We start from the raw sequence: 55653 nt of genomic DNA, 5'->3' as shown, positions 1-55653 counted from the left end.
TGTAGCGCGTCCATGCCTCGCACTCAATGATCTCCTCGTCAATTTGCGTACGATCCTGCTCATCGACGCGCTGAACGCGCAGAGCCTCTTTTTCATCAGCGCCCATTTTATGGTTTACCACCACATCCAGCAGCACGGCGATATTGTGCTCCTTCAGGGCGTTGATCGCCGCCAGCAACTGCGCTTTGTCGCCATATTTGGTGGCGACAGACCCTTTTTGATCAAACTCGCCGAGGTCAAAGAGATCGTAGGTATCATAGCCGACGGAGTAACCGCCCGAGGCGCCTTTGTAGGCGGGTGGCAACCAGACCATATTGATGCCGATTTCATTCAGGCTGGGCGCCAGCGCTTCGACCTCAGGCCACAGCTCGCCGCCGGTGGGGTAGTACCAGTGAAAACATTGCAATAAGGTGGGGTTTTTCATCTTCCATGCTCCAGACGTCAACAGGCTGACCTTTGCAGTATGGGAGATATCCAGCAAAAAGGGTGAGGAAAGCCCTGATTTTCGCTATACCCTAAAGCGGATCATATATAATAAATTTGCATAAGATGTAGCGTAACGATGTTGGTGTCAGGGCGTTAAGCGCCTTACACTACAGGAAAATCCTAACCTTCGGGGTATCTATGAAATTAGCACTTCTGGGTCGTCAGGCGATGATGGGCGCGATGGCCGTTGTTTTGATGGCTGGCGTCAGCGTGAAAACTTTTGCGGCGGAAAACCTGCTCAATCAGATTAAAGAGCGCGGCACCCTACGCGTGGGCCTCGAAGGCACCTACCCTCCCTTTAGTTTCCAGGGGGATGACGGCAAGCTGACCGGGTTTGAAGTGGAATTCGCTAACGAACTGGCGAAACATCTTGGCGTGAAGGCCGATCTCAAACCGACCAAATGGGACGGTATGCTGGCCTCGCTGGACTCCAAGCGTATCGACGTGGTGATTAACCAGGTCACTATCTCTGACGAACGTAAGAAGAAATACGATTTCTCCACCCCATATACCGTCTCCGGCGTGCAGGCGCTGGTGAAGAAGGGTAACGAAGGCGCGATTAAAACCGCGGCGGATCTGAAAGGCAAGAAAGTGGGCGTCGGACTGGGCACTAACTATGAAGAGTGGCTGCGTCAGAATGTCCAGGGCGTGGATGTCCGTACCTATGATGACGATCCCACCAAATACCAGGATCTGCGTGTAGGCCGTATTGACGCCATTCTGGTAGACCGTCTGGCGGCGTTGGATCTGGTGAAGAAAACCAACAATACGCTGGCGGTAACCGGCGAAGCCTTCTCTCGTCAGGAAGCTGGCGTTGCGCTGCGTAAAGGCAACGACGACCTGCTGAAAGCGGTAGATGGCGCGATTGCAGACATGCAGAAAGATGGCAGCCTGAAGGCGCTGTCCGAGAAATGGTTTGGCGCTGACGTGACGAAATAACGGACAGCGGTGAAAAAAGGCGCTCCTGGAAGCGCCTTTTTTTATTTAGCGCGTAACTGTGTGCATAATGAAGCATAACTGAGTCAGGAGGGGCCATGTCACTGCAAAACTTAACCCGCTTTCCGCGCCTGGAATTGATCGGCGCGCCGACGCCGCTGGAGTATCTCCCGCGTCTGTCCGATCACCTTGGGCGCGAAATTTTTATTAAACGTGATGATACGACGCCGCTGGCGATGGGGGGCAACAAACTGCGTAAGCTGGAGTTTCTCGCCGCCGATGCGCTGCGCGAGGGCGCGGATACCTTAATCACCGCCGGCGCGATCCAGTCTAACCATGTGCGTCAGACGGCGGCAGTCGCTGCGAAACTGGGACTGCATTGCGTGGCGCTACTGGAAAATCCCATCGGCACCCGGGCGGAGAACTATCTGAGCAATGGCAACCGTCTGCTGCTGGATCTCTTTAACACCCAGGTTGAGATGTGTGATGCCCTGACCGATCCCGCCGCCCAGCTCGATGAGCTGGCGACCCGCATTGAGGCGCAGGGGTATCGTCCGTATGTTATTCCGGTCGGCGGCTCCAATGCCCTCGGCGCGTTAGGCTATGTGGAAAGCGCACTGGAAATCAGCCAGCAGTGCGAAGACGCGGTGGCGATCTCGTCAGTCGTGGTCGCCTCCGGCAGCGCCGGCACCCATGCCGGATTGGCGGTCGGCCTTGAACAGCTGATGCCGCAGGCGGAACTGATTGGGGTGACCGTGTCGCGCTCGGTCGCTGACCAGTTGCCGAAAGTGGTGGCGCTGCAGCAGGCCGTGGCCAACAGTCTCGAGCTACAGGCGAAGGCTGAAATTATACTGTGGGATGACTACTTTGCCCCAGGATACGGTACGCCAAACGAAGATGGGATGGCCGCCGTGAAGCTGCTGGCGCAGCTGGAAGGTATTTTGCTCGACCCGGTCTATACCGGCAAAGCGATGGCCGGGCTTATCGACGGCATCACGCAGAAGCGCTTTAAGGATGAAGGGCCGATACTGTTCGTCCACACCGGCGGAGCGCCGGCGCTGTTTGCCTATCATCCTCACCTCTAATACAGAAACGACAGCATGCAAGAAAGTATCCAACTGGTCATTGATTCTGCCCCTTTTCTGCTGAAAGGGGCCGTCTTTACGCTGCAGCTGAGCATTGGCGGGATGTTTTTCGGCCTGGTGCTGGGCTTTATCCTGGCGCTGATGCGCATGTCGCCAGTCTGGCCGGTAAAATGGCTGGCGCGCATGTATATCTCCATTTTCCGCGGCACGCCGCTTATCGCCCAGCTGTTTATGATCTACTACGGCTTGCCGCAGTTCGGCATTGAGCTTGACCCGATCCCGGCGGCGATGATCGGCCTGTCGTTGAATACTGCGGCCTATGCGGCGGAAACGCTGCGCGCGGCCATCGCCTCGATTGATAAAGGGCAATGGGAAGCGGCGGCCAGTATCGGTATGACGCCCTGGCAGACGATGCGTCGGGCCATTTTACCCCAGGCGGCGCGGGTCGCTTTGCCGCCGCTGTCGAACAGTTTTATCAGCCTGGTAAAAGATACCTCGCTGGCGGCAACGATCCAGGTGCCGGAGCTGTTTCGTCAGGCGCAGCTAATCACCTCGCGAACCCTGGAGGTCTTCACCATGTATCTGGCGGCCTCCCTGATCTACTGGGTAATGGCGACAGTGCTCTCCTCGCTGCAGAATTATTTTGAAAACCAGCTGAACCGCCAGGAGCGTGATCCGAAATGAGTGCGATAGAAGTGAAAAGCCTGGTAAAAAAATTCCATGGCCAGACGGTGCTCCATGGTATCGACCTGGAGGTACAGAAAGGGGAAGTGGTGGCGATCATCGGCCCCAGCGGCTCGGGCAAAACCACCCTGCTGCGTAGCATCAACCTGCTGGAGCAACCGGAGAGCGGCACTATCCGCGTCGGCGATGTGACGATCGACGCCGGTCGCAGCCTCGGGCCGCAGAAAGGGCTCATTCGCCAGCTGCGCCAGCACGTCGGCTTTGTCTTCCAGAACTTTAATCTGTTTCCCCACCGTACGGTGCTGGAGAACATTATTGAAGGGCCGGTCATCGTAAAAGGTGAAGATAAGCAGGAGTCCATGGCGCGGGCGCGCGAACTGCTGGCGAAGGTGGGGCTCAGCGGAAAAGAGAATAGCTATCCGCGCCGTCTCTCCGGCGGGCAGCAGCAGCGAGTGGCTATTGCCCGCGCGCTGGCTATGCGTCCGGACGTGATCCTGTTTGATGAACCCACCTCGGCCCTCGATCCTGAGTTGGTGGGGGAGGTGCTCAACACCATCCGTCAGCTGGCGCAGGAAAAACGCACCATGGTGATCGTGACCCATGAAATGAGTTTCGCCCGCGACGTAGCCGATCGGGCGATATTTATGGATCAGGGACGCATTGTCGAACAAGGCGAGGCAAAAGCGTTGTTCGCTTCGCCCCAGCAGCCGCGTACCCGTCAGTTCCTTGAAAAATTCCTGATGCAGTAAAGCTTGTGCTAGCGCGGCGGCTCAGCTTCGCGGGAGCCGCCGCGTTTAGCCCACTCTCGCGGCGGGGTAACTCCCCCGCGACATGTCTTTGCGCTATTGACTCCCACGGCCGTATACACCGCTTCCCATCGCCCTTGGCAGGGTGTAGAACATGATGGGAGAAAAGCGCTATGTTTCTGTGCGGCGAGCGGGAAAATGGCAAGCCTTCAGACTAATAAATGCGACAGCTACGATATTTTATACATATAAATAAGATTTATGTGTTAGTTTTCTGTATTTATAATAATGATTATCAATCAGGAGTTATTTGCACAGCTATGAGGGACAATGATTTTTTCAGCTGGCGGCGGGATATGCTGCACCAATTTCAGTCCATGGCCACCGGCGAGGAGGTTTATAATCTCCTGCAACGTGAAACCGAAGCGCTGGAATATGATTACTACACGCTTTGTGTGCGCCACCCGGTGCCTTTCACCCGCCCCCGCGTTACGTTCCAGTCGACTTACCCCCGCGCATGGATGTCGCACTATCAGGCAGAAAATTATTTCGCGATAGATCCTGTGTTACGGCCGGAGAATTTTATGCGTGGCCATCTGCCATGGAACGACAGCCTGTTTCGTGATGCGCCGGCACTGTGGGACGGGGCGCGTGACCATGGTCTGCAAAAGGGCGTGACGCAGTGCCTGACGTTGCCAAACCATGCTCAGGGATTTCTCTCTGTCTCCGCGAACAATCGTCTGCCGGGCGGTTACCCTGAAGATGAGCTTGAGCTGCGTCTGCGAACGCTGACTGAACTAAGCTTGCTGACGCTGCTGCGTCTGGAAGATGAGATGGTGATGCCGCCGGAGATGAAGTTCAGCCGCCGCGAACTGGAAATCCTCAAATGGACGGCGGAAGGAAAGACTTCGGCGGAGGTGGCGATGATTCTCTCGATTTCGGAAAATACGGTGAATTTCCATCAGAAGAATATGCAGCGGAAATTTAATGCGCCGAATAAAACGCAAATTGCCTGCTACGCCGTGGCGACTGGGCTAATCTGAATGCGCCTGCCGTTCTGCGTGTCAGACGTGATACCGGCTGTCAGTGATACTTTCAGCCGGCACAGGATTACTGCCGATAGGCTTGTTTAATCTGCTTAACGGTGCTGGAGAATACGGCGGCCTGAGCCTCATCTTCCATCTGTGAAATCTGCTTTTCCATTTTAATAATCACGCGCCCCGCATCCGCCTGGCCCATCGCCTGCAGCATCAGCGTAATCATCGCTTTCAGGCAGGAGACTTCCTGCGCCAGTTCCTGCTTATTTTCTGCAGTGGAAAAATCTGGTGTGCTCATCGATATCCTCGTTTACTCGCTGCGCTATTGCGCTCTAGTCAATGTGAAGGCCGCGCAGTATACCACAAGCGACAGAAAAAAAAGGTGTGCTTAATTTCTGTTCTCTCATCTGAGCTGTGAATGTTTTGATGCTTCGGATAATACGTAATAGCCGTCGGCAAGCCAATAATTTCCCCCATCTATTTAGCTCGTTAATAATTGTTACATATTTTGCTTCGTATTTATGCGCTACGTAATCTGTTGTGTTTTTTGTGCCTTCTGTATGAGTATTGTTAAAAAATAAGAGCCGGGCAACTGACTGTTCTCAATGACTTTCCACTTAGTGTGCACAGACATTGCCATAAATGAGAGCCAAATCGAGGCGAGGGCATTTTTTTGCCTTTTAAAATAGCAATAAAACCCGGTAATATGTGGGAGATAAAGTATCAGTAGCGTTATCCCTCATTCTGGAGATTATTCCTTTGATCAACGTTCTTCTTGTTGATGACCACGAACTGGTGCGCGCAGGGATACGACGCATTCTGGAAGATATAAAAGGGATTAAAGTCGCTGGCGAAGCCTGCTGCGGCGAGGACGCCGTCAAGTGGTGCCGGGCTAATTCCGCAGATGTCGTCCTGATGGACATGAACATGCCTGGGATCGGTGGTCTTGAAGCGACGCGCAAAATCGCGCGCTCCGTGGCGGGCACCAAAGTGATCATGTTGACCGTGCATACCGAGAATCCTTTACCTGCCAAGGTCATGCAGGCGGGCGCGGCAGGCTATCTCAGTAAAGGCGCCGCGCCGCAGGAAGTGGTGAATGCCATCCGCTGCGTCGCGTCCGGGCAGCGCTATATTGCCTCCGATATTGCCCAGCAAATGGCGTTAAGTCAGATTGAACCCGAAAAGACAGAATCGCCGTTTGCCAGTTTGTCTGAACGCGAATTGCAGATTATGCTGATGATCACCAAAGGTCAGAAGGTGAATGAGATCTCAGAGCAGCTAAATCTGAGTCCTAAAACGGTTAACAGCTACCGCTATCGGATGTTCAGTAAATTAAACATTCATGGCGATGTCGAGCTGACCCACCTGGCAATTCGCCATGGCCTGTGTAATGCGGAGTCGTTAGCAAGCCAGTGAGTGATGTTTTTGACGCAAAAGCTTTCCTGAAAACGGTGACCAGCCAGCCCGGTGTGTATCGGATGTATGATGCTGGCGGAACCGTCATCTATGTTGGCAAAGCCAAAGATCTGAAAAAGCGGCTCAGTAGCTACTTCCGCAGCAACCTTGCGTCGCGTAAAACGGAAGCGCTGGTAGCGCTGATCGCGCAAATCGACGTGACCGTCACCCACACCGAGACGGAAGCGCTGCTGCTTGAGCACAACTATATTAAGCTGTACCAGCCACGTTACAACGTGCTGTTACGCGACGATAAATCGTATCCTTTTATTTTTCTCAGCGGCGATACTCATCCGCGTCTGGCGATGCATCGCGGCGCCAAACATGCGAAGGGCGAATATTTTGGTCCTTTTCCCAACGGCTATGCCGTGCGCGAGACCCTGGCGCTGCTGCAGAAAATCTTTCCCATCCGTCAGTGTGAAAACAGCGTCTACCGCAATCGCTCCCGCCCCTGTCTGCAGTATCAGATTGGTCGCTGCCTGGGGCCGTGCGTGGCCGGGCTGGTCAGCGAAGAAGAGTATGCTCAGCAGGTAGAGTATGTGCGGCTGTTTCTCGCCGGCAAGGATGACCAGGTGCTGACCCAGCTCATCGCGCGGATGGAGAAGGCGAGCCAGAACCTGGAGTTCGAAGAGGCCGCGCGCATCCGCGACCAGATTCAGGCCGTCCGCCGCGTGACGGAGAAACAGTTTGTCTCCAACACCGGTGACGACCTCGACGTGATCGGCGTCGCCTTCGATGCCGGCATGGCCTGCGTGCATGTGCTGTTTATCCGTCAGGGCAAAGTGCTGGGCAGCCGAAGCTACTTCCCGAAAGTGCCGGGCGGCACCGAGCTGGGAGAGGTCGTGGAGACCTTTGTCGGCCAGTTCTACCTGCAGGGCAGCCAAATGCGCACGCTGCCGGGGGAGATTTTGCTCGACTTTAACCTTGGGGATAAGACGCTGCTGGCCGACTCGCTGTCGGAGCTGGCGGGTCGTCGAATCAATGTGCAGACTAAGCCGCGCGGCGACAGAGCGCGTTATCTTAAGCTGGCGCGGACCAACGCCGCGACAGCGTTAACGACCAAATTGTCTCAGCAATCGACCATTCATCAGCGTTTGCAGGCGCTGGCCGGCGTACTGGAGCTGCCGGCCGTCAAGCGAATGGAGTGTTTTGACATCAGCCACACCATGGGCGAACAGACCGTAGCATCCTGTGTGGTGTTTGACAGCAATGGCCCACTGCGCGCGGAGTATCGGCGCTACAACATCACCGGCATTACCCCTGGCGATGACTATGCGGCGATGAATCAGGTCCTGCGCCGTCGCTATGGTAAAGCGATTGATGACAACAAGATCCCGGATGTGATCCTGATAGACGGCGGCAAGGGACAGCTGGCCCAGGCGAAAGCCGTGTTTGCTGAACTGGACGTCCCCTGGGATAAACATCATCCGCTGCTGCTGGGCGTGGCGAAAGGTAGCGATCGAAAAGCGGGTCTGGAAACGTTATTCTTTGAGCCGGAAGGGGAAGGGTTTAGCCTGCCGCCGGATTCGCCGGCCCTGCATGTGATCCAACATATTCGCGATGAATCGCACGATCATGCGATCTCCGGGCATCGCAAAAAACGGGCGAAAGTGAAGAGCACCAGCTCGCTTGAGACTATCGAGGGGGTGGGGCCGAAGCGTCGTCAGATGCTGCTGAAGTATATGGGTGGGCTGCAGGGGCTACAGCAGGCCAGCGTCGAAGAAATTGCTAAAGTACCGGGCATCTCTCACGCTCTGGCAGAAAAGATCTTCTACTCGTTGAAACATTAGGGGCTCTGTAGCAACATAGGGCTAATTTTTACTTACAACAGATAGTTACCCGTCACTATGCAATTTAATATCCCTACGTTGCTTACTCTGTTTCGCGTCATCCTGATCCCGTTTTTTGTGCTGGCGTTTTATCTGCCCTTTAGCTGGGCGCCGTTTGCCTGCGCGCTAATCTTCTTTGTTGCCGCGGTAACCGACTGGTTTGATGGTTTCCTCGCTCGTCGCTGGAATCAGAGCACCCGTTTTGGCGCCTTCCTCGACCCGGTTGCCGATAAAGTCATGGTGGCTATCGCCATGGTGCTGGTTGCCGAACACTATCACACCTGGTGGGTCACGCTACCGGCGGCGACCATGATTGCCCGTGAGATCATTATCTCCGCGCTGCGTGAGTGGATGGCGGAGCTGGGGAAACGCAGCAGCGTGGCGGTCTCGTGGATTGGCAAAGTGAAAACGACCGCCCAGATGACCGCCCTGGTATGGATGCTGTGGCGTCCTTATCCGTGGGTGGAGTGGGCCGGGATCGCGCTTTTCCTCGTGGCGGCGGTGCTGACGCTGTGGTCGATGCTGCAGTATTTGAACGCGGCGCGCGGCGATTTGCTTGATCAGTGATCGTTTCGCCGTTATTTTCAGCAAACGATACAAAGTTGCGAAAAATACCGTTGACTCACCGCGAGAGATAAGTAGAATGCAACGCATCGAACGGCGGCACAGTCTTCCAGACGATAACAAAATCAAGTGATTAGCAAATAACTTGATGATGCGGGAATAGCTCAGTTGGTAGAGCACGACCTTGCCAAGGTCGGGGTCGCGAGTTCGAGTCTCGTTTCCCGCTCCAGATTAACAGCATCGGCAGTTGCGGGTGCTTCAGTATTAAAGGCGCGTTAGCAAAGCGGTTATGTAGCGGATTGCAAATCCGTCTAGTCCGGTTCGACTCCGGAACGCGCCTCCACTTTATATCCCGAGCCCGGATGGTGGAATCGGTAGACACAAGGGATTTAAAATCCCTCGGCGTTCGCGCTGTGCGGGTTCAAGTCCCGCTCCGGGTACCATTGGGAAATACAGAATAATCAAAGCAATAAGCAGTGTCGTGAAACCACCTACGGGTGGTTTTCTTGTTTCTGTACTTTCGCTTTCTGATACCTTTCCCGCCAGCCTGACGCCACGGCGTTTTTCGGTTAACTCTTGCCTTACAGTCAATTTCTCATTTGTCCCAGGACAAAACGATCGCGCCTTGCTACTATCAAACGGACTCTCAGCCCAGCCTGCCGGAGGCAGCATGTTCAGTGGACTTTGCGCATTTCCTTTGACACCTTTGCATCAGCAAAATTTTGATGAAAAAGCGTTTATTCGTATTCTCGCCCGTCTTACCGATGCCGGAGTCGACTCTCTGGGCATCTTAGGTTCAACCGGTAGCTACGCTTATCTCAGCCGTGAGCAGCGCAGACGAGTGGTGCAGGTGGCGAAGGCGCATGCGGGGTCGATCCCGATGATGGTCGGCGTCGGCGCCATTGCGACTAACGAGGTGCTACGCCTGGTGGAGGATGCTCAGGAGGCAGGGGCGGATGCGTTATTACTGCCGATGATGTCCTATCAGCCGCTTTCCGCGGAGGAGATCTTTGCCTTTTACGAAGAAGTCTGTCGGCATGTCTCGGTGCCGGTTTGCCTGTATGACAATCCCCGCACTACCCACGTAATGCTGGCGGATGAGCTGCAGGGGCGCATCGCCGCCTTGCCGGCCATTGCCTCGATTAAAATTCCCGGCCTGCCCGCGCCACAGGCGAGCGAACGTGTAGCGGCCCTGCGTCAGCATCTTCCCTCTCGCGTTACGCTTGGCGTCAGCGGCGATGCGTGGGCCACTGCCGGGTTGCAGGCCGGCTGCGAAGCCTGGTATTCGGTCTGCGGCGGACTCTTTCCCCGCTGCTCACTGGCGCTGGTAAGAGCGATACGTAGCGGCGATGTGGCGCAGACTGCGGCACTGAATGAGCAGCTGGCCCCCCTATGGCGATGCTTTGATCGCTATGGTGGTAGCCTGCGAGTGATAGCCAGCGCCGCAGCGATGCTCGGACTCTGCGATCCAGACTCGCTTCCCCGTCCTTTGCTTTCGTTAGGGGAGGAGGCCTGTCGTGAGGTGGCGTCGGCGCTGCGCGGCCTGGCCTGATCGCGTATCGTTGACACCGGCGCAATAGGTATCGCCGGGTGGCTTTCTGTCGGCAATTCGGCTACTGTAGGCCCGATTTTTACCATGCGAGCCTGTGAATGAATACCGGACCTTTGAACGAAAACGAACTGGAATGGCTGGATGACACTCTGGCGAAATACGCCGCCGAAGGCGCCATTCTGGATGTCTCTGAACTGGATGGCCTGCTGACGGCGATCCTCTCTGCGCCGACCGACATCGAACCCGCTCAGTGGCTGCTGGCGATTTGGGGCGGGGCGGATAATGTCCCGCGCTGGGCCAACGATCGCGAGCGCGATCGCTTTGTCAATCTGACGCTGCAGCATATGAGCGATATCGCCGAACGGCTGGAGTCTTATCCCGATCAGTTCGAACCGCTGTTCGGCACCCGCGAAGCGGAAGGTCAGGAGCTGACCATAGTCGAGGAGTGGTGCTTTGGCTATCTGCGCGGCGTGGCGCTGAGCGACTGGTCGACGTTGCCCGCTGAACTCCAGCCGGAGCTGGACGCTATCGCGCTCCACGGCAGCGAAGAACAGTTTAGCGCGCTGGATAATCTGACGGCGGATGAATTTATCGCCAGCATCGAGCGTATCACGCCGGCGGCGCTGGCGCTTTATCAGTACTGGATAGCGAATCCGCAGCCGGTGGAGGCCCCGCAGCCAATAAGAAATGAAGCGAAAGTCGGACGCAACGATCCCTGCCCATGCGGCAGCGGTAAAAAGTATAAGCAGTGTTGCTTAGCGAAATGAACAAGGGGCCAGCAGGCCCCTTTTTTATCCCACCGCGGGCAACAACCCGGCAGCGATGCTGAACTGAATAGCCACGATGCCGATCCCGCACAGCAGAACCAGCCATAGCGTCGGTGCGCCGCCGGCGACCCGCCAGGTAGCCTGCGGATGCTCTCGGCGACTCTTCATGACCAGCAGGGCCGGCATTATCAGCGCCAGCACGGCTAATGCCACCCCGGCGTAGCCGAGGGCCATGACGAAACCGCGGGGATAGAACAGGGCGAACGCCAGCGGCGGCAGGAAGGTGATTATCCCGCTCTGCAGACGCCCGCCGACGCTGTTTTTACGCTGAAACATATCCGCCAGATAATCAAACAGGCCGAGCGAGACGCCGAGGAATGACGTCGCCAGCGCAAGGTCGGCAAACAGGTGAACGGCCAGCTCCACATGCGGTGACGCCACCACTTCGCGGATCGCCTCCAGCAGGCCGTTCAGACCAGCGTTATTTGCCAGCAGGGCGGTAAAGGCCGGGGCGTCGATACTGCCCAGCGTCGCCAGCTGCCAGAAAATATAGGCCACCAGAGGAATAAAGCTGCCGATGATAAATACCCGGCGCAATTTGCGAATATCCCCCCCCAGATAGCTGACGATGCTCGGGACGCTGCCGTGAAAACCAAAGGAGGTGAAAATCACCGGAATGGCCGACAGGGCCAGGCCTTGCTCAACCGGCAGCGTCAGCAGGTTCACCTGATGAATGTGCGGCATCAGCAGGGCCAGCATAATCACCAGGAAGACGATTTTGGCGCTAAACAGGAAGCGATTGAACAGATCCACCAGCGCAGTGCCAATGCACACTACCGCCCCGCCGAGGAGGGTGAAGATCAGTACGCCTGCGGCCGGTGGTAGCTGCCAGTCCAGCCACTGGTTGAGGCTGGAAGCGAGTAATTCACCGGCGCCACTGATATAGGCTGCCGTGAGGGCGTACAGCAGAAACAGCATGCAGAATCCGGTAACCCACTGCCCATAACGGCCCAGATAGCGCGCCGCCAGAGAACCGAGCCCCATATCGGCAGGGACATGCTGGTAGACTTCCAGCAGCAAAAGGGCGGTATAGCACATCAATGCCCACAGGGTGAAAAGTAAACCCAACGTGACGGTAAAGCCGACGCCTGCGGCGGCCAATGGCATTGCCAACATTCCTGCACCGATGGTGGTGCCAGCTACGATTAAAATACTGCCCAGAGTGCGGTTTTTCACGCTTTTCGCTATCCCTACAGCAAATAACAATAAATTATGCCGCGCAGAGTAGGGGATATTACGGCTTTCGTCAAATCGGGATTACAAGTTGTGTAATGAAATGTTTACATAATAAGAGGGAGAAAGCCTGCGCTGGCGCAAGGCGCGGGTTGACGGTCTGGCCTAAGCTGGCGGTTTTTGCAGGAGGGGTTATGTCTTCTATTCATGGTCATGAAGTTTTACAGATGATGCTCGCCTCGGGTGAGTCCTGGACGGTTGCCTCGCTGGAGGCCGCCATTCGCCGCCGCTTTGGCGAAGAGGCGCGGTTTCACACCTGTTCAGCAGAGAATCTAAGCGCCGCACAGCTGGTAGCGTTTTTAGAGAAAAAAGGCAAATTTATTGCCAGAGAGGAAGGTTTTACTACCGCAGAAAATAAGATCTGCCGACATTAAGAGGGCCGCGACACGGACTGTCGCGGCGCGGGGGATTAATTCTGCGCGTCGAGGGTAGCCAGCTCTTTATCGATAAAGTACAGACCTTCGCCGCTTTTTCCAGCGAGGGTCAGTTTATCGATCACCGATTTAAATAATTTCTCTTCTTCATGCTGTTCAGCAACATACCACTGCAGGAAATTAAAGGTCGGATAATCCTGGCTGGTCATGGCCGCGTGCGCCAGTTCATTTATTTTTTGCGTGATCAGCTGCTCATGCTCGTAGGTCTGGCGGAACAGCTCGTCGAGTGAGGCATATTCGGCAAACGGGGAGGCGATAGCGTTGATCCGCGGCAGGCTGCCGGTGTCGGTTAGATAGTCGAACAGGCGCTGCATATGGGTCATCTCTTCCTGAGCATGGCGACGCAGGAAGGCCGCGGCGCCTTCAAAACTGTGGTAACTGCACCAGGCGCTCATCTGCTGATAAAGAAGAGAAGAATAGAGTTCAAGATTCATCTGTTCATTCAGTTTGTCAATCATGTCCGTTTTCAGCATCGTTGCACTCCTGGAATTAAATAATAGATGTTATTGGCTGCCACTATAATTTGTTATTTAATTATTTGCAAAAAGTAAATTTAAAAATGTTTTATTTAAAATGCTAATGGGAATAACACGCATTGGCAGTTTAATAATAAATGAGAATGCTTTTAATTTATTATTCATTATTGCCTGGGCGGTCAGGACTTTGTCGCCGGCGGGTGGCAAGGGAGGACGAAGCGGATGCGCCAGCATGCAGAGGGCTGAGGTCAACAGACAGGGGGAGCTTGCGAAAGTGTGAAGCACCGCGTAAATTTTAAAACAACTTTTCATAAAATTTGAAATTTTGTTTTCAAGGTAGTAGAGTGCAGTCAACGCCAATGACATTCTGCGGGCAGGCCCGCACAGCATTCAGGAGAGTAAACCATGAAGATTGCACTGATGATGGAGAACAGCCAGGCGAACAAAAACGCCATCATCCTCAAGGAGCTTAACGCGGTTGCCGACGAAAAAGGATTCCCGGTCTATAACGTCGGCATGAGCGATGAGAACGATCATCATCTGACCTACATCCATCTTGGGATCATGGCCAGTATTCTGCTGAATTCGAAAGCAGTTGACTTCGTGGTCACCGGCTGCGGTACCGGTCAGGGGGCGCTGATGTCGCTGAACATCCATCCGGGCGTGGTCTGCGGCTACTGTATCGATCCGGCGGATGCGTTCCTGTTTGCCCAGATCAACAACGGTAATGCGCTGTCGCTGCCGTTTGCCAAAGGCTTCGGCTGGGGCGCCGAACTGAATGTGCGGTTTATCTTTGAAAAAGCCTTTACCGGCCGCAACGGCGAAGGCTATCCGCCGGAGCGCAAAGAACCGCAGGTGCGCAATGCCGGGATCCTCAACCAGGTCAAAGCGGCAGTAGTAAAAGAGAACTACCTCGATACCCTGCGCGCCATCGATCCGCAGCTGGTGAAAACCGCAGTCTCCGGCCCACGCTTCCAGCAGTGCTTCTTCGAAAACTGCCAGGATAAAGCAATCGAAGACTTTGTTCGCCAGATCGTCGCTTAACCGTCATCAGGGCCAGCGCCGCTGGCCCTTCCGTCGTTTATTTTTTCTTCTATTTCTTCTTCTCCGACACGCTGCTGCCGGCCGTTTTGGCCAGATGCAGGCTGTCGATCATCCCTACCAGACATATCAAGGCGATAAACACAAACGACAGGCGGAAGCTGATCCCCGGTAGTTCAGTAAGATGCAGCCAGTCGCCGACCTGCTCGCCCAGGCGAATGCCAATCGCCCCGAGCGTGATCCCCAGCCCTACCGCCAGCTGCGACGCGGTACTGAACAGCGTATTAGCATCACTCATCTGCGCGGCGGGGACATCGGCGAAGGCCAGCGTGCTTACACCGGTAAACTGGATTGAGCGAAACACCCCGCCGAGATAAAGGATCAGCATGATGGCCCAGACCGGCGTCTGCGGCGTAAGCAGCGCGCAAGCCAGCAGCGAACAGACGTTCAACGCGCCATTGATCAGCAGTAGCCGACGAAAGCCCAGCCAGCGAATGAGCGGTGTGGTGGCGGGTTTAATGGTTAAATTACCGACAAACACCGCCAGCACCAGCAGGCCGGAATGAAAAGGATCCATACCGAATCCCACCTGGAACAGCAGGGGGAGCAGAAAAGGCACCGCGCTGATGGAGGCCCGGAACAACGAGCCGCCGTACATTGTCACCCGGAACGTCGGCACCTGCAGGGCGTCGAGACGAACCATAGGCGCCGCCGCCCGGCGGAAATGACGAATGGAATATAACAGACAGCCGAAGCCAAGCGCGGCGAGAGCCAGCGTTGGCCAGATCTGCGGCTGGCGATCGCCGAGCCGCTCCATCGCGGTCACCAGACTGACCATCGCGACCGAGGTAGTGATAAATCCGCTGAGATCGAAGGAGCGCCGTTCCGTTTCGCGAATATCAGGGATAATGCGCAGCGAAAGGATGATGGCGGCAAGGCCCAGCGGGACATTGATAAAGAAGATCCAGTGCCAGCTGGCGTAGCGGGTTATAAAGCCGCCCAAAGGCGGGCCGATAATGGGGGCCACCAGCGCCGGCCAGGTCAGGGTGGCGATGGCCTTGATCAGCTGGTGTTTCGGCGTGGTGCGTAGCACCGCAAGGCGACCAACGGGGACCATCAGCGCGCCGCCGACTCCCTGAAGGATACGCATGGCGACAAAGATATGCACCTCGGTGGAGAGGCCGCAGAAGACCGAGGCAAGGGTAAAGATCGCCAGGGCGAGAGTAAAAATAGCCCGGGCGCCGAAGCGATCGGCGATCCAGCCGCTGGCCGGGATCAGGACCGCAAGGGTAATCAGATAGGCGCTGATGCCGATATTCAGTTCGACCGCGGTGACGCCAAAATCCCTCGCCATATCGGGCAGGGCGGTGGCGATCACCGTCCCGTCGAGAAACTCCATAAAAAAGGCACCGGCCACCAGCAGCGCCGGCGCTGAAAAAGCACGTTCATCGCGGGAAGAGATCGCGGTATTCATGTTGTCACTGCCATCAAGAGTGTGATCCTGTGCAAAGCGGCAGGAGACGACCCGCCAGCCAGTAGGGTAGATAAAAAAACCTGCGACGGCAGGTTTTATTATCGTTAACGATTTAGGGTACTATTACGCTCCTGAAAAAAGGAGTAATTAATGTCTCAACATCTTACCGAACACGACGAGCTGGTTTCCGATGTGGTTGCCTGCCAGCTGGTTATCAAACAGATCCTCGATGTCATTGACGTCATTGCGCCGGTGGAAGTGCGTGAAAAAATGACCACTCAGCTGAAAGCTATCGACTTCGCCAGCCATCCGGCTTCTGCCGATCCGGTGACCCTTCGCGCGGTGCAAAAAGCGATCGCGTTGATTGAGCTGAAGTTTACTCCACAGGAAGAAACGCATTAATACCAGGCCTCGCCGGATACCGGCGGGGCCTTCTTCTTTAATGGGAAACGACGGTCTGCGCAGGCGCAGGGGCAGCATCTTTGAACAATTTGCTGTTGCCCCAGCACTCTTCGTAGCGATGGCCGACCAGATCCTCCACGATAACCCGCACGTCCGGCGCAATATCGCTAATTTTGCCGCCCGCTTTTATCCGCGCGACTTCCTGCAGCACCACCAGATGGGCCTTCCGGTCCAGCTTCATCTGCTTGCTGAAGACGATGGCGGCCAGGGCTAATGCGATCACCCCGACGCAGAATACCACTGCGATAGCGGTCACCGCGCTTTCCGGTTGGCTGTGCGCTTTTGACTGGAAACCGTAGAAGCTCAGGATCGCCCCCATCGAGAACACCACAATCGAGCGCAGAATTTTTCCTGAGAAGGTCATGGCGCCGGCATAGATCCCTTCCCGCCGGCGTCCGGTGTAGATCTCATCGACATCGGCCAGGAAGGTGTAAACGGTCCAGGGTATATAGTAAACCCCGCCGGTACCCAGGCCGAACAGCACGGTAATGCCGAACATCAGCACTGTCGCCAGGCCGGACGGTAGATGGAAAAACCACAGCGAGGTATACAGCAGAACCGCGAAAATGACGATCCCCAGCGCCAGGATATAGGGTTTGCTGAAGCCCTTTTTCACGCACAGGCCGATAAACAGCGCCGTAGAGATCAGCTGCAGAATCGAGTTCAGGCTGTTCAGCCCGGCCACCATCGCTGGATCGTGTTGTAGAACGAAGATCACGAAATAGGTGAAGATGGAGGCAAACAGCCATTCCGCGCCAAAGCCGCACAGGTACATACCAAGATGTTTGCGGAATACGCGTAGATAAAAAGTCGAACGCATATCTTTCGCCAGCGACAGCAGGGTGCTCAGCAGTCCTTTTTTCGCGCTGGTTTCCACCTCTTCCCCGCGCTCACGCTCCCAGCTGCACAACCACAGGCAGGAAATAGCGACGATCAGGATCGCGCCATAGGTCAGACCGGTGAGGAAGAAAGGGGTGGCAGAATCTTTGCCATACAGCAGAATGAACTGGCCGGGAATAAACGCCGCGAGGAAGTTGGCCAGCTTACCAAAGATAGCTTTATAGCCGGTCAGTTTTGAACGCAGTGAGAAATCATCGGTCATCTCTGTCGCCAGCGTTTCATAAGGCACCATGATAGAGGTGTAGATGATCTCAAACACCACATAGGTGCTAAGGTAGTACCAGAAACTCAGGCCTTCCACCCACAGCAGCGGGTAGAACATCATCAGCGGAATACCGATTAGCAGAAAGAAACGCCGGCGGCCGAAGCGCTTGCCCAAACGCGTTTTGCCAAAATTATCCGTCAGATAGCCCATCAGCGGGTTGCTGATAGCGTCAATGATGCTGGCGACGGAGAAGATAAATGAGGCCTCGATCAGCGTCAGGCCGCAAAAGGTCGTATAAAAATAGAGTAGCCATGCGCCGCTTATCGCCAGTGCGCCGCTCCCTAACAGATTTCCGCCGCCGTAGGCTAACTGATGGCGTAACAAGATCGGTCTTCCCTGCAGCCCTTCAGAGGCTGAAGCCGTGTATCTAGCCATAAAAAATAAACCTCGTGTTTTATATTTTTGAAACACTGTTTTTATATTTCTTTATGGTTCGTCAAAAAGTGACCGCGCTCACTAATCCCCCTTATGGGGTAACGGTGATGAGGGAATGGGATCGAGTTAAAACTTTTTTATTCTTGAAAGGAATAATAGGGGAGAAAAAATAGACGTAATGGATTAATAAACCGGGCGGGGCAGCGCAGACGCGCTCCCCCTGGCAGAGCGATAAAGGCTTGATTAATGCGCTTTCTGCGCTTCTCCAACGATAGCCATCAGACGCCGATCGGTCTGCTCCATCCCGAGACCGGCTTTATCGGCATTACGAATTTCCTCAAGCACGCTTTGCAATAGCAGGCCATCCTGCTGCTGCTCTTCCGCCAACAGCGTGAGAAACCGCCAGGTGCTGTCATCGCTTTGCGCTTTGGCTTCCTGAGCGAGACCGCTCAGCAGACGACTGCGCTGTTGGTAATCGCTCAGGGTTTGGGTAAACAGATCTTCCAGCGAGGTGCACTCAGGGTTACAGGCGTGGTCGGGATTGACGATCGGCCAGCTGCCGGCTTTTTTCAGGTAGTCAAATACGCGCATAGTGAGGGTGATGCTGCTTTGCGCGCGGGTGCGCAGAAACGTCGCGGCGCCGTCGAAGCGATGTCGGGCGCACCACTCACTTAAGTTCAGGTAAACGTTAGAGGCGTGAAACTCAAGATTCATTTGGGTGTTTAGCTTTTGTGCCATTCCTGGAACTGCCATAAAAAATATCCTTATTAACCGGGAAGGGGTTACTGGTGCGCGTCAGCGGATCCTGCGGATAACTACAAGATAAAATAGTGACACGCGGCACTGTTGCAGAATAATAAAACTCTACACATTCCGTATGAGTCGGGTATTTTTTCCATTTGCCGACGATTTAAGAATACTCGCTCAACGAAATTAAGAAAACTCTCAAGCGCGGTAATTTACGTTTTGTTACACCATTATTTGTGCAAACTACCAGGGCTGAGATTGTGCGCCGTTGGCAGGGGCTCGCTGGTTTCAGATTGGTTATAAGATATAAGTATTTGACTACGAGATTCGTCGTAGAAGAGAACGGAATAAGTTATTTCATTAGTAATGTTTCAGGTTGATGATCATTATTTTTATTTTTTGTTGCAGGTGCTTTTATCAAGAGGAATATATTTTTTCTATTCGGAATAAATTACGCCAAAGATCCGTTTTTTCGCGATATTAAGCGGGCCATGTGGCTCAGCGGTGCGAGGTGGGTTGCCATTTGAGTGGCGCACAGGTGATCGCCCGCAGCAACGCCGTCAATCGCTGATGATAACAGTGCTGTAACCCACCGTTAAACATCCTCTGACAACACAAGGATAAGCCTGCTGATGGTATAGATGATCCTGCTATGCCCCGGTAAAATTGTATGACAATTGTGTCATTTTTTATGTCATTTTTTGCTAAATGTATGTACGCAATTACTGTAATTCCGCGATGTGATAATGCTCTCGTATGGAGAAATAATTTCCGGGTATTACTACTCTAACAACGGCAGTGGGGAATGCGATTTTTCTAATGCCTTGTTTTGATGCCGATTAAATTGTTAATTCCGATTTTTCCCTACATGAAAGCGAATTAAAGCTGGAGTTTACCATGCACAAATTTACTAAAGCGCTGGCGGCCATTGGTCTCGCTGCGGTTATGTCACAATCAGCTATGGCGGAAAATCTTAAACTGGGTTTTCTGGTGAAACAGCCGGAAGAGCCATGGTTTCAGACTGAGTGGAAATTTGCTGATAAAGCAGGAAAAGATTTAGGCTTTGACGTTATTAAAATTGCGGTTCCGGATGGAGAGAAAACCCTGAATGCCATTGACAGCCTAGCGGCCAGCGGCGCGAAGGGCTTTGTCATCTGTACCCCCGATCCCAAGCTCGGGTCGGCGATTGTCGCCAAAGCGCGTGGCTATGACATGAAGGTGATTACCGTCGATGACCAGTTCGTCAATGCGAAGGGCAAACCGATGGAGAGCGTACCGCTGGTGATGATGGCGGCGAGCGAAATTGGCGCCCGTCAGGGGCAGGAACTCTATAAAGAGATGCAAAAGCGCGGCTGGGATGTCAAAGACACCGCCGTAATGGCGATCACCGCCGATGAGCTGGATACCGCGCGCCGTCGCACCACCGGCTCCATCGATGCCCTGAAGGCGGCCGGCTTCCCGGACGCGCAAATCTACCGCGTGCCGACAAAATCCAACGATATCCCGGGAGCGTTCGACGCCGGTAACTCGATGCTGGTCCAACATCCGCAGGTTAAACACTGGCTGATCGTCGGGATGAACGACAACACCGTCCTCGGCGGCGTGCGCGCGACCGAAGGTCAGGGCTTTAAAGCTCCCGATGTGATTGGCATCGGCATCAACGGCGTGGATGCCGTCAACGAACTGTCGAAGGCGCAGCCGACCGGCTTCTATGGTTCTCTGCTGCCAAGCCCGGATATCCACGGCTACAAAACCAGCGAAATGCTCTACAACTGGGTCACCAAGGGCGTCGAGCCGCCGAAGTTCACGGCGGTGACCGATGTGGTGCTGATTACCCGCGATAACTTCAAAGAAGAGCTGGCGAAAAAAGGGCTGTAACAGCCTGATTAAACTGGCCCCCGCCGCGGCGCGGGGGCTGAGTGCAGAAGAGCGGAGTCGTTATGCAACAGTCTACCCCTTATCTCTCATTTCGCGGCATCACCATGACGTTCCCTGGCGTAAAGGCCTTGTCCGATATCAGTTTTGACTGCTACCCAGGACAGATCCACGCGCTGATGGGCGAAAATGGCGCAGGCAAATCGACGCTGTTGAAAATTCTCAGCGGCAACTATATCCCGACCGCGGGCCATCTGCAGATCGGCGGCCAGCAGATGGCATTCGCCAATACCATGGAGGCGCTGAACGCCGGCGTGGCAATCATCTACCAGGAGCTGCATCTGATCCCGGAGATGACCGTCGCCGAAAATATCTATCTCGGTCAGCTGCCGCACAGAGGCGGCATCGTCAATCGCTCGCTGCTCAACTATGAGGCCCGCCTGCAGCTGGAGCATCTGGGTCTGGATATCGACCCGGAGACGCCGCTGAAATATCTCTCCATTGGTCAATGGCAGATGGTGGAGATTGCCAAAGCGCTGGCGCGTAACGCCAAGATTATCGCGTTCGATGAGCCGACCAGCTCGCTCTCCGCCAGAGAGATCGACAACCTGTTTCGCGTCATCCGCGAGTTGCGGGAGGAGGGAAGGGTCATCATCTATGTTTCACACCGGATGGAAGAGATTTTTGCCCTCAGCGATGCCATCACCGTCTTTAAAGATGGCCGCTACGTTTGCACCTTTGACGATATGCCGAGCGTCAGCCACGACGCCCTGGTCCAGGCAATGGTAGGCCGCAATCTGGGCGATATTTATGGCTGGAAGCCTCGCCCCTATGGCGAGGAGCGGCTGCGCCTGGAGGAGGTCAAAGCGCCGGGCGTGCGCACGCCGGTTAGTCTCTCGGTGCGCAGCGGTGAAATTGTCGGTTTGTTCGGACTGGTGGGTGCCGGGCGCAGCGAACTAATGAAAGGCCTGTTTGGCGGCACGCAGATAACCGGCGGTCAGGTGTATATCGATGGCCAGCCCGTCTCCATTCGCAAACCGGCCCAGGCCATCCAGGCCGGGATGATGCTGTGCCCGGAGGATCGTAAAGCGGAGGGGATTATTCCGGTGCATTCCGTGCGCGATAACATCAATATCAGCGCCCGGCGCAAGCATATTCACGCTGGCTGCCTGATCAACAACGCCTGGGAGGCGGACAACGCCGATCAACATATCCAGTCGCTGAATATTAAAACGCCGGGCCCGGAACAGCTGATTATGAACCTGTCGGGCGGCAACCAGCAGAAAGCGATCCTTGGCCGCTGGCTGTCGGAAGAGATGAAGGTGATCCTGCTTGATGAGCCAACCCGCGGCATCGACGTCGGCGCCAAACATGAAATTTACAATGTGATCTATGGCCTCGCCGCCTCCGGTGTCGCCGTGGTGTTTGCCTCCAGCGACCTGCCGGAAGTGCTGGGCGTCGCTGACCGCATCGTGGTGATGCGCGAAGGGCAAATCGCCGGCGAACTGCTGCATGAAGAAGCCAATGAACAGCAGGCGTTAAGCCTTGCGATGCCAACAGTGAGCCAGGCTGTCGCCTGAGTAAGGAGTAAATGATGTCATCAGTGACTACGTCCGGGGCTACCCGCTCAACCTTTAGCTTTGCCCGCATCTGGGATCAGTTTGGCATGCTGGTGGTGTTTGCGGTGCTGTTTATCGGCTGTGTGATTTTTGTGCCCAACTTTGCTTCATTCGTCAATATGAAAGGGCTGGGGCTGGCGATCTCGATGTCCGGGATGGTGGCCTGCGGCATGCTGTTTTGCCTGGCCTCCGGCGATTTTGACCTGTCGGTGGCGTCGGTTATCGCCTGCGCCGGGGTCACCACCGCGGTGGTGATTAATCTCAGCGAAAGCCTGTGGCTGGGGATCGCCGCAGGCCTGTTGCTGGGGGCGCTTAGTGGCCTGGTTAACGGCTTTGTCATTGCGCGCCTTAAGATCAACGCGCTGATCACCACGCTGGCCACCATGCAGATTGTCCGCGGCCTGGCCTATATTATCTCCGACGGCAAAGCGGTGGGGATCGAAGATGAACGTTTCTTCACCCTCGGCTACGCCAACTGGTTTGGTCTGCCAGCGCCGATCTGGCTGACCGTCGCCTGCCTGGTGGTTTTCGGATTATTACTAAACAAAACCACCTTTGGCCGTAATACGCTGGCTATTGGCGGCAATGAAGAGGCGGCGCGCCTGGCCGGCGTCCCGGTGGTGCGCACCAAGATTATTATCTTTGTGCTCTCCGGTCTGGTATCGGCCGCAGCGGGTATCATTCTGGCGTCGCGGATGACCAGCGGCCAGCCGATGACCTCGATTGGCTATGAGCTGATTGTTATTTCGGCCTGCGTGCTGGGCGGGGTGTCGCTGAAGGGCGGGATCGGCAAGATCTCCTACGTGGTGGCCGGGATCCTGATCCTCGGAACCGTGGAAAATGCGATGAACCTGCTGAATATCTCGCCATTCTCACAATACGTCGTGCGAGGGGTGATCCTGCTGGCGGCGGTGATCTTCGACCGCTACAAACAAAAAGCCAAACGTGCGGCCTGAATTTAAACCGAACTTTTTAGTTTACAGAGTAATTGCCGCCAGCGCCCGTTTCGCTGGCGGTAACTATCAAAAATGGCGAGGTTGGTCACACTGTCTATACTTACATGGCTCACATATAATTAACAACCAGCTTCGGCTGGCCATGATAAGGAGGAAACAGGGTGGATAACCAGATATCTGTACCGCCTGCGCTAACCGGAAACTACGCTTTTTTCTTTGACCTCGACGGTACTCTTGCCGATATCCAGCCGCACCCCGATCAGGTGGTGATACCCGACAGCACGCTGCAGGCGCTCAATGCGCTGGCCCAGCAGCAGGGGGGCGCGGTGGCATTGATTTCAGGGCGCTCAATGGCTGAACTTGACGCGCTAACCCATCCCTGGCGGCTACCGCTGGCCGGCGTTCACGGGGCCGAGCGCCGTGATATCAATGGTAAAACCTACATCGTCTCTCTGCCGACAGCGCTGCGCGATGAGATCGCGGCTGAGCTGACGTCGGCGCTGGAAGCGCTCCCGGGATGTGAGCTGGAGAGTAAAGAGATGGCTTTCGCGCTCCACTATCGCCAGGCCCCGCAGCAGCAGAGCGCCGTGCTGGAGCTGGCGCAGCGGATTGTTCAGCGCTATCCGCTGCTGTCGTTACAGCTTGGCAAGTGCGTGGTGGAGATTAAACCCCGCGGCGTCAACAAAGGGGAGGCGATTACCGCGTTCATGCAGGAGGCGCCATTCGCCGGCCGCGAACCGGTTTTTGTCGGCGATGATTTGACCGACGAGGCGGGATTCAGCGTCGTTAATCAACTGCAGGGAATGTCGGTAAAAGTTGGCGCCGGGGAAACTCAGGCGCACTGGCGGTTGGCGGATGCCGCCGCTGTAAGGACGTGGTTGCAACATCTGGCGTATGACGCGCAAACCGAAAGGAGGGATGACCATGAGTCGTTTAGTCGTAGTCTCTAACCGTATCGCCTTACCGGACGATAAAAAATCGAGCGCTGGCGGTCTGGCCGTCGGCATCCTGGGGGCACTGAGAGCGGCGGGGGGTCTGTGGTTTGGCTGGAGCGGCGAGATTGGCGATGACCAGCAGCCGCTCAAGCAGGTCTCCCGCGGGAATATTTCCTGGGCGTCGTTCAACCTTAATGAACGGGACCATGATGAATACTACAACCAGTTCTCTAACGCCGTGCTGTGGCCGGCTTTCCACTATCGCCTTGATCTGGTCAGCTTTCAGCGCGAAGCCTGGGAGGGATATCTGCGGGTTAACGCCATGCTGGCGGACAAGCTTCTGCCGCTGATTGAGCCAGACGATACGCTGTGGATCCATGATTACCATCTTCTGCCCTTCGCCAGCGAGCTGCGCAAGCGCGGGGTGAACAATCGCATCGGGTTTTTCTTACATATTCCGTTCCCGACGCCGGAGATTTTTAACGCTCTGCCGCCGCACGCTGAGCTGCTGGAGCAACTGTGCGATTACGATCTGCTGGGCTTCCAGACCGAAAGCGACAGAACCGCTTTTCTCGACAGCATTGCTATGCAGACTCGCCTATCCGACCTCGGCGATAAACGCTATCAGGCATGGGGTAAGGCGTTCAGTACCGAGGTTTATCCGATAGGGATCGATCCGGACGAAATTACGCGCAACGCTAAAGGTCCGCTGCCGCCGAAGCTGGCCCAGCTGAAGAACGAGCTGAAAAATGTGAAGAATATCTTCTCCGTGGAGCGTCTTGACTATTCGAAAGGGTTGCCGGAGCGATTCCTCGCCTACGAGACGCTGCTCGAGAAGTACCCTCAGCACCACGGCAAAATCCGTTATACCCAGATCGCGCCGACCTCCCGCGGCGATGTGCAGGCCTATCAGGATATCCGCCACCAGCTGGAAACCGCAGCCGGACGCATCAACGGACAGTTTGGTCAGCTTGGCTGGACACCGCTCTACTATCTGAATCAGCATTTTGATCGTAAGCTGCTGATGAAGGTCTTCCGCTACTCTGACGTCGGGCTGGTGACGCCGCTACGCGATGGTATGAATCTGGTGGCGAAGGAGTACGTCGCGGCGCAGGATCCGGATAACCCTGGCGTACTGGTCCTGTCGCAGTTTGCCGGGGCGGCGCAGGAGCTGACCAGCGCCCTGATCGTCAATCCTTACGATCGCGACGAGGTTGCCGCCGCGCTGGATCGCGCGCTCAGCATGCCGCTGGCGGAACGTATCGCCCGTCATTCAGCGATGCTGGACGTGATCAGAGAAAATGATATTCATAACTGGCAGGCGCGCTTTGTCGAGGATCTGCAGCATATTTCACCGCGCAGCGAGGAGAGCCGTCTGCGGGGGAAGATAGCCACCTTCCCTAAACTGGCCTAGTTCAGGAAAAGGGCTAACCGGCGTTAGCCCTTTTCAAGGGAAACCAACAGGACATCAACGCCGCAGCTGCCGACGATATTTTTCGCCGAGCAGGTGGCGCGTGAGAAGAGGGAATGGTTGTGATTGCCGCAGATCACCAGATCAACACGGTGCGAGCGGCAGAAGTCCTTAATATGATGGCCTAGCTCGCCGCAGGCGATGGTCATTCTTTCTATTGGGTAGTCCGCGTGGCGAGCCAGCTCATTGAGAAACTCCCGCGTCTCTTCCTGCATCACTTCGCGCAGATTTTCCATCATCGGTGCGGCGAACTGGTTATACAGCTCCGGATCCGTAGCGAGAGTGATTAAGCTCACCTTCGCGTTAACGGGGCGGGCTATCGACACCGCTTTTTTAATTAATACCTGACTCTCCGGCGTTGGCGCGACGGCAACCAGCAGATGGGTATAAGGCATCTGGCCTCCTTGAGATACGCGGAATAACCCTTTCTTCCATTCTTTACTCCTGTTTCCCCGACTGCGCAAGGGCCGATCCCGGGATTTGCGAGCCTGTTCGTTAGTCGGCGACCTTCCAGCCAGATCACATCAATGAACCTGTCTTTTGATTAAAAAGAAATGCTGTTTTATAAATGAGTGAAGTGGCGACGTCATCTCTTTGTCATTTTGCCACCGGCGACTGTTCCGTGGCAAAAGTACAAAGGTAACCTCCTTTCACAGCTTTTAGTGTAGCCAGGTACCCACTCCCTTCCGGTGGCAAATCCGGAACGATTGTCGGCGTTCTTTTAAAAAAAAGACACAGGATCACGGCGATGAAAACACGAAAAATTGGACTGGCTAACTATCTGGCCTACGGCGCGGGCGATTTTCTCGGCGCCGGCACGACGGCGCTAACCGCCGCATGGCTGCTCTACTTTTACACGACCTTTTGCGGACTGACCCCGATTGAGGCCACGCTTATTTTTGCTGCCGCCCGCGTGCTGGACGCGGTGGTAAGCCCGCTGATGGGCTTTCTCACCGATAACTTTGGCACCACCTGGCTTGGTAAGCGCTTCGGCCGCAGAAAATTCTTTATTCTGCTCGGCATCCCCTGCGTATTCAGCTATTCAGCGATGTGGGTCGGCGAGATGGGCTTCTGGTACTACCTGGCGACCTATCTGCTGTTTGATATGGTCTATACCATGATTCTGGTGCCCTATGAGACGCTGGTGCCGGAGATGACCGATGACTTTAAACAGAAAACCAAATTCTCCGGCGCGCGCATTTCGATGGCGCAGATGTCGGCGATTTTAGCCTCCTTCCTGCCGGGGATCCTTCTCTCCTGGCTCGGCAAAGATAATGCCAGCTCGTTCTTCTATGCCAGTCTGGTGTTCTCGGTGCTGTGCGCGGTGATGCTGACTCTGGTCTGGTGTTTCACCTGGGAACGACCGCGGGAGGCGTGGTCGGAAGCGGCCCTGCGGGCGGAAGCGGAAAAACAAAACTTAACCCTTGCTCAGAGCCTCAATCGCCTGGTGATTGAGCTGAGTTCTACGCTGCGGATAAAAATTTTCCGCCAGCACCTCGGCATGTATCTGGGGGGCTATATCGCCCAGGACGTCTTCAATGCCGTGTTTACCTATTACGTGGTCTTTGTTCTGATGCAGGAAGCCGCCGTCGCCTCGAACCTGCTGGGGACGATGGCCATCTTCCAGTTTATTGCAGTAATCGCCATGATCCCGCTGTGCATTCGTTTTGGCCCCGCGCCGTCGTACCGCATGGTGGTGGTCCTGTTTGGCCTGAGCTCACTCTCCTACGCGCTGCTCTATTACGCCGGACTGAGCGACGTCTATTCCTTATTGCTGCTCATCTCTGCTGTCGCCGGACTGGGACGCGGCGGGATAAATTACGTACCGTGGAATACCTACACCTATATTGCCGACGTCGACGAAGCGATCACCGGCCAGCGCCGGGAGGGGATTTTTGCCGGCATCATGACTCTGACCCGCAAAGCCTCGCAGGCGGGGGCGGTGATGCTGGTGGGGATCATTATGCAGTTGTCGGGGTTTGTTTCCGGGCAAAAAATACAGCCTGAAGGGGTCAGCCATACCATTCTGCTGATCCTCAGCGTCGGCACTCTGGTGGTGTTAGCCTGCGGCTTCCTCGTCTCGCTGCGCTTCAAGCTCAACCTGCACACCCACAGCGTCCTGCGCAGCGAGACCCTCAGAATGCGCGAGCTCGGCTACGCTCAGTCGGAACAGACCAGTGCGGAACACCGCGCGGTGGTCGAGCTGCTGGCGGGGATGCCTTACGACTGTCTGTGGGGCAATAACAATATTGGCTATCTGAATCGTCATAAACCTGCTGCCCCGGCGCTCATTAAGGGCGGCGCTTTGAATTCGACATATACCCGAGGTTAACAACATGAAAGTTTGGCCGGTCAAACATAGCCCATTACTGCGTCAGCCTGAGCGTTTTATCGCCCGTAGCGAACTGCAGGCGCTGATCCGCAACGTGACGCAAAACCTGGTGAATATTAAGGATGAGAGCGGGCAATTTTTACTACGCCTGGATGACGGGCGCGTGATCGATACCAAAGGCTGGGCCGGCTGGGAGTGGACCCACGGCGTTGGGCTGTACGGCATCTATCAGTATTACCAGCAAACCGGCGATATCGAGATGCGTGATATCATCGATCGCTGGTTTGCCGACCGCTTCGCCGAGGGAGCAACGACCAAAAACGTCAATACTATGGCCCCGTTTCTGACCCTGGCTTACCGCTTTGAAGAGACCGGCCGTATGGCGTATCTGCCGTGGCTGGAGAGCTGGGCGGAGTGGGCGATGCACGAGATGCCGCGCACCGAGCAGGGCGGTATGCAGCACATGACTCTGGCGGAGGAGAACCATCAGCAAATGTGGGATGACACGCTGATGATGACCGTGTTGCCGTTAGCCAAAATTGGCAAGCTGCTTAACCGCCCCCAGTATGTGGAGGAGGCAACCTACCAGTTCCTGCTCCATGTGCAGAACCTGATGGACCGGGAGACCGGGCTGTGGTTTCACGGCTGGAACTATGAGGGGCGGCATAACTTTGCCCGGGCGCGTTGGGCGCGGGGCAACAGCTGGCTCACCATGGTGATCCCGGATTTTCTGGAACTGGTGGATCTCCCCGAGGGGAACGCGGTACGGCGCTATCTGATTACAGTCCTCGACGCACAGATTGCCGCCTTAGCAGAATGCCAGGACGACAGCGGCCTGTGGCATACCTTGCTGGACGACCCGCACTCTTATCTTGAGGCCTCGGCGACCGCCGGCTTTGCCTACGGGATTCTCAAAGCGGTGCGCAAGCGTTACGTCGGGCAGCACTACGCCGGGGTGGCTGAAAAAGCGATTCGCGGGATTGTGCAGAATATTTCGCCGCAGGGGGAGCTGCTGCAGACCTCATTTGGCACCGGGATGGGGTCAGACCTCGACTTTTATCGCCAGATCCCGCTTACCTCGATGCCCTACGGTCAGGCGATGGCGATCCTTTGTCTGACGGAGTATCTACGCAAGTACTTCTGAGCAGGGCGCCCCGCTGGCGAGGCGCCGAATAAAACTAACCCGGCTTTCGCCGGGTTGCTTGTTACATACGCTCGACGGTTTCGATACCGAGGGTATCGAGACCCAGCTTGAGGGTTTTCGCCGTGAGCAGCGCCAGCTTCAGACGGCTGTTGCGGGTCTCTTCGCTTTCCGCGCTGAGGATCGGGCAGTGCTCGTAGAAGCCGGAGAACAGGCCCGCCAGATCGTAGAGGTAGGCGCACATCACGTGCGGCGTCCCTTCGCGAGCGACCACGGAGAGGGTCTCTTCAAACTGCAGCAGGCGCGCGGCCAGCTGAGCTTCGCGATCTTCGGCGATGACCACCGGCGCGTCGATCATCGCGTTTTCGTCGATGCCGGCTTTGCGGAACACGGAGAGCACGCGGGTATAGGCATACTGCATATACGGCGCGGTGTTGCCTTCGAACGCCAGCATATTATCCCAGTCGAAGACGTAGTCGGTGGTGCGGTTTTTCGACAGGTCGGCATATTTAACCGCGCCGATACCCACCACTTTCGCCAGATTTTCCAGCTCGTCAGCCGACATATCCGGGTTCTTCTCGGCCACCAGGCGACGGGCGCGCTCCAGCGCTTCGTCCAGCAGATCCGCCAGCTTCACGGTACCGCCGGCGCGGGTTTTAAACGGCTTGCCGTCTTTCCCCAGCATCATACCGAACATATGGTGCTCCAGCGGCACGGAGTCCGGCACGTAGCCTGCCTTGCGCACGATGGTCCACGCCTGCATCAGGTGCTGGTGCTGACGAGAGTCGATGTAGTAGAGCACGCGGTCGGCGTGCAGCGTTTCATAGCGATACTTCGCACAGGCGATATCGGTGGTGGTATAGAGGTAGCCGCCATCCTTTTTCTGGATGATGACGCCCATCGGTTCGCCTTCCTTGTTTTTGTACTCATCAAGGAAGACCACGGTAGCGCCTTCGCTCTCAACCGCCAGCCCTTTGGCTTTCAGATCGGCGACGATCCCCGGCAGCATCGGGTTGTACAGGCTCTCACCCATCACGTCATCGCGGGTCAGGGTGACGTTCAGGCGATCGTAGGTGATCTGGTTCTGCGACATGGTGATGTCGACCAGCTTACGCCACATCTGCAGGAAGTACTCATCACCGCCCTGCAGCTTAACCACGTAGCTGCGCGCGCGCTCGGCGAAGGCTTCGTCTTCGTCATAGTGCTTTTTCGCTTCGCGATAGAAACCTTCGAGGTCGGCCAGGGCCATTTCGCCGGCGTTTTCCTGCTGCTGTTTTTCCAGATACGCGATCAGCATCCCGAACTGGGTGCCCCAGTCGCCGACGTGGTTGGCGCGGATCACCTTATGACCCAGGAACTCCAGGGTACGGACTGAAGCATCGCCAATGATGGTCGAACGCAGATGGCCGACGTGCATCTCTTTCGCTACGTTGGGTGCCGAGTAGTCGACGACGATAGTCTGCGCCTGCGGTTTCGTGACGCCCAGGCGCTCAGACTGCAGCGCGCGGTTGACGTTGTCCGCCAGAAACGCGGGGTCGAGGAAAATATTGATAAAGCCCGGCCCGGCGATTTCAACCTTGTTGGCAATGCCGTTGAGGTCAAGATGAGACAGTACCTGCTCTGCAAGTTGTCGCGGCGCCATACCCAGCTTTTTGGCGACAGCCATCACGCCGTTGGCCTGATAGTCGCCGAACTGAACTTTTGCTGACTGGCGGACCTGGGGTTCGCAATCGGCAGGCGCGCCTGCCGCGATCAGGGCCTGGCTGACTTTTTCTGAGAGAAGAGCCTGAATATTCACCGGAATACCTTACGTGTAATGCGCCTGCCCCCGAGGGAGGCGGCGCCATAATGTGGACAAATTAGGGCGGGAGTATACTGCATTTGTCCCCGTCCGTCAGCATTGCGCGCGGCGCGCCGGCGTGCGCAATCCATCGCCGGTCAGTTGCCCATCAGCGGGGCGGCGGTTGGTCCGCAGGCCGAAACACGGTAAATTACCTTTTCATTACTGACGAGCATTATTGACGAGCAAACCCATGGCAAACTGGCAGCAAAATGAACAACTGGCCGATATTACGGCGGATCTCCCGCGATTTTCCGATGCGCTTCAGCGCTTCACTGCGCGACTGGGACTGGAGATCGCCGGGCTCGACGCCGACCATATCTCCCTGCGCTGTCATCAGAATACCACTGCGGAACGCTGGCGCCGCGGTCTGGAGCAGTGCGGCACCCTGCTGTCGGAGAATATGATCAACGGCCGGCCCATTTGCCTGTTCAAACTGGCGGAGCCGGTCTGCGTGGCGCACTGGCGCTTCCATATCGTTGAGCTGCCGTGGCCGGGTGAAAAGCGTTATCCCCATGAAGGCTGGGAGCATATCGAAATCGTCCTGCCCGGCGATCCGGCAACCTTAAATGCCCGCGCTCTGGCGCTGCTGGCCGATGACGGACTCAGCCAGCCGGGGATCGTGGTCAAAACCAGCTCGCCGAAAGGGGAGCATGAGCGCCTGCCGAATCCTACCCTGGCGGTGACCGACGGCAGCGTGACGGTCAAATTTCATCCGTGGTCTATTGAACAAATCGTCGCCAGCGAGCAAGCCGATACGTAACAGTGTGAAGCCGCGCGGCGTCTGCCGCGTGAAATTGTGACATGCTGCAAAGGTTGTCTGGATCAGGGAGAGAGGAATGGCGGTACTGGAAGTGTGTTGCTACAGCATGGCGTGCGCCCGGGAGGCTGAGCGCTGCGGCGCCGATCGTATTGAGCTCTGCGCCGCGCCGCAGGAAGGGGGATTAACCCCCTCTTATGGGGTGCTGGTCTCGGCCCGCGAGGCGATTACTCTCCCGGTGCATCCGATCGTTCGCCCGCGCGGCGGCGATTTCTGCTACACCGAGGAAGAGTTCGCCGCGATGCTTAACGATATTCGCATGGTGCGGGATCTGGGCTTTTCCGGGCTGGTGACCGGCGTGCTGGATGCTGATGGCCAGGTCGATATCCCGCGGATGAAAAAAATAATGGCCGCGGCGGGGCCGCTGGCGGTGACCTTTCATCGCGCGTTCGATCTGTGCGCTGACCCGCGTCAGGCCTGGAAAACGCTGGGGACGCTGGGGGTTAAACGTATCCTGACTTCCGGTCAGCAATCCTCGGCGGAGAAAGGTATTTCATTAATTACGGAACTTATTGCCGCAGGGGATACTCCAATCATTATGGCCGGTGCGGGAGTCCGCGCCGCGAACCTGCCGCTGTTTCTGCAGGCGGGGGTGAAAGAGGTCCATAGCTCGGCTGGCCACTGGTTGCCGTCGGAAATGCGCTTTCGTCATCCGGGCGTTTCGATGTCAGCCGATCCCGATGCCGATGAATACAGACGCTACGCCGTGAATGGCGCAGCGGTGGCGGAGATGAAAAGGATTATCTCCGCCTGGAGAAGTTAAACGGTTTTTTGCTGCACATCATGTCGCCCAATATGATGATTGCCCGTACCAGGCCCCTGCCCATTAAACAGGGGCCTTTTTTTATCTCGCTTTTTTCGCCAGCGACTGCTGGGTTTCCGGTTTGGTGGCAATGATCACAGCCCGTAATGGCGCCGGATAGCCTTCCACCGTTTTGCGCTGATCCTGTGGGTCGAGGAAATCGGCCAGCGATTCGGTCGTCATCCATTCGGTGCGTCGCTGCTCCTCTGTCGAGGTGACGCAGGCGTCGACGATACGCACGTCAATAAACCCGCACTTCTCCAGCCACATTTTCAGGGCCGCCGCCGAGGGGATAAAATAGACGTTGCGCATTTGCGCATAGCGGTCGCCCGGAACCAGCACCGTATTTTCATCTCCTTCAACCACCAGCGTCTCCAGCACCAGCTCGCCCCCTGGCGCCAGCTGATCTTTCAGCTGCCACAGATGGTCCAGCGGCGAGCGGCGGTGGTAGAGCACGCCCATCGAGAACACGGTGTCGAAGGCCTCCAGCGCCGGCAGCTGCTCAATGCCCAGCGGCAGCAAATGCGCCCGCTGGTCGTTACCGAGCAGCTTACGCACCGCTTCAAACTGGCACAGGAACAGCTGGGTGGGATCGATACCGACCGCCAGATGTGCGCCGGCGCCGATCATCCGCCACATGTGATAGCCGCTGCCGCAGCCCACGTCGAGGATAGTCCGGCCAGTGAGATCGGACAGGTGCGGCAGAACGCGCTCCCATTTCCAGTCGGATCGCCATTCGGTATCGATATTGATGCCGTACAGCGAATAAGGGCCTTTGCGCCACGGCATCAGGTTTTTAAGCAGATTTTCGATCCGCCGCTGATGGCCTTCGCTGAGCGGCGTTTCGCTCTCGGCGGTGACGCTGTGCAGAAGATCCAGACGCCAGGGCGTTAGCTCCGGCAGAAATTCTACGGCGCGCTCCCATTCACGAAACTTGCCGTGCAGGGCATCGCGCTGCCAGGCGGCTACCTGGGCAGGCAGCGTCTCCAGCCAGTGAGACAGCGGGCTTTTGGCGATCAGCTGATAGAAGTTACTGAAGTCGTTCATGCCTGCTCCCCGGCTTTCACGGCCACCAGCGAGCCAAAGTTAAAGCACTGGAACCACAGTTCGGCATGTTCAAACCCAGCCTGACGCAGGCGGGCTTTATGGGTTTCGACGGAGTCCGTCAGCATCACATTTTCCAGCATGCTGCGTTTCTGGCTGATCTCCAGTTCGCTGTAGCCGTTGGCGCGCTTAAAGTCATGATGCATATTGAACAACAGTTCGCCAACGTGGGCGTCTTCGAAGCTGAATTTTTCCGAGAGCACCAGCGCGCCGCCCGGATTCAGCCCCTGATAGACTTTATTGAGGATCGCCTGGCGATCGCCCGGCTCAAGGAACTGAATAGTAAAGTTCAGGATCACCAGCGAGGCGTTTTCAATGGTCACGTCGCGGATATCCCCTTCAATCACTTCGACCGGCGTCGGCGCTTTATAAGCGTCAATATGGCGACGGCAGCGCTCCACCATCGCGGGCGAGTTATCGATGGCGATAATGCGACAGCCCGGATGGCTAATATTGCGGCGCACGGAGAGGGTGGCGGCGCCCAGCGAACAGCCAAGATCGTAAACCTGAGTGTTGGGCTGAACGAAGCGCTCGGCCAGCATGCCGATCATCGAGATGATATTGGAGTAGCCGGGCACAGAACGCTGGATCATATCGGGGAAGACTTCAGCAACCCGTTCATCAAAGGTCCAGTCGCCGAGGCTGGCAATCGGCGCGGAAAAAAGCGTATCGCGGTGAGACATAACGTTAAACCCGAAAAAACGAAAACGGCGTATTGTGCGCTAACGGAGGGAGAAAACCAACTCCCAGGGCATATACCAGAGATTGGCCAGCACCATTAGCAACAACGCGCACCAGGTGGCGCTCATGCCGGAGCGGCGCCAGTAGTAGACGCGGTGATGAAAACCCCAGGAGTGCATCAGTCGCCCGACAATTAATAAAATCCCGCAAACGTGCACCATCCAGGTCTGAGCGCCGTTCATCTCCATAAATAACAGCAAAATGAGGCCAATCGGCACATATTCGACGGCATTGCCGTGAACGCGGATGGCAACCTGCAGCTCGCTAAAGCCCCCGTCACCGTAGCCTACATGGTATTGGGTGCGCAGACGCACCACGTCAAATGAGAACTTCACTAACAATAACGCACCTAAAACGGCATACAGCGCGCTGACCATACGAAAACTCCCTTTAACTCTGGCAGATGGCTCCGGATATGATAGCAGGATATCAGAAAAGAGAAGATTGCTGCGGAATCGACGGCGCATTTCCTGCCGCCGGCAGGGCAGCGCGCAGGTCACCCCACAGGGTATCCACCAGCGCCGGGGCGAAAGCAATGTCCGGGGTATGCAGGAACAACCACGGGGTCCCCGACTGATGCCACTTCGCCAGGGTCTGAAGCCAGACGCGAAACAGTTCCCGGTTATGGGCCATATCGTCACCGCCGATAAACCGCACCATTGGCTGTCGGGCGGTCATCACCGCATGTACCGGCACCTTCGGTTTCTTTTGTTGGGCATCGATCATCGCCGGACTGGTGGCCGCAGCGCTATGGACCGGGCGGCTGTCGAGGATCACGCGGTTGACGTTACGCTCGTGCAGCCCGCGGTTGAGCTGCTGTTCCGCTTCCTCTTTGGCGAAAAACTCGGGATGACGAACTTCGACGCCGTAGGTGAAATCCTTCGGCAGTCCGTCGAGAAAATGCCATAGCGCGGGGAGATCGCGAGGACCGAACGTCGCCGGCAGCTGCAGCCAGTACTGGCCGATGCGCGAGGCCAGCGGCGCCAGGCGGGCAAAAAATTCACTGCTTAACTCGTCGCAATGGCGCAGGGCGGCCTGGTGCGAGATGGTGGCCGGAAATTTGAAGCAGAAGCGGAAGTCATCGTGAGTCTGTTCATACCAGCGGGCGACAATCTCCGGCTTCGGTAGCGCATACAGGGTGGTGTTGCCCTCCACACAGTTAAAGTGGCGGGCGTACTCTTCAAGGCTGGTGATGCCAAGGCGCACCCATTTCGGGTGCGACCACTGGGGAAGCCCAATATAAATCATAGCGCCGTGAGGATCTCCTCGGTACTGCGCACCCGGCCGATGCGCGGGAAAATATGCGTCATACTGCACTGATGCTGCTCGGCGGAGGCGGCGCTGCAGGCATCTTCGGCGATGACCAGGTTAAAACCCAGCTCCCAGGCATTGCGGGCGGTGGATTCGACGCCGATGTTGGTGGAGATGCCGCAGAGAATAATGGTGTCGATCCCGCGGCGGCGCAGCTGAAGCTCAAGGTCGGTGCCATAGAACGCGCCCCACTGGCGTTTGGTCACTTCGATATCGCTCTCCTGCTTACCCAGCGTGGCCGGGTAGGTCCACCAGTTTTCGGGCAGCGTATGCGCCCCGGCCTGAGCGTCGACAGGCTGTTTCAGCGCTTCGGCGAAATCGGCCGACCAGCCCACGCGGACCATGATGACCGGCGAACCCTGTTGCCGGCACTTGTCTGCCAGGCGAGCGGCGCGCGCCACCACCTCGTCAGCCCGATGCGGGCCGCCGGCGAAAGGCAGAATGCCTTCCTGCAGATCGATTACCACCAGCGCCGTGTTTTTTGCATTGAGTTCTAACATGGTATCCCCGTATCTTCATCTGTTGTCAGGCGGCTACAATACCTTTGCGGCTTCAGCAAAAGAGTAACAAATTTTGTTAATTTATGTGAGTGTGGACGTTAAGCGCGCAGCAAAGCAGCGTACATCGTGCGTCGGACTTATCGAACGACAGAATTTCCAGTATAATAGCCGCCTTTTTTCATTCAGTTGTGACATCAGCTAAAGCTGCGACCTCGTCGCCTGCAGGGCAGACGACAATCCGCCGACGGCTAAGTTAAGGGATATCTCATGCGTACAGAATATTGCGGACAGCTTCGACAGTCCCACGTTGGGCAGCAGGTGACTCTGTGTGGTTGGGTCAACCGCCGTCGCGATCTCGGTAGCCTCATTTTTATCGATATGCGCGACCGCGAAGGCATCGTTCAGGTGTTTTTCGATCCGGATCGTGCGGATGCGTTGAAGTTAGCCTCTGAACTGCGTAATGAGTTCTGCATTCAGGTCACTGGCACCGTTCGCGCGCGTGAAGAGAAAAACATCAACGCGGACATGGCCACCGGCGCTATCGAAGTGCTGGCTTCCGATCTGACGATCATTAACCGCTCAGAATCGCTGCCGCTGGACTCCAATCACGTCAACACCGAAGAAGCGCGTCTGAAATACCGCTACCTCGACCTGCGTCGTCCGGAGATGGCGCAGCGCCTGAAAACCCGCGCGAAAATTACCAGCTTTGTGCGCCGCTTTATGGACGACCATGGCTTCCTCGACATCGAAACCCCGATGCTGACTAAAGCCACCCCGGAAGGCGCCCGCGATTACCTCGTGCCTTCCCGCGTGCACAAAGGCAAATTCTACGCGCTGCCGCAGTCGCCGCAGCTGTTCAAACAGCTGCTGATGATGTCCGGCTTCGACCGCTACTATCAGATCGTCAAATGCTTCCGCGATGAAGACCTGCGTGCCGACCGTCAGCCTGAATTCACCCAGATCGACGTGGAAACCTCCTTTATGACCGCGCCGCAGGTGCGTGAGATCATGGAGGCGATGGTGCGTCAGCTGTGGCTGGAAGTGAAAGGCGTCGACCTGGGCGAGTTCCCGATCATGACCTTCGCCGAAGCCGAACGTCGCTATGGCTCCGATAAACCGGATCTGCGTAACCCGATGGAGCTGGTGGACGTCGCCGACCTGCTGAAGTCTGTGGAATTCGCGGTCTTTGCCGGCCCGGCCAACGATCCGAAAGGGCGCGTGGCGGCCCTGCGCGTCCCGGGCGGGGCCTCTCTGACCCGCAAGCTGATTGACGAATACGGCAACTTTGTGAAGATCTACGGCGCGAAAGGGCTGGCCTATATTAAAGTGACCGAGCGTGCCAAAGGCATGGACGGGATCAACAGCCCGGTGGCCAAATTCCTGACCGCTGAAATCGTGGAAGCGATCCTTGACCGCACCGGCGCGCAGGATGGAGACATGATCTTCTTCGGCGCCGACAACAAGAAAGTAGTGGCCGACGCGCTGGGCGCGCTGCGTCTGAAGCTGGGTAAAGACCTGAGTCTGACTGACGAGAGCAAATGGGCGCCGCTGTGGGTGATCGACTTCCCGATGTTCGAAGACGACGGCGAAGGCGGCCTGACGGCGATGCACCATCCGTTCACCTCGCCGAAAGATATGACCGCGGATGAGCTGAAAGCCGCGCCGGAAGAGGCTGTAGCCAACGCCTACGATATGGTTATTAACGGTTATGAAGTCGGCGGCGGTTCGGTGCGAATCCACCGCGGCGAGATGCAGCAGACCGTATTTGGTATTCTGGGCATTAACGAACAGGAACAGCGTGAGAAATTCGGCTTCCTGCTGGATGCACTGAAGTACGGTACGCCGCCGCATGCGGGTCTGGCCTTCGGTCTTGACCGTCTGACCATGCTGCTGACCGGTACCGATAACATCCGCGACGTTATCGCTTTCCCGAAAACCACCGCGGCCGCCTGCCTGATGACCGAAGCGCCAAGCTTCGCCAATCCGGCGGCGCTCGGTGAACTGGGTATTCAGGTTGTGGAGAAAGAGGCAAAAGCGTCTCTGGAGAACAAGTAATATGTCATTTAAGCTGCCCGTTTCGGTGCTGGTGGTGATTTACGCCGAAGATACGAAACGGGTGCTGATGTTGCAGCGGCGCGACGATCCCGCGTTCTGGCAGTCGGTCACCGGCAGCCTGGAAGCTGGAGAGACCGCGCTGCAGGCCGCCGCGCGTGAAGTAAAGGAAGAGGTCGCCATTGACGTTGCCTGCGAGCAACTGACCTTAATCGACTGTCAGCGCACGGTGGAGTTCGAGATATTTTCTCATTTGCGTCATCGCTATGCGCCGGGTGTAGAGCGCAATACGGAATTCTGGTTCTGTCTTGCGCTGCCTCATGAGCGGGAGATTACTTTCACCGAACATCTGGCCTATCGCTGGGTCAGCGCGACGGAAGCCGCTGCGCTGACCAAGTCGTGGAGCAACCGGCAGGCGATTGAAGAATTTGTAATTAACGCCGCCTGAAAGGGCGCGCTTTTTGGAGAGTTTTTTATGGCAGGTCATAGTAAATGGGCCAACACCAAACACCGCAAAGCGGCACAGGATGCCAAACGCGGTAAAATCTTTACGAAAATCATTCGCGAGCTGGTCACCGCCGCGCGTCTGGGCGGCGGCGATCCGGCTTCCAACCCGCGTCTGCGTGCGGCCGTTGATAAAGCGCTGTCTAACAACATGACTCGCGACACCCTGAACCGCGCCATCGCGCGCGGCGTCGGCGGCGATGAAGACGCGAACATGGAAACCATCATTTATGAAGGCTACGGTCCTGGCGGCACCGCGGTGATGGTGGAATGTCTGTCCGACAACCGTAACCGTACCGTTGCGGAAGTGCGTCACGCCTTCACCAAAACCGGGGGTAACCTCGGCACCGATGGTTCCGTCTCCTACCTGTTCAGCAAGAAAGGCGTTATCTCCTTCGAGAAAGGCGATGAAGACACTATCATGGAAGCGGCGCTGGAAGCAGGCGCAGAAGACGTGGTGACCTATGACGACGGCGCCATCGACGTCTACACCGCCTGGGAAGAGATGGGCGCCGTGCGCGACGCGCTGGAAGCCGCCGGCCTGAAAGCCGACGCTGCCGAAGTCTCAATGATTCCGTCCACCAAAGCGGATATGGATGCCGAGACGGCGCCGAAGCTGCTGCGTCTGATCGATATGCTCGAAGACTGCGACGACGTGCAGGAAGTGTACCATAACGGCGAGATCTCCGACGAGGTCGCAGCCACCCTGTGATGCAGCCGCATCCACGGTTAACCGGAGGCGCGTGATGGCTATTATTCTCGGCATTGACCCGGGGTCGCGCGTTACCGGTTATGGCGTGATCCGCCAGGTTGGGCGGCAGCTGAGCTACCTGGGCAGCGGATGCATCCGCACCAAAGTGGACGATCTGCCGTCGCGGCTGAAGCTGATCTACGCCGGGGTGACGGAGATCATCACCCAGTTCCAGCCCGACTATTTCGCCATTGAGCAGGTCTTTATGGCCAAGAATGCCGACTCGGCGTTAAAGCTCGGGCAGGCGCGTGGGGTGGCGATCGTCGCAGCGACCAATCAGGCGCTGCCGGTGTTTGAATACGCCGCCCGTCAGGTCAAGCAGACCGTGGTCGGGATTGGCAGCGCCGAAAAGAGCCAGGTCCAGCATATGGTACGCACCTTGCTCAAGCTGCCCGCCAATCCGCAGGCGGATGCGGCGGATGCGCTGGCGATCGCCATCACCCATTGCCATGTCAGCCAGAATGCCGCTCAGATCAGCGAGGCCCGGCTCAATCTGGCGCGGGGGCGCTTACGATAATCGCAAATCAGGCTGGATATCTATCCAGCCTTTTTTTATGATACCGCCTGATACTTAGACCATAACGCAGGAGCCCCACGTGATAGGCAGACTCAGAGGCATCATTCTCGAAAAACAACCCCCGCTGGTGTTGCTGGAAACGGCGGGCGTCGGCTATGAAGTGCATATGCCAATGACCTGCTTCTATGAGCTGCCGGAGGCCGGGCAGGAGGCGATCGTCTTCACCCACTTTGTGGTGCGTGAAGATGCCCAGCTGCTGTATGGGTTTAACAACAAACAGGAACGTACCCTGTTTAAAGAGCTGATTAAAACCAACGGCGTGGGGCCCAAGCTGGCGCTGGCGATCCTCTCCGGCATGTCGGCGCAGCAGTTCGTCAACGCCGTTGAACGGGAAGAGGTCGCCTCGCTGGTGAAGCTGCCGGGGATTGGCAAAAAAACCGCTGAACGTCTGATCGTTGAGATGAAAGACCGCTTCAAAGGGCTGCACGGCGACCTGTTCACCCCGGCGGCCGATCTGGTGCTGACCTCGCCGGCAGGCCCAACGGCGGACGACGCCGAGCAGGAAGCGGTTGCCGCGCTGGTCGCGCTGGGCTATAAACCGCAGGAGGCCAGCCGGATGGTCAGCAAGATCGCGCGTCCGGACGCCAACAGTGAAACGCTAATTCGCGAAGCGCTGCGCGCTGCGTTGTGAGGTAAGGGATGATTGAAGCAGACCGGCTGGTATCGGCAGACAGCAGCGGCTTTGAAGAGGCCGCTGACCGCGCCATCCGCCCAAAATTGCTGGCAGAGTATGTCGGCCAGCCGCAGGTGCGTTCGCAGATGGAGATCTTTATCCAGGCGGCGAAGCTGCGCGGCGACGCCCTCGATCACCTGCTGATTTTTGGCCCGCCAGGGTTGGGGAAAACCACCCTGGCCAATATCGTCGCCAATGAAATGGGGGTGAATCTGCGTACCACCTCCGGCCCGGTGCTGGAGAAGGCGGGCGATCTCGCCGCGATGCTCACCAACCTCGAACCGCACGATGTTCTGTTTATCGATGAGATCCATCGCCTCTCGCCGGTGGTGGAAGAGGTGCTCTATCCGGCAATGGAAGACTACCAGCTGGATATTATGATTGGCGAAGGTCCCGCGGCGCGTTCCATCAAGATCGATCTGCCGCCGTTTACCCTGATCGGCGCCACCACCCGCGCCGGTTCGTTGACCTCGCCGCTGCGCGACCGCTTTGGCATCGTGCAGCGTCTGGAGTTCTATCAGATCCCCGATCTGCAGCATATTGTCAGCCGCAGCGCCCGCCATATGGGGCTGGAGATGAGCGACGAGGGCGCGCTGGAAGTAGCCCGCCGTTCACGCGGCACGCCGCGTATTGCCAACCGTCTGCTGCGCCGGGTGCGTGACTTTGCGGAAGTGCGCCACGACGGCACCATCTCCGCCGATATTGCCGCCCAGGCGCTGGATATGCTTAACGTCGATGCGGAAGGGTTCGACTATATGGACCGTAAGCTGCTGCTGGCGGTGATAGATAAGTTCTTTGGCGGCCCGGTGGGGCTGGATAACCTCGCCGCCGCGATTGGCGAAGAGCGGGAAACCATTGAAGATGTACTGGAGCCCTACTTAATTCAGCAGGGCTTTCTGCAGCGTACGCCGCGGGGAAGAATGGCGACGGTGCGCGCCTGGAATCATTTCGGGATTACGCCGCCGGAAATGCCGTAGCGCGTTGCGGTTGAGCAGTTCATGGTGAAGCCCGGTCAGCAGCGTGACCGGGCTTTTTCATTTTCAGCTGGCGGCTTTTTTCGTCATGCTGAGAATAAACAGCACCGCGGCGCAGAGCACCACCGACGGCCCGGCCGGGGTATCATAGAAAGCCGAGAAGGTTAACCCGCCGGTAACGGCCAGCATGCCCACGCCCACCGCCACGGCGGCCATCTGCTCCGGCGTACGGGCAAAACGGCGGGCGGTGGCGGCCGGGATAATCAGCAGGGAAGTAATGATCAGCGCCCCGACGAACTTCATCGCCACGCCGATAGTCAGGGCGGTGACCAGCATCAACAGCAGCTTGACCCGCTGCAGCTTCACGCCGTCGACAAACGCCAGGTCCGGACTGATGGTCATCGCCAGCAGATTCCGCCACTGCCAGAGCAGAATGCCGATCACAATCACCACGCCAATGGCAATGGCGATCAGGTCCTGCGGCGTAACCGCCAGCAGATCGCCGAACAGGTACGCCATCAGATCGACGCGGACGTTAGACATCAGACTGACCACCACCAGCCCCAGGGACAGCGCGCTGTGCGCCATGATGCCCAGCAGGGTATCGATCGCCAGATGCGGTCGTTTTTCCAGCCACACCAGCCCGCCGGCCAGCAGCAGGGTCACGACGATCACCGCATAGAACGGATTGACGTTAAGCAATAAACCGAAAGCGACGCCGAGCAGAGACGCATGCGCCAGCGTGTCGCCGAAATAAGACATGCGGCGCCAGACCACAAAGGAGCCCAGCGGACCAGCGGCGCAGGCCAGCATCATCCCGGCAAGCCAGCCAGGTAACAGAAGTTCAATCATTAGCGGCTGTTTCCCCGACGCAGTACAATTCGCCCCTGAAGGTCGTGGCGGTGATTATGGTGGTGGCGGTATATCCCCAGCTGTTCCGCGCCGCGCGGTCCGAACATGGAGATAAACTCCGGGTGCATGGAGACCACCTCCGGTGCGCCAGAGCAGCAGATATGCTGGTTCAGGCACAAAACTTCGTCGGTTTTGGCCATCACCAGATGCAGATCGTGGGATACCATTAGCACCGCGCAGTCCAGTTCATGGCGCAGCTGGTTGATAAGATCGTAGAGCGCCACCTGGCCGTTGACGTCAACACCCTGGGTCGGTTCATCCAGCACCAGCAGCTGCGGACGGTTGAGCAGGGCGCGGGCCAGCAGTACGCGCTGCGTTTCGCCGCCGGAGAGCTTTTGCATCGGCGCATCGATCAGATGCCCCGCCTGCACGCGCTTCAGCGCCGGCAGGATGTCGTCTTTACGGGTGCCCGGGCGCAAACGCAGGAAGCGGCTAACGGTCAGCGGCAGCGTGGCGTCCAGATGCAGTTTCTGCGGCACATAGCCGATGCGCAGGCGTGCGTCACGCTTGATAACACCCTCTGTCGGTGCTACCAGCCCGAGAACCACCCGCACAAGGGTCGATTTGCCGGCGCCGTTGGGGCCCAGCAGGGTTAAGATTTTGCCTGGCGTGAGAGCCAGCGAGATGTCAGACAACACGCGGCGTTGGCCAAAGGCCACCGAGACATTTTCCAGCGTTACAAGGTTTGTCATAGTAATTTAGGGGTTGCACAAGCTAGTGAATGTTATAATATCACATCACACTCACTTATTTCGATGACTAGACGCATTATGTTACATAAAAATACGCTTCTTTGCGCTGGACTTGGCGCTGTTTTTTTGTTCGCGCAGGTACCGCTGGCCAGCGCCGCCGTGGTGACTTCTATGAAACCGCTGGGCTTTATTGCGGCGGCCATCGCCGATGGGGTGACCGAGACCCAGGTGCTGCTGCCCGATGGCGCCTCCGAGCATGATTATTCCCTCCGTCCTTCTGATGTAAAACGCTTACAGAACGCAGACTTAGTGGTGTGGATTGGTCCGGAAATGGAAGCCTTTATGGATAAGTCGACGCAAAGCATTGCGGCGAATAAAAAGGTGACGATTGCCGAGCTGGATGGGGTCAAACCGCTGCTCATCACCGGGGCGGACGACGATGACGATCACCATGGTCATGGCCATGGCGCAGCAGAAAAAGGTGACGGCGATCACCATCACGGTATTTACAATATGCATCTGTGGTTATCCCCAGAGATAGCGCGGCTTTCGGCGGTTGCAATCCACGATAAATTATTGGAACTTATGCCGCAGAGTCGAGCCAAACTCGACAGCAACCTGCAGCAGTTCGAGACCGCGCTGGCGGCGACCGACAAGCAGGTGAGCAATGAGCTGGCACCGCTGAAAGGGAAGGGCTATTTCGTTTTTCATGACGCCTACGGTTACTTTGAAAAACACTACGGTTTGACCTCGCTGGGGCACTTTACCGTCAACCCTGAAATACAGCCCGGTGCGCAGCGTTTACACGAAATCAGAACACAACTGGTTGAGCAGAAAGCCACTTGCGTTTTTGCTGAGCCACAGTTCAGGCCAGCGGTTATCGAAGCTGTTGCCCGGGGCACGTCTGTGCGCATGGGGACCCTGGATCCACTGGGGACAGGAATTACGCTGGGTAAAACGAGTTACCCGCAATTCCTCACCCAACTGGCGAATCAGTATTCGAGCTGCCTGAAAGGAGATTAACGAGGAAGTGAATACGTGCAACAGATAGCCCGCGCTGTCACTCAGGCATTCAACAATCTGCCACGACCTCATCGCGTCATGCTGGGGTCGCTTAGCGTTCTTACCTTAGCGGTCGCCGTCTGGCGACCCTACATTTACCACCCGGAATCCGCCCCCATCGTCAGAACCATTGAACTGGAAAAAAGCGAGATCCGCTCCCTGCTGCCGGAAGCCTCCGAGCCGATCGACCAGGCCCCACAGGAAGAAGAAGCCATTCCTCAGGATGAGCTCGACGAAAAAGCCGATAGCGATGCCGGCGGTCACGAATATGTGGTGTCGACCGGCGATACGCTCAGCAGCATCCTGAACCAGTACGGTATCGATATGGGCGATATCGCCCAGCTCTCCTCCGCCGATAAAGAGCTGCGCAACCTGAAGATTGGCCAGCAGCTCTCCTGGACCCTGACCGCCGACGGCGATCTGCAGAGCCTGACCTGGGAGATGTCCCGCCGCGAGACCCGCACCTATACCCGTGTGGATAACGGTTTTAAAATGAGCAGCGAGCTGCAGAAAGGCGATTGGGTCAACAGCGTGCTGAAGGGCACCGTCGGCGCCAGCTTTGTCTCCAGCGCGCGTGATGCCGGGCTGACCAGCACGGAAATCAACGCGGTGATCAAGGCCATGCAGTGGCAGATGGATTTCCGTAAGCTGAAGAAAGGCGACGAATTCTCGGTATTGATGTCGCGCGAAATGCTCGACGGCAAACGTGAGCAAAGCCAGTTACTCGGCGTGCGTCTTCGCTCTGACGGTAAGGATTACTATGCCATCCGCGCCGAAGACGGCAAATTCTACGACCGCAACGGGACGGGTCTGGCGAAGGGCTTTATGCGCTTCCCAACGGCGCGTCAGTTCCGCGTCTCCTCTAACTTTAATCCGCGTCGTCTGAACCCGGTCACCGGCCGCGTCGCGCCGCACCGTGGCGTCGATTTCGCGATGCCGCAGGGAACGCCAGTGCTGGCGGTGGGCGATGGTGAAGTAGTCGTGGCCAAACGCAGCGGCGCTGCCGGGTATTACGTCGCGATCCGCCACGGTCGCACCTATACCACTCGCTACATGCACCTGCGTAAGCTGTTAGTGAAGCCGGGGCAGAAAGTGAAGCGCGGGGATCGCATTGCGCTGTCGGGGAATACCGGACGCTCTACCGGGCCACACCTGCACTACGAAGTGTGGATCAACCAGCAGGCGGTCAACCCGCTGACGGCTAAGCTGCCGCGTACCGAAGGGCTGAGCGGTTCCGACCGGACCGACTATCTGGCGCAGGTCAAAGAGGTCGTTCCGCAGCTGCGGTTTGACTAACCACCGGTCAGTGGAAAGCCGGTGCCCCAGGGCGCCGGCTTTTTCTTTTGTAGGATACCCGACGTCTCGCTACACTATCCCATTATCTTGATTAAGCAGTCGATCTGCGGATTGGGCATGGAAACGAAAAAAAATAATATTGAGTTTATCCCTAAGTTTGAAAAATCCTTTTTACTGCCGCGCTACTGGGGCGCCTGGCTGGGGGTCTTTGCCTTCGCCGGTATTGCGCTGACGCCGCCATCCTTTCGCGATCCGCTCCTCGGCAAACTCGGTCGTCTGGTAGGGCGTCTGGCGAAAAGCTCGCGCCGCCGGGCGCAGATTAATTTGCTGTACTGCTTCCCGGAAAAAAGCGAGTACGAGCGGGAAGCGATTATCGACGCCATGTATGCCTCGGCGCCGCAGGCGATGGTGATGATGGCCGAGCTGGGCCTGCGCGATCCGCAGAAAATCCTTGCCCGCGTCGACTGGCAGGGGAAAGCGATCATCGACGAGATGCAGCGCAATAATGAGAAGGTGATTTTTCTCGTTCCGCATGCATGGGGTGTGGATATCCCGGCGATGCTGATGGCCTCCGGCGGGCAGAAGATGGCGGCGATGTTCCATAACCAGGGTAACCCGGTGTTCGATTACGTGTGGAATACCGTGCGTCGTCGTTTTGGCGGGCGTATGCACGCGCGCAACGATGGGATCAAACCGTTTATTCAGTCGGTGCGCCAGGGCTACTGGGGCTACTATCTGCCCGATCAGGATCACGGCGCCGAACACAGCGAGTTTGTGGATTTCTTTGCTACCTACAAGGCCACGCTGCCGGCGATTGGCCGCTTAATGAAAGTGTGCCGCGCCCGCGTCGTACCGCTGTTCCCGGTCTACGATGGTAAGACGCACCGCCTGACGGTGCTGGTGCGCCCGCCGATGGACGATCTGCTGGACGCTGACGATACGACCATCGCCCGGCGGATGAACGAAGAAGTGGAAGTGTTTGTTAAGCCGCACACCGAGCAGTATACCTGGATCCTGAAGCTGCTGAAAACGCGCAAGCCGGGTGAAATTGAGCCCTACAAACGCAAAGAGCTGTTCCCGAAAAAGAAATAAAAAAAGCCTCCGTCAGGAGGCTTTTTTATCTCTACCGTGCTTACTCGACGGTGAGGATACGGGTGGTGTTGGTGCTGCCGATGGTGCTCATCACGTCACCCTGGGTCACGACCACGAGGTCGCCGGAGACCAGATAGCCTTTGTCCCGCAGCAGATTGACGGCGTCGTGCGCGGCGGCCACCCCGTCATTCTGGCTGTCGAAGAACACCGGCGTCACCCCGCGGTAGAGGGCGGTCAGGTTCAGGGTGCGCTCGTGGCGGGAGAGGGCGAAAATCGGCAGACCGGAGCTAATGCGCGAAGTCATCAGCGCGGTACGGCCCGATTCGGTCATGGTGATGATGGCGGTGATGCCTTTCAGGTGGTTGGCGGCATACATCGCCGACATGGCAATCGCTTCTTCCACGTTGTCGAACTGGACGTCCAGACGGTGTTTGGAGACGTTGAGGCTAGGGATTTTTTCCGCGCCCAGACACACGCGCGCCATCGCGGCCACGGTTTCCGAAGGATACTGACCGGCAGCGGTCTCCGCGGAGAGCATCACCGCATCGGTACCATCCAGCACGGCGTTGGCCACGTCCATCACTTCCGCGCGAGTCGGCATCGGGTTGGTGATCATCGACTCCATCATCTGGGTGGCGGTAATGACGGAACGGTTCAGCTGACGGGCACGACGGATCAGCGCTTTCTGGATGCCCACCAGCTCAGGATCGCCGATCTCGACGCCGAGGTCGCCACGGGCAACCATTACCACATCGGAGGCGAGGATCACGTCGTCCATCGCATCCTGATCGCAAACCGCTTCGGCACGCTCAACTTTGGCGACGATTTTCGCATCGCAGCCGGCATCGCGCGCCAGGCGACGGGCGTAGTTTAGGTCTTCGCCGCAGCGCGGGAAAGAGACGGCCAGGTAGTCGACGCCGATTTTTGCGGCGGTGACGATATCAGCTTTATCTTTGTCGGTCAGCGCTTCGGCAGACAGGCCGCCGCCCAGCTTGTTGATCCCTTTGTTGTTGGACAACGGGCCGCCGACGGTCACTTCAGTGAACACTTTCATCCCCTGAACTTCGAGGACTTTCAGCTGCACGCGACCATCGTCGAGCAATAAGATATCGCCCGGCACGACGTCCGCCGGCAGGCCTTTATAGTCGATCCCGACTTTCTCTTTGTCGCCTTCGCCTTTGCCAAGGTTTGCGTCGAGCAGGAATTTATCGCCGACGTTGAGGAAAATTTTGCCTTCTTTGAAGGTCGATACGCGAATTTTTGGTCCCTGGAGGTCGCCGAGGATGGCCACATGACGGCCCAGTTTTGCCGCAATCTCACGCACTTTGTCGGCACGGAGCTGATGATCTTCCGGGGTGCCGTGAGAGAAGTTCATACGTACTACGTTTGCGCCCGCGGCGATAACCTTTTCCAGGTTGTTATCGCGGTCAGTTGCCGGGCCTAAGGTAGTAACGATTTTGGTTCTGCGAAGCCTTCTGGACATGTAATACTCCGTTGACTGATACAACTTTGGTGTTGCGTGAACATGGATTCGGTAGCGCCAGCCTGCAACGTCGCACAGCCGGATCGTTATCGAAGGTGTAATGGGGTACTGCTTGTTATCAACTTTTATTGATTATCACTGGGTACGAATGGTTCTTTATCAAAACGCGATTCCTTCAGCGCTTCCTTGACCCTCTTCAAGTTATCTCTGAATTTTGCCCCCCGACGCAAGGTAAAGCCAGTCGCCAACACGTCAATGACGGTCAACTGGGCCAAACGGGAGACCATCGGCATATAGATGTCGGTATCTTCCGGCACATCAAGGGTAATGGCGAGCGTGGCTTCCCTGGCTAGCGGCGTACCGGCGGAGGTGAGCGCGATCACCATGGCATCGTTTTCACGAGCCAGCTGCGCCAGCTCCACCAGGCTCTTGGTTCTTCCGGTATGCGAGATAATCACCACCACATCATCGTCATCGCAATTCATACAGCTCATCCGTTGCAGGACAATGTCGTCGGAATAGATGACCGGCACGTTAAAGCGGAAAAATTTGTTCATCGCGTCGTGAGCGACCGCCGCTGAGGAGCCGAGGCCGAAAAAGGCGATTTTTTTGGCCTGAGTCAGCAGATCCACCGCGCGATTTACCGCCGACATGTCGAGAGAATGGTGCACCTGATCTAAACTCGCCATGGCCGATTCGAATATTTTTCCCGTGTATGACTCAACGCTGTCGTCTTCATCGACATTCCGGTTAACATAGAGCGTGCCGTGCGCAAGGCTCTGGGCCAGATGCAGTTTGAAGTCAGGGAATCCGCGGGTTTCGAGACTACGGCAGAAGCGATTGACGGTCGGTTCGCTAACGCCGGCCTCAAGGGCGAGGGCGGCGATGCTCGAATGAATGGCCTGCTCGGGGGTGGCGAGGATCACTTCCGCCACTTTGCGTTCAGATTTGCTAAGGTGTTCCAGTCGGGACTGGATTTTTTCCAGCATGTTCATTAGTAACAGGGCGCTCATCAATGGAAACGATTTCATTAATGGGTGAAATCATTGGGCGTTTTAGCAAGAATATACCCCTCCGCAAGCGCAAGCGGTGAGGAATGACGTGAAATGATGTTGTTTTTTTTCATTACATGATCAGGGTCGTATTTTACTGACCTGAACCAGGTACAAACAACGAACAATAACGGCCGAATGCCCAAATCATCGCCGAATGTTTTCACCCTGTGCGGTTTTACCGCCGCAAACGAAGGGGAAGGCTTTCGGGAAATACGTAAACACAGTACAGTGCAGTGTAAGAAAATTACAAATATAGCCTGGCAAAAGCACCAGACTATCAACTGAGGAGAATGACATGGCGGTAACGCAAACGGCCCAGGCATGCGACCTGGTCATTTTCGGCGCGAAGGGCGACCTGGCGCGGCGTAAATTGTTGCCTTCCCTGTATCAGCTTGAAAAGGCGGGCCAGATCCACGCTGACACCAGAATCATTGGCGTCGGCCGTGCCGACTGGGATAAAGCGGCTTATACCAAAGTCGTGCGCGAAGCGCTGGAAACCTTCATGAAGGAAAAAATTGATGAAGGTTTGTGGGATACCCTGAGCGGACGCCTGGAGTTCTGTAATCTTGACGTCAATGACACCAGCGGCTTCACCCGCCTGGGTGAGATGCTGGATCAAAAGAACCGTGTCACCATCAACTATTTCGCTATGCCGCCGAGCACCTTTGGCGCGATCTGTAAAGGGCTGGGCGAAGCGAAGCTTAATGCCAAGCCTGCGCGCGTGGTCATGGAAAAACCGCTCGGCACCTCGCTGGAAACCTCCCGTGAAATCAACGACCAGGTCGGCGAGTTTTTTGAAGAGTGTCAGGTCTACCGTATCGACCACTATCTCGGTAAAGAGACGGTCCTCAACCTGCTGGCGCTGCGCTTCGCCAACTCCCTGTTCGTCAATAACTGGGACTGCCGCACCATCGATCACGTCGAAATCACCGTCGCGGAAGAGGTGGGTATTGAAGGGCGCTGGGGTTACTTCGACCAGGCCGGGCAGATGCGCGACATGATCCAGAACCACCTGCTGCAGATCCTGTGCATGATTGCCATGTCACCGCCGTCCGATCTCAGCGCCGACAGCATCCGTGATGAAAAGGTCAAGGTGCTGAAATCCCTGCGCCGTATTGACCGCTCCAACGTGCGCGAGAAAACCGTTCGCGGCCAGTATACCGCCGGCTTTGCCCAGGGCAAAAAAGTGCCTGGCTATCTCGAAGAGGAGGGGGCCAACAAGACCAGCAACACCGAAACCTTCGTGGCGATCCGCGTCGATATCGATAACTGGCGCTGGGCTGGCGTACCGTTCTATCTGCGCACCGGCAAACGTCTGCCGACCAAATGCTCAGAGGTAGTGGTTTACTTCAAAACCCCGGAACTGAATCTGTTTAAAGAGACCTGGCAGGAGCTGCCGCAGAACAAGCTGACCATTCGCCTGCAGCCGGACGAAGGGGTAGATATCCAGGTACTGAACAAAGTGCCGGGCCTCGATCATAAACATAACCTGCAGATCACTAAACTGGATCTGAGCTACTCCGAAACCTTCAACCAGACGCATCTGGCCGATGCCTATGAACGTCTGCTGCTGGAGACCATGCGTGGCATCCAGGCGCTGTTCGTTCGCCGCGACGAAGTAGAAGAGGCGTGGAAATGGGTTGACTCCATTACCGAAGCCTGGGCAGCCGACCGCGATGCGCCGAAACCGTATCAGGCCGGGACCTGGGGACCGGTTGCGTCGGTGGCCATGATCACTCGCGACGGTCGTTCATGGAACGAGTTCGAGTAAGGCTGGAGGCTAATCCGTCAGGGTTATTTTACCGGTAACATGATCTGACGCAGAAAGTCGCACGCTTTTTAATCTTTTAAGCCCCGTGAGGATTCACCCACGGGGCTTTTTTTATTACACTGCCTGCAGACATTTTGCCCCTGAGCGCTGGTGTTTGTGGCCTTTACCACGTCAACACGTCATCACGCAGCGGCCGGACAGATAAAAATTTGAGGAGCCTTTATGAATTCGACAATGTTACGGGTAACAAATCGCATTATCGAACGGTCGCGTGACACCCGCGCGGCTTACCTCGCAAGGATTAACCAGGCCAAAACCGACACCGTGCATCGTGCGCAACTGGCCTGCGGCAATCTGGCTCACGGATTCGCGGCCTGCCAGGCTGACGACAAAGCCTCCCTGAAGAGCATGTTGCGCAACAACATTGCCATCATCACCTCCTACAACGACATGTTGTCCGCTCACCAGCCCTATGAACACTACCCGGAGATCATCCGCAAAGCGCTGCACAGCGCCAATGCGGTCGGCCAGGTCGCCGGCGGCGTGCCGGCGATGTGCGACGGCGTAACGCAGGGGCAGGACGGGATGGAGCTTTCACTCCTGAGCCGCGAGGTGATCGCTATGTCCGCCGCCATCGGCCTGTCGCATAACATGTTCGACGGGGCCCTGTATCTCGGGGTCTGCGATAAAATTGTTCCCGGTCTGACCATGGCGGCGCTCTCATTTGGCCATCTGCCGTCGGTCTTTATTCCCTCCGGTCCGATGGCCAGCGGCCTGCCGAATAAAGAGAAGGTTCGCATTCGCCAGCTGTATGCAGAAGGGAAAGTTGACCGTATGGCGCTCCTGGAGTCCGAAGCCGCCTCTTATCACGCGCCGGGGACCTGTACTTTCTACGGAACGGCGAACACCAACCAGATGGTGGTCGAATTTATGGGCATGCAGCTGCCGGGCTCGTCCTTTGTCCATCCGGATGCTCCGCTGCGGGAAGCACTGACCGCCGCCGCCGCGCGCCAGGTCACCCGCATGACCGGCAACGGCAATGAGTGGATGCCGCTGGGCAAAATGTTTGACGAAAAAGTGGTGGTCAACGGCATCGTGGCGCTGCTGGCGACCGGTGGCTCCACCAACCACACTATGCACCTGGTGGCGATGGCCCGCGCGGCGGGAATTATCATTAACTGGGACGATTTCTCCGACCTGTCAGACGTGGTGCCGCTGCTGGCGCGCCTCTATCCCAACGGCCCGGCGGATATCAACCACTTCCAGGCGGCAGGCGGCGTTCCGGTACTGGTGCGCGAGCTGCTGAAAGGCGGCCTGCTGCATGAGGATGTTCACACCGTGGCCGGCTTTGGCCTGTCGCGCTACACCCTGGAGCCATGGCTGAATAACGGCGAGCTGGACTGGCGCGAAGGGGCGACAGCGCCATTGGACGACCAGGTCATCGCGACCTTTGAAAAACCATTCTCCCGCCACGGCGGCACCAAGGTGCTGAGCGGCAACCTGGGACGCGCGGTGATGAAAACTTCGGCGGTCCCGGTGGAGAACCAGGTGATTGAAGCGCCGGCGGTGGTATTTGAGAGCCAGCACGACGTGTTGCCGGCCTTTGAAGCGGGGCTGCTGGACAAAGACTGCGTGGTGGTGGTCCGTCATCAGGGGCCAAAAGCGAACGGGATGCCAGAATTACATAAACTTATGCCGCCACTTGGTGTATTATTGGACCGCCGTTTCAAAATAGCGCTGGTGACCGATGGCCGACTCTCTGGCGCCTCCGGTAAAGTCCCGTCAGCCATTCACGTCACGCCTGAAGCGTATGATGGCGGCTTGCTGGCGAAAGTGCGCGATGGCGATCTTATTCGCGTGAACGGACAGACGGGGGAACTGACGCTGCTGGTGGATGAGGCCGAACTGGCGGCGCGTCAGCCGCATATCCCTGACCTCAGCGCGTCGCGCGTGGGAACCGGTCGGGAGATGTTTGGGGCGCTGCGTGAGAAGCTCTCTGGCGCGGAGCAGGGCGCAACCTGCATCACTTTTTAAGACGATTTAATTTCTAGATCTGGCGAGAGAAAATCCTGATGAAAAACTGGAAAACAACAGCAGAAGCAATCCTCACCTCCGGTCCGGTTGTCCCGGTTATCGTAGTGAAAAAGCTGGAACACGCGGTACCGATGGCGAAAGCGCTGGTGGCGGGCGGCGTTCGCGTGCTGGAAGTGACTCTGCGCACCGAGTGCGCCCTGGAGGCGATCCGCGCGATTGCCAAAGAAGTTCCGGACGCGATTGTCGGCGCGGGCACGGTTACCAACGTTGAGCAGTTGAAAGCGGTAACGGAAGCCGGCGCGCAGTTCGCTATCAGCCCGGGTCTTACCGAATCCCTGCTGAAAGCGGCGACCGAAGACGGCACCATCCCGCTGATCCCGGGGATCAGCACGGTATCTGAGCTGATGCTGGGTATGCAGTATGGCCTGAAAGAGTTTAAATTCTTCCCGGCGGAAGCTAACGGCGGCGTGAAAGCCCTGCAGGCGATTGCGGGTCCGTTCGGCCACATTCGTTTCTGCCCGACCGGCGGTATCTCTCCGGCCAACTACCGTGACTACCTGGCGCTGAACAGCGTACTGTGCATCGGCGGTTCCTGGCTGGTGCCAGCCGACGCCCTCGAAGCCGGCGACTACGATCGCATCACCACCCTCGCGCGAGAAGCGGTGGAAGGCGCGAAATAAACCACGCCTCCAGGTCAACAACCCGGTCTGCGGCAACGCGACCGGGTTTTTTGTCTTTACCCTTCGACGATGACCGCCGCGGCGGCGGCTTTAGCGCGCGCCACGGCCTCCTCAACCGAATCGGCGACGGCGAGGGTTACCCCCAGGCGGCGGGTACCGTCAATCTCCGGCTTGCCGAACAGACGCAGCTGCAGGCCAGCCCCGACGGCCGACTGCAGCTGGCCAAAGCTGACGTTCTGGCTGGACAACTGCGGAAGGATCACCGCGGAGGCGGCCGGGCCATACTGGCGGATAGCGCCGACGGGTAGCCCGAGGAAGGCGCGAACGTGCAGGGCGAATTCCGAGAGATCCTGGGAGATAAGCGTCACCATCCCGGTGTCGTGTGGTCGCGGGGAGACTTCGCTGAAGATCACCTCGTCGCCGCATACGAACAGCTCCACGCCAAACAGACCATAACCTCCCAGCGCCAGCACCACCTTGCGGGCGATGGTCTGGGCACGCTCGAGGGCCAGGTCGCTCATCTGCTGCGGCTGCCAGGACTCACGGTAATCGCCGTCTTCCTGGCGATGGCCAACCGGAGCGCAGAAATGCACGCCGTCGACGGCGCTGACGGTGAGCAGGGTGATTTCGAAATCGAAGTTCACCACCCCCTCGACGATCACCCGTCCGGCGCCAGCGCGGCCGCCCTGCTGCGCATAGCGCCAGGCTTCGCTGAGCTGGTCAGCCGAGCGGATAAAGCTCTGGCCTTTGCCGGATGAGCTCATCACCGGTTTAACGATGCATGGCAAACCGATCTCGGTAACCGCCGCGCGGAAGCCTTCTTCGCTGTCGGCAAAACGATAGCGGGAAGTGGGAAGCTGCAGCTCTTCCGCCGCCAGGCGGCGAATGCCTTCGCGGTTCATGGTGAGCTTTGCCGCCCGCGCCGTGGGGACCACTTTCTGCCCGGCCTGTTCCAGTTCGACCAGGGTGTCGGTAGCGATAGCTTCGATCTCCGGCACGATGTAATCGGGTTTTTCCTGTTCAATCAGGGCGCGCAGGCTCTCGCCGTGCAGCATATTGATGACGTGGGCGCGGTGGGCGACCTGCATCGCCGGGGCATCGGGGTAGCGGTCTACGGCGATGGTTTCAATGCCCAGACGCTGACATTCAATAGCGACTTCTTTACCCAACTCGCCGGAACCTAACAGCATAACTTTGGTGGCTGCCGGGCGCAGCGCGGTGCCTAATACAGTCATAACTCTCATCCGCAGTAAAAATAGATGGCAGCGATTATAAACGAAAACGTTTGCGTATGTCTTTACGCGCGTAACGCGCGTGAGTTGAGTCCGGGAGGGAAATTTGCTATACTGTATAAAAACACAGTGTTGAGAGGCTGCAGTATGGCGGTTGAAATTAAATATGTGGTGATCCGCGAAGGTGAGGAAAAAATGTCTTTTGCCAGCAAAAAAGAGGCCGACGCTTACGACAAAATGCTCGATCTGGCAGAGGTGCTGAATGACTGGCTGGTGGCATCGCCGCTGGAGATGGATGACGTCCAGCGCGATACCATGGCGATGTGGCTGGCGGAGCGTAAAGAAGCGCTGCAGCATATCCTGCGAGTTGGCCGACTGCCGGAGCAAGAGACGCCCGCACAGGACGCCTCCGCGCCGTCGGCTACCGCCGAGACTTCTCCGGCGGGTGATGACGCCGTGCCGGCGGCCAAAGCGCGCAAAGCCAAGGCAGCCTGAACGCTGGCGGTCAGTAACTGGTCGGTCGGCCCCGATGCTGCCGTCGCACGTACCTTTGCGCATCTTTAGCCATATCTAACATTTCCTGACATCGCGTCGTTTAGGCTGATAACAGTGTTTGTCACCTGAGAGGAAAACCATGGCTAACTGGCTACATCAACTGCAGTCGCTGCTCGGGCAGCAGGGTGCGTCACCGTCCGGCGAGTCGTCAAAAGGGAGCGGCCTGCTGCCCGGCGCCATCGGTGGGCTGGCCGGATTGCTGG

The 55653-nt window shown here is 57.0% G+C and carries 57 protein-coding genes, 3 tRNA genes and 2 pseudogenes (1 of these 62 only partly in view); 41 read left to right on the top strand and 21 right to left on the bottom strand.

The window, feature by feature from the left end; all coding sequences use genetic code 11:
• Positions 1-424 carry the 5' portion of an alpha-amylase gene (amyA, locus tag KHQ23_RS13010; RefSeq protein ID WP_004189225.1) on the bottom strand. 1064 nt of this gene lie to the left of the window's left edge, so only the first 424 of its 1488 coding nucleotides appear in the window; it begins with the start codon at positions 422-424; its stop codon lies beyond the left edge, outside the window.
• A 200-nt stretch (positions 425-624) separates the two neighbouring features.
• Here amyA and tcyJ point away from each other — a divergent pair, with 200 nt between their 5' ends.
• From tcyJ to sdiA, 5 genes are all read left to right on the top strand, one after another.
• The gene (gene tcyJ / locus KHQ23_RS13005; RefSeq protein ID WP_004899204.1) at positions 625-1425 is read left to right on the top strand and encodes a cystine ABC transporter substrate-binding protein; all 801 of its coding nucleotides are present in this window, start codon (positions 625-627) and stop codon (positions 1423-1425) included.
• 95 nt (positions 1426-1520) lie between these two features.
• Positions 1521-2507: a D-cysteine desulfhydrase gene (dcyD, locus tag KHQ23_RS13000; protein WP_004180445.1), complete on the top strand. Its 987-nt coding sequence runs from the start codon at positions 1521-1523 to the stop codon at positions 2505-2507.
• A gap of 15 nt (positions 2508-2522) precedes the next feature.
• Positions 2523-3191 carry a cystine ABC transporter permease gene (gene tcyL / locus KHQ23_RS12995; protein ID WP_002911547.1) on the top strand — a complete coding sequence of 223 codons (669 nt, stop codon included), beginning with the start codon at positions 2523-2525 and terminating at the stop codon, positions 3189-3191.
• On the top strand, positions 3188-3940 hold the full coding sequence (tcyN, locus tag KHQ23_RS12990) for an L-cystine ABC transporter ATP-binding protein TcyN (protein WP_004151455.1): 753 nt from the start codon (positions 3188-3190) through the stop codon (positions 3938-3940). Before tcyL ends, tcyN begins: the two co-directional genes overlap by 4 nt.
• A 317-nt stretch (positions 3941-4257) precedes the next feature.
• Positions 4258-4980: a transcriptional regulator SdiA gene (gene sdiA / locus KHQ23_RS12985; protein WP_002911542.1), complete on the top strand. Its 723-nt coding sequence runs from the start codon at positions 4258-4260 to the stop codon at positions 4978-4980.
• Positions 4981-5047: 67 nt separating this feature from the next.
• On the opposite strand, the gene KHQ23_RS12980 is transcribed toward sdiA, so the two are convergent.
• Positions 5048-5272 carry a DUF2594 family protein gene (locus KHQ23_RS12980; protein ID WP_002911541.1) on the bottom strand — a complete coding sequence of 75 codons (225 nt, stop codon included), beginning with the start codon at positions 5270-5272 and terminating at the stop codon, positions 5048-5050.
• Positions 5273-5733: 461 nt separating this feature from the next.
• Between KHQ23_RS12980 and uvrY the strand changes: the two genes are divergently transcribed.
• From uvrY to KHQ23_RS12940, 8 genes are all read left to right on the top strand, one after another.
• Positions 5734-6390: a UvrY/SirA/GacA family response regulator transcription factor gene (gene uvrY / locus KHQ23_RS12975; RefSeq protein ID WP_002911539.1), complete on the top strand. Its 657-nt coding sequence runs from the start codon at positions 5734-5736 to the stop codon at positions 6388-6390.
• On the top strand, positions 6387-8219 hold the full coding sequence (gene uvrC, locus KHQ23_RS12970; RefSeq protein ID WP_004214380.1) for an excinuclease ABC subunit UvrC: 1833 nt from the start codon (positions 6387-6389) through the stop codon (positions 8217-8219). Before uvrY ends, uvrC begins: the two co-directional genes overlap by 4 nt.
• Positions 8220-8276: 57 nt before the next feature.
• Positions 8277-8825: a CDP-diacylglycerol--glycerol-3-phosphate 3-phosphatidyltransferase gene (gene pgsA / locus KHQ23_RS12965; RefSeq protein WP_004141115.1), complete on the top strand. Its 549-nt coding sequence runs from the start codon at positions 8277-8279 to the stop codon at positions 8823-8825.
• Positions 8826-8975: 150 nt separating this feature from the next.
• Positions 8976-9051, top strand: a tRNA-Gly gene (locus tag KHQ23_RS12960).
• 40 nt (positions 9052-9091) lie between these two features.
• Positions 9092-9165: transfer RNA gene (locus tag KHQ23_RS12955), tRNA-Cys, on the top strand.
• Between the two features lie 13 nt (positions 9166-9178).
• Positions 9179-9265: transfer RNA gene (locus tag KHQ23_RS12950), tRNA-Leu, on the top strand.
• 227 nt (positions 9266-9492) lie between these two features.
• Positions 9493-10374 carry a dihydrodipicolinate synthase family protein gene (locus tag KHQ23_RS12945; protein WP_004184676.1) on the top strand — a complete coding sequence of 294 codons (882 nt, stop codon included), beginning with the start codon at positions 9493-9495 and terminating at the stop codon, positions 10372-10374.
• Between the two features lie 98 nt (positions 10375-10472).
• The gene (locus tag KHQ23_RS12940) at positions 10473-11141 is read left to right on the top strand and encodes a YecA family protein (protein ID WP_004141106.1); all 669 of its coding nucleotides are present in this window, start codon (positions 10473-10475) and stop codon (positions 11139-11141) included.
• Between the two features lie 24 nt (positions 11142-11165).
• On the opposite strand, the gene tyrP is transcribed toward KHQ23_RS12940, so the two are convergent.
• Positions 11166-12377: a tyrosine transporter TyrP gene (tyrP, locus tag KHQ23_RS12935; protein WP_004151453.1), complete on the bottom strand. Its 1212-nt coding sequence runs from the start codon at positions 12375-12377 to the stop codon at positions 11166-11168.
• Positions 12378-12568: 191 nt separating this feature from the next.
• Between tyrP and KHQ23_RS12930 the strand changes: the two genes are divergently transcribed.
• A complete protein-coding gene (locus KHQ23_RS12930; protein ID WP_004175410.1) occupies positions 12569-12808 on the top strand; it encodes a YecH family metal-binding protein in 240 nt (79 codons plus the stop codon).
• A gap of 35 nt (positions 12809-12843) precedes the next feature.
• Here KHQ23_RS12930 and ftnA read toward each other — a convergent pair whose 3' ends face one another.
• Positions 12844-13341, bottom strand: coding sequence for a non-heme ferritin (gene ftnA / locus KHQ23_RS12925; protein ID WP_004141101.1), 498 nt, complete (start codon positions 13339-13341; stop codon positions 12844-12846).
• Positions 13342-13398: 57 nt separating this feature from the next.
• Positions 13399-13578 (bottom strand): hypothetical protein, encoded by a 180-nt coding sequence (locus KHQ23_RS12920; protein WP_020801895.1) that lies wholly within the window; start codon positions 13576-13578, stop codon positions 13399-13401.
• Positions 13579-13749: 171 nt separating this feature from the next.
• Here KHQ23_RS12920 and KHQ23_RS12915 point away from each other — a divergent pair, with 171 nt between their 5' ends.
• Positions 13750-14388: an RpiB/LacA/LacB family sugar-phosphate isomerase gene (locus KHQ23_RS12915; protein ID WP_002911528.1), complete on the top strand. Its 639-nt coding sequence runs from the start codon at positions 13750-13752 to the stop codon at positions 14386-14388.
• A gap of 49 nt (positions 14389-14437) precedes the next feature.
• Here KHQ23_RS12915 and KHQ23_RS12910 read toward each other — a convergent pair whose 3' ends face one another.
• Positions 14438-15859 (bottom strand): MFS transporter, encoded by a 1422-nt coding sequence (locus tag KHQ23_RS12910; protein WP_004148871.1) that lies wholly within the window; start codon positions 15857-15859, stop codon positions 14438-14440.
• A 150-nt stretch (positions 15860-16009) separates the two neighbouring features.
• Here KHQ23_RS12910 and KHQ23_RS12905 point away from each other — a divergent pair, with 150 nt between their 5' ends.
• Positions 16010-16261, top strand: a complete 252-nt coding sequence (locus tag KHQ23_RS12905; protein WP_002911524.1) for a DUF2766 family protein — start codon at positions 16010-16012, stop codon at positions 16259-16261.
• Positions 16262-16298: 37 nt separating this feature from the next.
• Here the strand turns inward: KHQ23_RS12905 and KHQ23_RS12900 are convergent, their stop codons facing one another.
• Positions 16299-17810, bottom strand: a complete 1512-nt coding sequence (locus KHQ23_RS12900; protein ID WP_002911522.1) for an MFS transporter — start codon at positions 17808-17810, stop codon at positions 16299-16301.
• Between the two features lie 65 nt (positions 17811-17875).
• Here KHQ23_RS12900 and KHQ23_RS12895 point away from each other — a divergent pair, with 65 nt between their 5' ends.
• On the top strand, positions 17876-18034 hold the full coding sequence (locus KHQ23_RS12895; protein ID WP_004148869.1) for a succinate dehydrogenase: 159 nt from the start codon (positions 17876-17878) through the stop codon (positions 18032-18034).
• A gap of 70 nt (positions 18035-18104) precedes the next feature.
• Here the strand turns inward: KHQ23_RS12895 and KHQ23_RS12890 are convergent, their stop codons facing one another.
• Positions 18105-18614 carry a non-heme ferritin-like protein gene (locus KHQ23_RS12890; protein ID WP_004175413.1) on the bottom strand — a complete coding sequence of 170 codons (510 nt, stop codon included), beginning with the start codon at positions 18612-18614 and terminating at the stop codon, positions 18105-18107.
• Between the two features lie 434 nt (positions 18615-19048).
• Positions 19049-19144 (bottom strand): annotated as a pseudogene (locus KHQ23_RS12885) (hypothetical protein); the annotation flags it as partial.
• Positions 19145-19505: 361 nt separating this feature from the next.
• Between KHQ23_RS12885 and KHQ23_RS12880 the strand changes: the two are divergent.
• The 5 genes from KHQ23_RS12880 to otsA all read left to right on the top strand — a co-directional run bounded on the left by KHQ23_RS12880 (position 19506) and on the right by otsA (position 25407).
• On the top strand, positions 19506-20486 hold the full coding sequence (locus KHQ23_RS12880) for an arabinose ABC transporter substrate-binding protein (RefSeq protein WP_002911518.1): 981 nt from the start codon (positions 19506-19508) through the stop codon (positions 20484-20486).
• 62 nt (positions 20487-20548) lie between these two features.
• Positions 20549-22063, top strand: coding sequence for an L-arabinose ABC transporter ATP-binding protein AraG (araG, locus tag KHQ23_RS12875; RefSeq protein WP_002911516.1), 1515 nt, complete (start codon positions 20549-20551; stop codon positions 22061-22063).
• 14 nt (positions 22064-22077) lie between these two features.
• A complete protein-coding gene (gene araH, locus KHQ23_RS12870) occupies positions 22078-23058 on the top strand; it encodes an L-arabinose ABC transporter permease AraH (protein ID WP_002911507.1) in 981 nt (326 codons plus the stop codon).
• Between the two features lie 161 nt (positions 23059-23219).
• A complete protein-coding gene (otsB, locus tag KHQ23_RS12865; protein ID WP_032434779.1) occupies positions 23220-24008 on the top strand; it encodes a trehalose-phosphatase in 789 nt (262 codons plus the stop codon).
• Entirely contained in the window at positions 23983-25407 is a 1425-nt protein-coding gene (gene otsA, locus KHQ23_RS12860) for an alpha,alpha-trehalose-phosphate synthase (protein WP_004175414.1), read from the top strand. Before otsB ends, otsA begins: the two co-directional genes overlap by 26 nt.
• Before the next feature lie 23 nt (positions 25408-25430).
• Here the strand turns inward: otsA and uspC are convergent, their stop codons facing one another.
• The gene (gene uspC, locus KHQ23_RS12855; protein WP_004175415.1) at positions 25431-25859 is read right to left on the bottom strand and encodes a universal stress protein UspC; all 429 of its coding nucleotides are present in this window, start codon (positions 25857-25859) and stop codon (positions 25431-25433) included.
• A gap of 353 nt (positions 25860-26212) precedes the next feature.
• On the opposite strand from uspC, the gene KHQ23_RS12850 reads away from it, so the two are divergent.
• The gene (locus tag KHQ23_RS12850) at positions 26213-27796 is read left to right on the top strand and encodes an MFS transporter (protein WP_002911499.1); all 1584 of its coding nucleotides are present in this window, start codon (positions 26213-26215) and stop codon (positions 27794-27796) included.
• Positions 27797-27800: 4 nt separating this feature from the next.
• On the top strand, positions 27801-28940 hold the full coding sequence (locus KHQ23_RS12845; protein WP_002911497.1) for a glycoside hydrolase family 105 protein: 1140 nt from the start codon (positions 27801-27803) through the stop codon (positions 28938-28940).
• A gap of 61 nt (positions 28941-29001) precedes the next feature.
• On the opposite strand, the gene argS is transcribed toward KHQ23_RS12845, so the two are convergent.
• Complete coding sequence (gene argS, locus KHQ23_RS12840) at positions 29002-30735, bottom strand: arginine--tRNA ligase (RefSeq protein ID WP_004151452.1); 1734 nt, start codon at positions 30733-30735, stop codon at positions 29002-29004.
• A 235-nt stretch (positions 30736-30970) separates the two neighbouring features.
• Between argS and KHQ23_RS12835 the strand changes: the two genes are divergently transcribed.
• Both KHQ23_RS12835 and cutC read left to right on the top strand, forming a co-directional pair.
• A complete protein-coding gene (locus KHQ23_RS12835) occupies positions 30971-31540 on the top strand; it encodes a VOC family protein (RefSeq protein ID WP_002911491.1) in 570 nt (189 codons plus the stop codon).
• A 76-nt stretch (positions 31541-31616) separates the two neighbouring features.
• Complete coding sequence (gene cutC, locus KHQ23_RS12830) at positions 31617-32360, top strand: copper homeostasis protein CutC (RefSeq protein WP_211776883.1); 744 nt, start codon at positions 31617-31619, stop codon at positions 32358-32360.
• 81 nt (positions 32361-32441) lie between these two features.
• Here cutC and cmoB read toward each other — a convergent pair whose 3' ends face one another.
• Genes cmoB through KHQ23_RS12805 form a run of 5 tightly spaced genes read right to left on the bottom strand, consistent with a single transcriptional unit; the run spans position 32442 to position 36055 of the window.
• Entirely contained in the window at positions 32442-33446 is a 1005-nt protein-coding gene (gene cmoB, locus KHQ23_RS12825) for a tRNA 5-methoxyuridine(34)/uridine 5-oxyacetic acid(34) synthase CmoB (RefSeq protein WP_032434778.1), read from the bottom strand.
• Complete coding sequence (gene cmoA / locus KHQ23_RS12820) at positions 33443-34186, bottom strand: carboxy-S-adenosyl-L-methionine synthase CmoA (RefSeq protein WP_002911486.1); 744 nt, start codon at positions 34184-34186, stop codon at positions 33443-33445. The genes cmoB and cmoA overlap by 4 nt, the downstream gene beginning before the upstream one ends.
• A gap of 39 nt (positions 34187-34225) precedes the next feature.
• Complete coding sequence (locus tag KHQ23_RS12815) at positions 34226-34621, bottom strand: MAPEG family protein (protein ID WP_002911484.1); 396 nt, start codon at positions 34619-34621, stop codon at positions 34226-34228.
• Between the two features lie 52 nt (positions 34622-34673).
• A complete protein-coding gene (locus tag KHQ23_RS12810; protein ID WP_015958658.1) occupies positions 34674-35492 on the bottom strand; it encodes a DUF72 domain-containing protein in 819 nt (272 codons plus the stop codon).
• On the bottom strand, positions 35489-36055 hold the full coding sequence (locus KHQ23_RS12805) for a hydrolase (protein ID WP_015958657.1): 567 nt from the start codon (positions 36053-36055) through the stop codon (positions 35489-35491). Before KHQ23_RS12805 ends, KHQ23_RS12810 begins: the two co-directional genes overlap by 4 nt.
• Positions 36056-36322: 267 nt before the next feature.
• On the opposite strand from KHQ23_RS12805, the gene aspS reads away from it, so the two are divergent.
• From aspS to ruvB, 6 genes are all read left to right on the top strand, one after another.
• The gene (gene aspS, locus KHQ23_RS12800) at positions 36323-38110 is read left to right on the top strand and encodes an aspartate--tRNA ligase (RefSeq protein ID WP_002911479.1); all 1788 of its coding nucleotides are present in this window, start codon (positions 36323-36325) and stop codon (positions 38108-38110) included.
• Position 38111: 1 nt separating this feature from the next.
• On the top strand, positions 38112-38555 hold the full coding sequence (nudB, locus tag KHQ23_RS12795) for a dihydroneopterin triphosphate diphosphatase (RefSeq protein ID WP_002911477.1): 444 nt from the start codon (positions 38112-38114) through the stop codon (positions 38553-38555).
• Positions 38556-38582: 27 nt separating this feature from the next.
• The gene (locus KHQ23_RS12790) at positions 38583-39323 is read left to right on the top strand and encodes a YebC/PmpR family DNA-binding transcriptional regulator (RefSeq protein ID WP_002911459.1); all 741 of its coding nucleotides are present in this window, start codon (positions 38583-38585) and stop codon (positions 39321-39323) included.
• Positions 39324-39357: 34 nt separating this feature from the next.
• Positions 39358-39879, top strand: a complete 522-nt coding sequence (gene ruvC, locus KHQ23_RS12785) for a crossover junction endodeoxyribonuclease RuvC (protein ID WP_021467157.1) — start codon at positions 39358-39360, stop codon at positions 39877-39879.
• A 79-nt stretch (positions 39880-39958) separates the two neighbouring features.
• A complete protein-coding gene (gene ruvA, locus KHQ23_RS12780; protein ID WP_002911454.1) occupies positions 39959-40570 on the top strand; it encodes a Holliday junction branch migration protein RuvA in 612 nt (203 codons plus the stop codon).
• Positions 40571-40578: 8 nt separating this feature from the next.
• Positions 40579-41589 (top strand): Holliday junction branch migration DNA helicase RuvB, encoded by a 1011-nt coding sequence (gene ruvB / locus KHQ23_RS12775; RefSeq protein ID WP_004148860.1) that lies wholly within the window; start codon positions 40579-40581, stop codon positions 41587-41589.
• A 63-nt stretch (positions 41590-41652) separates the two neighbouring features.
• On the opposite strand, the gene znuB is transcribed toward ruvB, so the two are convergent.
• The gene (gene znuB, locus KHQ23_RS12770; RefSeq protein ID WP_004899157.1) at positions 41653-42438 is read right to left on the bottom strand and encodes a zinc ABC transporter permease subunit ZnuB; all 786 of its coding nucleotides are present in this window, start codon (positions 42436-42438) and stop codon (positions 41653-41655) included.
• Positions 42438-43190, bottom strand: a complete 753-nt coding sequence (gene znuC, locus KHQ23_RS12765; protein WP_002911449.1) for a zinc ABC transporter ATP-binding protein ZnuC — start codon at positions 43188-43190, stop codon at positions 42438-42440. The genes znuB and znuC overlap by 1 nt, the downstream gene beginning before the upstream one ends.
• Positions 43191-43268: 78 nt before the next feature.
• Between znuC and znuA the strand changes: the two genes are divergently transcribed.
• The 3 genes from znuA to lpxM all read left to right on the top strand — a co-directional run bounded on the left by znuA (position 43269) and on the right by lpxM (position 46640).
• Positions 43269-44213: a zinc ABC transporter substrate-binding protein ZnuA gene (gene znuA / locus KHQ23_RS12760; protein ID WP_004199391.1), complete on the top strand. Its 945-nt coding sequence runs from the start codon at positions 43269-43271 to the stop codon at positions 44211-44213.
• A 15-nt stretch (positions 44214-44228) separates the two neighbouring features.
• On the top strand, positions 44229-45548 hold the full coding sequence (gene mepM, locus KHQ23_RS12755) for a murein DD-endopeptidase MepM (protein ID WP_002911444.1): 1320 nt from the start codon (positions 44229-44231) through the stop codon (positions 45546-45548).
• Positions 45549-45665: 117 nt separating this feature from the next.
• Positions 45666-46640, top strand: coding sequence for a lauroyl-Kdo(2)-lipid IV(A) myristoyltransferase (lpxM, locus tag KHQ23_RS12750; protein WP_004175421.1), 975 nt, complete (start codon positions 45666-45668; stop codon positions 46638-46640).
• 40 nt (positions 46641-46680) lie between these two features.
• Here lpxM and pyk read toward each other — a convergent pair whose 3' ends face one another.
• Both pyk and KHQ23_RS12740 read right to left on the bottom strand, forming a co-directional pair.
• Positions 46681-48123, bottom strand: coding sequence for a pyruvate kinase (gene pyk / locus KHQ23_RS12745; RefSeq protein ID WP_002911440.1), 1443 nt, complete (start codon positions 48121-48123; stop codon positions 46681-46683).
• 125 nt (positions 48124-48248) lie between these two features.
• The gene (locus KHQ23_RS12740; RefSeq protein WP_004145555.1) at positions 48249-49154 is read right to left on the bottom strand and encodes a MurR/RpiR family transcriptional regulator; all 906 of its coding nucleotides are present in this window, start codon (positions 49152-49154) and stop codon (positions 48249-48251) included.
• Positions 49155-49313: 159 nt separating this feature from the next.
• Between KHQ23_RS12740 and KHQ23_RS12735 the strand changes: the two genes are divergently transcribed.
• The 4 genes from KHQ23_RS12735 to KHQ23_RS12720 all read left to right on the top strand — a co-directional run bounded on the left by KHQ23_RS12735 (position 49314) and on the right by KHQ23_RS12720 (position 53663).
• Positions 49314-49463, top strand: coding sequence for a hypothetical protein (locus KHQ23_RS12735; protein WP_004145554.1), 150 nt, complete (start codon positions 49314-49316; stop codon positions 49461-49463).
• Between the two features lie 10 nt (positions 49464-49473).
• Entirely contained in the window at positions 49474-50949 is a 1476-nt protein-coding gene (zwf, locus tag KHQ23_RS12730; protein WP_002911427.1) for a glucose-6-phosphate dehydrogenase, read from the top strand.
• Positions 50950-51171: 222 nt separating this feature from the next.
• Positions 51172-52983 carry a phosphogluconate dehydratase gene (gene edd, locus KHQ23_RS12725; RefSeq protein WP_002911425.1) on the top strand — a complete coding sequence of 604 codons (1812 nt, stop codon included), beginning with the start codon at positions 51172-51174 and terminating at the stop codon, positions 52981-52983.
• 38 nt (positions 52984-53021) lie between these two features.
• Positions 53022-53663: a bifunctional 4-hydroxy-2-oxoglutarate aldolase/2-dehydro-3-deoxy-phosphogluconate aldolase gene (locus KHQ23_RS12720; protein ID WP_002911423.1), complete on the top strand. Its 642-nt coding sequence runs from the start codon at positions 53022-53024 to the stop codon at positions 53661-53663.
• Between the two features lie 56 nt (positions 53664-53719).
• Here the strand turns inward: KHQ23_RS12720 and purT are convergent, their stop codons facing one another.
• Complete coding sequence (gene purT / locus KHQ23_RS12715) at positions 53720-54898, bottom strand: formate-dependent phosphoribosylglycinamide formyltransferase (RefSeq protein ID WP_004151450.1); 1179 nt, start codon at positions 54896-54898, stop codon at positions 53720-53722.
• A gap of 144 nt (positions 54899-55042) precedes the next feature.
• On the opposite strand from purT, the gene KHQ23_RS12710 reads away from it, so the two are divergent.
• Together KHQ23_RS12710 and KHQ23_RS12705 are read left to right on the top strand one after the other, a co-directional pair.
• Positions 55043-55390: a YebG family protein gene (locus KHQ23_RS12710; RefSeq protein ID WP_004175424.1), complete on the top strand. Its 348-nt coding sequence runs from the start codon at positions 55043-55045 to the stop codon at positions 55388-55390.
• Between the two features lie 139 nt (positions 55391-55529).
• A pseudogene (locus KHQ23_RS12705) lies at positions 55530-55653 on the top strand (DUF533 domain-containing protein); the annotation flags it as partial.

It is taken from the genome of Klebsiella sp. 64 (genome assembly GCF_018223915.1).
Taxonomy (GTDB): Bacteria; Pseudomonadota; Gammaproteobacteria; order Enterobacterales; family Enterobacteriaceae; genus Klebsiella; species Klebsiella pneumoniae.
The sequence above is the reverse complement of the archived record's forward strand: the minus strand, read 5'-3'. Positions and strand labels throughout refer to the sequence as shown.

Coding starts and splice junctions, on each gene's coding strand:
- ftnA (WP_004141101.1), bottom strand. CDS start 13,341: ATGCTGAAAACGGACATGATTGACAAACTGAATGAACAGATGAATCTT.
- purT (WP_004151450.1), bottom strand. CDS start 54,898: ATGACTGTATTAGGCACCGCGCTGCGCCCGGCAGCCACCAAAGTTATG.
- araH (WP_002911507.1), top strand. CDS start 22,078: ATGTCATCAGTGACTACGTCCGGGGCTACCCGCTCAACCTTTAGCTTT.
- KHQ23_RS12720 (WP_002911423.1), top strand. CDS start 53,022: ATGAAAAACTGGAAAACAACAGCAGAAGCAATCCTCACCTCCGGTCCG.
- lpxM (WP_004175421.1), top strand. CDS start 45,666: ATGGAAACGAAAAAAAATAATATTGAGTTTATCCCTAAGTTTGAAAAA.
- tcyL (WP_002911547.1), top strand. CDS start 2,523: ATGCAAGAAAGTATCCAACTGGTCATTGATTCTGCCCCTTTTCTGCTG.
- cutC (WP_211776883.1), top strand. CDS start 31,617: ATGGCGGTACTGGAAGTGTGTTGCTACAGCATGGCGTGCGCCCGGGAG.
- otsA (WP_004175414.1), top strand. CDS start 23,983: ATGAGTCGTTTAGTCGTAGTCTCTAACCGTATCGCCTTACCGGACGAT.
- KHQ23_RS12835 (WP_002911491.1), top strand. CDS start 30,971: ATGGCAAACTGGCAGCAAAATGAACAACTGGCCGATATTACGGCGGAT.
- KHQ23_RS12740 (WP_004145555.1), bottom strand. CDS start 49,154: ATGAAATCGTTTCCATTGATGAGCGCCCTGTTACTAATGAACATGCTG.
- pgsA (WP_004141115.1), top strand. CDS start 8,277: ATGCAATTTAATATCCCTACGTTGCTTACTCTGTTTCGCGTCATCCTG.
- KHQ23_RS12890 (WP_004175413.1), bottom strand. CDS start 18,614: ATGGCAGTTCCAGGAATGGCACAAAAGCTAAACACCCAAATGAATCTT.
- KHQ23_RS12905 (WP_002911524.1), top strand. CDS start 16,010: ATGTCTCAACATCTTACCGAACACGACGAGCTGGTTTCCGATGTGGTT.
- KHQ23_RS12920 (WP_020801895.1), bottom strand. CDS start 13,578: ATGCTGGCGCATCCGCTTCGTCCTCCCTTGCCACCCGCCGGCGACAAA.
- zwf (WP_002911427.1), top strand. CDS start 49,474: ATGGCGGTAACGCAAACGGCCCAGGCATGCGACCTGGTCATTTTCGGC.
- uspC (WP_004175415.1), bottom strand. CDS start 25,859: ATGCCTTATACCCATCTGCTGGTTGCCGTCGCGCCAACGCCGGAGAGT.
- KHQ23_RS12805 (WP_015958657.1), bottom strand. CDS start 36,055: ATGTTAGAACTCAATGCAAAAAACACGGCGCTGGTGGTAATCGATCTG.
- KHQ23_RS12845 (WP_002911497.1), top strand. CDS start 27,801: ATGAAAGTTTGGCCGGTCAAACATAGCCCATTACTGCGTCAGCCTGAG.
- ruvC (WP_021467157.1), top strand. CDS start 39,358: ATGGCTATTATTCTCGGCATTGACCCGGGGTCGCGCGTTACCGGTTAT.
- znuB (WP_004899157.1), bottom strand. CDS start 42,438: ATGATTGAACTTCTGTTACCTGGCTGGCTTGCCGGGATGATGCTGGCC.
- KHQ23_RS12930 (WP_004175410.1), top strand. CDS start 12,569: ATGTCTTCTATTCATGGTCATGAAGTTTTACAGATGATGCTCGCCTCG.
- KHQ23_RS12710 (WP_004175424.1), top strand. CDS start 55,043: ATGGCGGTTGAAATTAAATATGTGGTGATCCGCGAAGGTGAGGAAAAA.
- KHQ23_RS12880 (WP_002911518.1), top strand. CDS start 19,506: ATGCACAAATTTACTAAAGCGCTGGCGGCCATTGGTCTCGCTGCGGTT.
- tcyJ (WP_004899204.1), top strand. CDS start 625: ATGAAATTAGCACTTCTGGGTCGTCAGGCGATGATGGGCGCGATGGCC.
- nudB (WP_002911477.1), top strand. CDS start 38,112: ATGTCATTTAAGCTGCCCGTTTCGGTGCTGGTGGTGATTTACGCCGAA.
- znuA (WP_004199391.1), top strand. CDS start 43,269: ATGTTACATAAAAATACGCTTCTTTGCGCTGGACTTGGCGCTGTTTTT.
- cmoA (WP_002911486.1), bottom strand. CDS start 34,186: ATGTCTCACCGCGATACGCTTTTTTCCGCGCCGATTGCCAGCCTCGGC.
- KHQ23_RS12940 (WP_004141106.1), top strand. CDS start 10,473: ATGAATACCGGACCTTTGAACGAAAACGAACTGGAATGGCTGGATGAC.
- sdiA (WP_002911542.1), top strand. CDS start 4,258: ATGAGGGACAATGATTTTTTCAGCTGGCGGCGGGATATGCTGCACCAA.
- KHQ23_RS12980 (WP_002911541.1), bottom strand. CDS start 5,272: ATGAGCACACCAGATTTTTCCACTGCAGAAAATAAGCAGGAACTGGCG.
- dcyD (WP_004180445.1), top strand. CDS start 1,521: ATGTCACTGCAAAACTTAACCCGCTTTCCGCGCCTGGAATTGATCGGC.
- ruvB (WP_004148860.1), top strand. CDS start 40,579: ATGATTGAAGCAGACCGGCTGGTATCGGCAGACAGCAGCGGCTTTGAA.
- KHQ23_RS12815 (WP_002911484.1), bottom strand. CDS start 34,621: ATGGTCAGCGCGCTGTATGCCGTTTTAGGTGCGTTATTGTTAGTGAAG.
- KHQ23_RS12735 (WP_004145554.1), top strand. CDS start 49,314: ATGCCCAAATCATCGCCGAATGTTTTCACCCTGTGCGGTTTTACCGCC.
- araG (WP_002911516.1), top strand. CDS start 20,549: ATGCAACAGTCTACCCCTTATCTCTCATTTCGCGGCATCACCATGACG.
- KHQ23_RS12915 (WP_002911528.1), top strand. CDS start 13,750: ATGAAGATTGCACTGATGATGGAGAACAGCCAGGCGAACAAAAACGCC.
- tcyN (WP_004151455.1), top strand. CDS start 3,188: ATGAGTGCGATAGAAGTGAAAAGCCTGGTAAAAAAATTCCATGGCCAG.
- KHQ23_RS12910 (WP_004148871.1), bottom strand. CDS start 15,859: ATGAATACCGCGATCTCTTCCCGCGATGAACGTGCTTTTTCAGCGCCG.
- KHQ23_RS12810 (WP_015958658.1), bottom strand. CDS start 35,492: ATGATTTATATTGGGCTTCCCCAGTGGTCGCACCCGAAATGGGTGCGC.
- KHQ23_RS12945 (WP_004184676.1), top strand. CDS start 9,493: ATGTTCAGTGGACTTTGCGCATTTCCTTTGACACCTTTGCATCAGCAA.
- znuC (WP_002911449.1), bottom strand. CDS start 43,190: ATGACAAACCTTGTAACGCTGGAAAATGTCTCGGTGGCCTTTGGCCAA.
- pyk (WP_002911440.1), bottom strand. CDS start 48,123: ATGTCCAGAAGGCTTCGCAGAACCAAAATCGTTACTACCTTAGGCCCG.
- KHQ23_RS12850 (WP_002911499.1), top strand. CDS start 26,213: ATGAAAACACGAAAAATTGGACTGGCTAACTATCTGGCCTACGGCGCG.
- aspS (WP_002911479.1), top strand. CDS start 36,323: ATGCGTACAGAATATTGCGGACAGCTTCGACAGTCCCACGTTGGGCAG.
- cmoB (WP_032434778.1), bottom strand. CDS start 33,446: ATGAACGACTTCAGTAACTTCTATCAGCTGATCGCCAAAAGCCCGCTG.
- KHQ23_RS12790 (WP_002911459.1), top strand. CDS start 38,583: ATGGCAGGTCATAGTAAATGGGCCAACACCAAACACCGCAAAGCGGCA.
- edd (WP_002911425.1), top strand. CDS start 51,172: ATGAATTCGACAATGTTACGGGTAACAAATCGCATTATCGAACGGTCG.